Raw genomic sequence first — 55,244 nt, forward strand, 5'->3', positions numbered from 1 at the left:
CCCATACCGGCGGCGGCCCACACCGCCAGGGTCTGCGCCAGCAGCGGCAGCGACGGGCACGCCACGACCACCAGCCCGGCCGGGCACAGCCGCGCGGCGGCATGTACCGCGACCAGCGACTTACCGGTGCCGCACGCCGCCCGGAACTGGCCGCGACCACCGGCGGCCTGCCCTCGCACGATCGCCTCGACAGCCTCGCGCTGATAGTCGCGAAGCGCTGGCAGCCGCTCGACCCGCCGTGCGCCCGTCACCTCAGCCCCTTCGTCAGTCTCAGGGCCGCGGTCGCCAGTCGGACGATGATCACCATGATCTCGTGCAGGTACCAGCCCACCAGGCCGCAGACGATCAACACCGCAGCCGTGACGACACCGCCGCGTGCCAGCGCGGGGAGATCCGGTGCCACCACATGCAGGGCGGTGGCGGTCCCCACGTAGGTGACACCGCCGGTGATCACCGAGATCGGCGTGTGCACGAACACGATGACCACGATCAGATGCGCTACACGAATCACACGGACAGCCGCCAACTCCGACCTCGCTGGTTCCGGAAGCCTCACGGCCGTCACACGCCGTCGCGGGACGGCGCGGTGGATGACGTCAATGTGGCGCCGGCCCGCGTCGTGGTGTCACGGTGCGCGCGGCGGCGCATCGGATGCAGGGTCAGGCCGTCGGCGACCGTGATCGCGTTGCCGGGCTCATAACCGTTGCGAGCGAGCAGGCGCTGCCCCGGCCCGAGCGTGACGGTCCAGCAGGGCATGGTGACGTGATCGATGCGGCTGTGCACCTCCGCCAGCAGAGCCTGGCCCCGCCCGGTGCCTTGACATTGCGGGCGGACGGCGAGGTAGGCGAGATGGTGGTGGGCCTCGTCGGGCGGAGCGGCAGCGAGCAGATCATGCACCGCCGCGAAGCGGTCGACGTGCGGGCCGGCGGCCTCGGCGAGACGCGCGGCGTAGTCGGCCGGAGGCGGCAGCGGACCGTACCGGCGTAAGCAGACGCTGGCTGCGCTGAAGTCGTCGACGAGGTGGACCTCGCCGTAGAACATGGCGTGCTCTACCCATATCGCGGCGACTGCGGCCAGGACGTGGGCCCGCTCCGCGTCGTCGGGCACCAGCCATTCGGCGAGTGGGCTGGGATGCAACGCCTCGGCGATCACCTCGGCGGCCTCAGCCCTTTCCGCCCATCTGGCGGCCCTGATCCGGTACCCCACCTCGTTCTCCTTCGCTGTCGTCGGTCCGCCGCGAGACGGCGTGCTGGTGTGGGTGGCCGGCGGCAGCGCAACGGGGGCGGTCCGCTGCCGCCGGCCGGGAGACCAGCCGTCGCCTGCTGCTCGGGTCCAGGTTGGGCGGCTGGTCAGGTCGTCACCCGTCACCCGTCACCCGGCGGTGGGTGGTGTGGCGGTGTCGGTGGTGTGGCCTCGCGTCAGGACGAGTACGTGCGAGAACAGGCCCGGCCGGATGCCGCTGACGCGTTCGTGCGCGGCGAGCAACTCCCCCGTGCTCGGGTCGATGACCAGCACGGTGGTGGACCCCTCGGCGGCGACACGAAACGCCAGACCGGCCCGTGCGGCGAGGTCGGTTGTCGGGCCGCCGTAGGTGATGCCGGGAATCCGTGCGAGCACACGCAGTGCCGTGGCCCGCTGGGAGCGGTCGAGGTGTTGGCTGGTGGCCAGGCCGATGACACCACCAGCGAGCAGTCTCGGATAGGCGGGCTCGCCGACGAGCTCGGCTGGCACCAACAGCCTGGCCAACCGTGCCGGGTCGGCCGGGACCGGCTCAGAGAGGTACGGGTGCAGACCTCCCGGCTGGTGGCGGCGCGTGGTCGGGGCGGCGCGATCGAACAGGGACCGCTCATCGGGTCCGGGTTGGTGCTCCACGCCCGCCAGGTCCGGTGCCCGCCGGATGACCTCACGGCCGGATCCGTCCGCGTGCCGCCACCGTCGGACGTCGCTGCGGACGATTCTGTTCGTGGCGCGGGCCCAGGTTTGCAGGTGCAGGTAGGTGTAGGGCAGGTCGGTGGTGGTGTCGGCCGGTGTGCTGGCGAGGGTGTCGGCGAGGATGGTCAGCCGCTGCCCTGCGGTGAGCCCGACGTCGGTCGCCGCTGCCCTGGCGGGTGGGCTGGTCGGGGGCGATGCTGCGGCGGGTGTGCCGCTGGTGTCCGGTCGAGGGGCTGCGGCGGTGTCGGGCTGGCACGCGGCCAGCAGAAGAACGCCGCTGCCGAGGAGCATCGGCAAGAGGCGGCGGCGGTGCGGGTAGGTCGGCGTCGTCATGGTGATCGCGTTCTCAGTCGGCTTTGCGGGCGTGGATGACCCGGTGCGTGTAGGAGGCCAGGAGCACGCGCGGATCGGCCATGAGGGCCCGGAAGCGGTCGAGGTCGTCGTCGGTGAACTCGGTGGTCAGTTCGGGGTGTAGGTGGGTGGCGATGTCGGCGAGGAGTCGGCAACCGGGCTGGTTACCGGTCCAGGTCTCGGTGCCGATGTGGACGCAGTGCTGTGTCATGCCGCGGTTGACCAGCAGGGTCTCGGTGTTGCTCGTCCACGTGCCTGCCTCGTCGCTGCCGGCGATGGTGTGGCGGATCCGGTTCATGACGGCGGCGATCAGGTGGTCGTCGGTGGCGTCGGGTGCCCGGTAGACCCTCGGCGTGGAGGGCAGGATGTCGGCGAGGAGCAGCCAGCCGCCGGGGCGTAGTCGGGCGATCATCTGTTCCAACACGTCCACCGGGTCGCGTAGCGGCTTGGTGCTGCGCCGGGCGACGACGTGGTCGTACCTGTCGTATGTGTCGGGCAGGACGTCCCGGTCCAGGTCACGCTGCTGTATGTCGATGACGTTGGTCGGGGTGAGTCGGCTGGTGTCGGTGTCGACGGCGGTGACGATCCCGTGGTCGCCGACGAGGTGTGCCAGGTGAGCGGTGATCTCCCCGGGACCTGCACCGACTTCGAGCACGGACTGGTCGGGTCTGATGTCGATCCGGTCCACGATTCTGAGGATGACCGGGTCGAGCAGTCGGTGAACCGGGGCAGGGCGTGCCGACAGCGGCGTGGGCGTCATAGGGGCCTCCGGAGGTTGATCTGGTGATGCCGGCGGCATCGGTCATGCGGCGGTGTTCGTGGCGGTGGGATCCGGTCGACGAGTTGGGCGGCTTCGTCGATGGCCTACCGCTGGTGAGGCAGGAGCGGTCCGCCGGTCGAGGTCAGGACGCGGTGGTGACCTCAGGTGTGTGCGGTGCGCGGGGACGCGGGATCGGTGTCCTGATGGCGGCGGTCAGGTCGGCGGTCAGTGCGTCGATCTGCGCGGTGGTGATGCCGGGCATGCAGATGAGGTGGCTGGCGGGTCCGTCGGTGGCCAGCAGCCACTTGACCCGCACCGCTTCCGGTGGGGTGGGGAGGACGACCGTGAAGGCGTGGGGGTACCGCCATGCCTGCCAGCCGGTGGCACGGATCCGGTCGACGGCGTACGCGGCGACGGTGCGGGCTTCGGCGGCCCGCCATCGGTGTCCTTCGCGGCCGTGGACGGCGATGGCGTGCCAGAGCAGGGCGGCGGCCAGGCCGCAGCGGGATCCAGTGACGGTGGTGTCGGCGGCGGCGGTGTAGGCGATCGGCTGTGCGGCCGGGTTGCGGACGTGGTCGCGGATCAGCACCACCCCGCACGGTGTGGGCACGCCGAGGAATTTGTGGCCGGACACGGCGATCGAGTCGATGCCGGCGGCATCGCAGTGCAGCTTGCCGTCGAGGGCGAGGGGGATCCCGGACAGTGCGGCGTCGACGTGTAGGTGCCCGGCCATGGTGTGCTCGGTGAGGATGGCGCGGATGCGGGTGGTGTCGTCGACGGCTTCGGTCATGGTGGTGCCGGCCGTGGCGACGACGATGGCGGGCCATCGCCGTCGGCGTCGGATCTGCGCGGCGAGGTCGTCGTAGTCCATCTCCCCGTCCGGATGCGCCCGCACGACTGCTTTGTAGGCGCCGAGCAGGTCGACGATCTTCGGGATGGAGTAGTGGGCGGCGGTGGAGTAGTAGATCCGGGCTGTCGGCCAGCGCCGGTAGGCGGCGGCCAGGGCGGACAGGTTGCCTTCGGTGCCGCCGGTGGTGACGTAGCCCCACCGGTCACCGGCCGGCATCCCGAACAGGTCCGCCATCCAGGCGATCACCGCCCGTTCCAGCACCCGGGTGTGCGCCACCCCGCCGTTGTCGGCGGGGTCACCGATGTTGTTCCACAGACGCGTGCCGAGTCGTGCCATGACCGCGTTGTGGTCGAGGTCGACCGCGCCCGGGTACCCGATGGCGGTCGGTGCCGCTGCCGCGGCGTCGGCGACGAGGTGGTCGAGGACCGCGGTGACGTCGATGTGATCGCGGCTGAGGTCTGCGGCCACCGCCAGGTCGAGAGTCGAGGTGGTCGTCACTGTGACCGCTTCCGGTGCAGGTGGGCCGTCAGGACCTCGTGCAGGGTGTCGAGGTGGTGCCACACCTGCCGGGTGTCGGCGTCGCCCTGCGTGGTGAGGTCGTGGTGCGGGTTGTGCCAGTGCCGATCCCAGCGCGCTTCGAGGGGCTTGCTGCTGCGCACGCCCGAGCTGCCGATGCGGGCGTGCGGGTCACGATCGACCTTGATGGCCGTGCCGTCGACCAGCAGCGCATAGCACTCGCTCTTCAAGTCGAACGCCGACCTGACCGAGCCGGTCCCGGACGGGCTGCGCAGCGTGCGGGCGAGCTGCTGCCACGACCCGTCGACGGAGTCGAGGGTGCTTATCCCCACACCGACGTAGACCGCGTCGGCGGGCAGGGTCATGTCACCGCCGTTGACCATCGACCGCTCCGGACCCAACGGATGCCACCACCGTCCCAAAGATCTGGCATGGGCGATGTTGTCCGTGGCGATTGCCGTCAGGTCGGCCAGCAGCGCCACGAGGTGCTCCGACTCGGGAGCGGCCAGGAACATGCGGTAGGCGGTGTGCAGCCGGAACCCGTGCGGCTCCGTCGACGACGGCGCGGCGAAGAACAGCATCACCGCGTGCGGGCCGAGGGCCTCCCGCGTCCCGTACCGCTCATCGGCAGCGAGCAGATGCCCCCCATTCAAACCCCGGCACCGGTACACCACCTGGTGACGCAGCTCCACCCACCACCGACGGTCAGAGTCCGACTCACCCTCCGAGCCGCTCTCCGACTCTCCGGCTGCCGCGGTCGACGGCGCTTCCGCAGGCTGAGGCGGCTCCGGCGGAGGCTCAGGCGTCTGTGGCGGAGGTTCCGCAAGACGTTCGTACGCGACCGACGGTGGCCCGTACCCAGGTCCAGGCGGAGGTCCGTATCCAGGTGCGGGCTGTGGCCCGTAGCCAGGTGCGGGTGGCGGTCCGTATCCAGGTGCGGGTGGCGGTCCGTGGTCGGGCCGGGGTCGGTGGTCGGCGGGCGGCCGGTGCGCGGCGGGCGAGGGCACCTGGCGGTGCTCCGGGCTCCAGCCGGGATGCAGGGGGTCGACGGGGCGGCCGGGAGGTCGTCGCGCGTGAGTCATCATCGTCGGCCCGTCAGATCGAGATGTTCAGGGCATCGGGCACCGCGTTCGGCTGCGGAGTACCGTCACCGATCCCGGCGTAGACCTCCGGCCGGGACTGCCGCACGTACTGGGCCCACATCCCGCCCGCGACCGCGGCGGCGATGATGATCGTGGGCAACAACAACGGAAACGGGGATCCGGGCGCGGCCCCCAGCAGACTCCCGACGTTCAGGATCATCGCGGCGAGCACCACCGTCCCCGCGACCAGGCCCAGCACCGGAGCGATCCGCCACTCCCACACGCCGGCCCGATCACCCCGCACCTCGGGTGGGGCGAGCAGCGCGGCCAGGGACGCGGCCAGCAGCAGGCTCAGCAGACCCAACGCACCCAACGTCGACAGCCAGGTGAACATCTGACCCACCGGGTCGGCGCCGGCCGCCGCGAACCCCGCCACCACCACACCGGCGATGACCGTCTGCGTCAGCGAACCGCCACGCGGCGCACTGACCCGCGTGCCGCCCTCGGCCCCCGCGAGCCGGGCCGGCAGCACACCCTCCCGCGCCATCGCGAACACATACCGCGCGACCACAGCGTGGAAAGACAGCTTCGCGGTAAGGATCGCCAGGAGCAGCATCACTCCCGCCAGCGCCACCACCCCGCCACCGGCCCGGCTCAGGATCGTGAACGGCAGATCGCCGTCCACCGCAGCCGCCTCGCCGACGGCAGTGGGACCGACGGCCACACCCATCGCCCACGCCGCCACCGCATACACCCCACCCAGGACGAGCGCACCGACGACCGAGGCCCGACCGACCGACCGCCGGTCGACGGCCTCCTCCACGAACGACCCCGGCGCGTCGACACCCATCAGCGAGGCCACACAGAACGCCACCGCCCCGCCGATCCCACCGACCATCAACCCCGCCACGTCGAAGCCCGCCCACACATCACCAGCCGACGCCTGCCCCACACCGGCCAGCACGAACACGGCGACGAGCAGCAGCGACACCACCAGCACGACCGCCAGCAGCCACGTCGAGCGGACGATCGGCGCGCGACCGAACGCCGCGACCGCCACCAGGGCGATGCCCGCCCACACCCACCACACCCCGCCGACCTGAGCCGCGAGAGTCGCACCGAGCAGCCCGTACAGGCTGATCTGGATCCCGTTGTAGGCCACCAGCGCGACCATGCCGCCGGCCACACCCCAACCACGACCCAACCCACGGGCGAGGATCCCGTAGTAGGCCGCCGGGTGCCCGACCTGACGCGCCATCGCCGTGTAACCCACCGCCAACACCGCCACCACACCCGCGACCAGCACATACGTCAGCGGCAGCGCGGTGATGCCCGTGGTCGCGTAGATCGCGGGGATACCACCGACCAGAACAACCAAGGGTGCGGACGCCTGCGCCCCGAACACCCACAACCCGAACGGCGTCACCGTCCGACGCGCCAACGCCACCTGCACTCCCGCCGTCACCGCAACTCACCCCGCTCCGGAGAGTCGGGGCACGACGAGTTGCCGCAGCCGGACACCGGATGCCCGATCACCGCGGACGCGTCGGCCGCCACCACGTACACCGCTGCGGGCCGCACCGGCCCGACACGCCAGAAGCCCTGGTCACGGGCCACGGCACGGTCGGCCGTGTGCCGGTCGGCGGTGAACCCGAACAGGTCGTGGCGACCGTCGCGCCACTCCCGACGCACCGCCCAGCCCCACACCTCCTCACTCGATCCCGTTCCTCCGTCCGTCGGGCTACTGGGCGCGAGGATCTTTCGCCCCGACAGCCCCTGTCGGGCATTCAGTCGCCACAACATAGACAGGGAACGATTACGCATGCGAACAGATTGCACGAGGGATGCTCCTTCGTCTTCGAGAGGGCGCGATAGGTAACCCGGCATTGCCCCGGGCCTCACGCAACAGGGAATAGGTGTGCGAACTGCCCATCGATTCGCGCCGCGAGCGGCGCCAATTCTTAGGCGACAAATAACAGGCCACACAGTTGCCGCAGACAAAGCAGCAGGCAGCGTTTCGTTGCCACCTCCTGCGCGACCAAGAAACCGTCACGCATCAGCAGCATCTGAACTGCATATCGCGGGCCTAAGCGGGTCAGCGGCACGGCGCGACCGGCTGACCGGTTCGGATACGATCACCGAGAACCGATCAACTTTCCACATCGACGATCGTCGCGTCCGCCCAACGAGCCTAAACCCACTGTGATGGGCTTCGTGAACACCTTGCTAGAGGGGCAGGAACGCGAAGGGAGGCGGAAGGCTTGTCCGCATATTCCAGGTGGGCGGATGAATTCAACGTTCGTACGCAAGTCCCATCAGGCCGCGCGGAATCCCCAGTCCTACTGATATCCGTTCGAGTACCTCGTAAGAGGTCACCCGCTGTCGGCCTCGGATAACTGCACGGACCTGGTTCTCCGTAGTGCCGGTGGCCGCGGCGATCGCCGACTGACTCCAGCCTCGCGATTTGAGGAAGCGAAACACTGTACCGATGTCGTGTTGACGTAGCGAATCGGCCAGCGACCGCCCCTCAAACTGGTCGTTGAGCCACCAGGACGGGTCGGCGTGACCAGGCGACCGCCAACCTGCATACGTCACGGACATCGCCTTGGTCACCGCGATGCTGCCTGACAATGCCTTCGTGGTCATCCTGGTCTCCCAAACGTACGGCGGCACCAGCGTGCGTAGCGACGTCCTGCACTACGCCCGATTGGCGAGGAGCAGGCCTCGGCACCGGGGTTGCCTTGTATCTGATCGCTCTTCGTCGGGATGTGGACACCGCCCGCCAGGGACTTTCGCGGACGTCTTGATGGTGATATAAAGGCCCCCATGCGTCCCTCTGTCGTGGCTCGATCCTGATGCCCAACGAGCGCCTCCGAGGTGCCCTGACTGCCAAAGGGCTGACGACACAGCGCTGCGCGGAAGCCATCGGAGTCGACCCGAAGACGGTGGAGCGTTGGATCACGCGCGACCGCGTCCCACACCGCGCTCACCGCGTCGCCACCGTCGACCTACTCGGCGTAGACGAGACTTATCTGTGGCCCTCGGTAGCAGACGACCTCAGAGTTGTTTCTGCGGGGCGAGCCGAGATGGTCGAGTTCTACCCGTCCCGCTCAGCGGTGCCGCTGGAGCTATGGCGTTCATTGATTCAGCAGGCACGTGAATCAGTTGACATTCTTGTTTACGCCGGCCTATTCCTTCCGGAACTCCACGACATCACCCGATTGGGTGATCGAGCACGCCAGGGGTGCCGAATCCGGGCGCTTCTGGCCGATCCGAACGGAGCCGGAGTGCGTCGCCGCGGAGACGAAGAGGGATTCGGAATCGGGCTCGCCCATCGCGTACTACTTAGCCTGCGCTACTACGAGCCAATCCTGGCCATTCCAGGCGTAGAACTACGCCTGCACGACACAACCCTGTACGCCTCCATCTTCCGGGCTGATGAGACGATGCTGGTCAACACTCATGTCTACGGATCGACGGCCGCCCACAACCCAGTTCTGCACCTACGGCGCATTCCCGGTGGCCGTGTTGTTGACCACTACATGACCAGCTTCGACCGAGTGTGGAACCAGGCGAAGACCACAACAGACATTGACGCGGTAATAGCCGGGTTCGACGGGAGATAAAGATGCCGCGTCGTGATTACTTCAACGACCCCAATTCCCCGAAGGCAAACAGCGTTGTGCCATCGGTCGTCGCAGCGGTACGGAATCAACGCGGTGAGCTACTGATGATCCACCGCACCGACAACAACTTGTGGGCGCTTCCCGGCGGTGGGCACGATGTCGGTGAATCGATCTCTGACGCTGTTGTGCGGGAAGTGCGAGAGGAAACTGGCATCGAGGTGGAGGTAATGAGCATCGTTGGTATCTATACCAACCCGCGTCATGTGATGGCATACGACGATGGCGAGGTACGCCAGCAGTTCTCGATCTGCTTCACAGCTAGGCCAGTCGGCGGGCAACTGGCTACCTCCACCGAATCACGCGATGTTCGATGGGTAAATCCAGCCGATCTCGGCCAGCTCGACATCCACCCGTCGATGCGCCTCCGCATCGACCACGCGCTCCTTGCCCAGGCGGACCCGTACATCGGCTGAAATCTGAGGGACCCTCCACTGCTGGTAGAAACCTCGGCAGGCCCCAGCGAGTGGGTGGGAGCAACACACGCTGAGCGGCTAGCGTTTGCGGAGTGTCTGACCTCGTCGCCCAAGCGCAACAGCTCGCCGCTAACCTGCTCGACGCTCCGACACTTGCTCATCGTTGGGCCCATGTACAGGGTGTCGGGCAGCGGGCAGTCGAGCTGACAGCAACGGTCGAGCCGCATCAACGCGATCTGTTAGTAGCGGCATCGTGGCTACATGATGTCGGCTACGCCCCCGAACTAGTGGACACCGGCCTCCACTCCCTTGACGGCGCGCGATACCTGCAGCAACATGGGTTTTCCCCCCAGCTTGTGGGGCTAGTCGCCCATCACACCTGCGCCCGATTCGAGGCGACCGAGCGCGGCTTGACAGATGACCTAGCCACCTTCCCGCTCGACGACGGGCCGCTAATGGACGCTCTGGTCACCGCCGACCTCACGGTCGGACCACAGGGACAGCGGCTCGACGCCGACGAGCGTATCGCGGAGATCCTGCGCCGTTATCCTCCAGAGAGTGCGGTCCATCGAGCGATCAATCGTGCTGCACCCCTTCTGCTCGCACACGTGCGCCGGACTCTAGACAGACTCGATTGCACCGCCCTTGATGGTGGTCCTTGACGGTCCTCGGTGGGAGGATGACGGTGGCGCGTATCCGGCTGTCCGTACAGGTTGAACTGATGTCCGGTCGCAGCATCGACCTGTGCCCTCGACCTGGCAGCGTCCTCGCCGCGAGCAGGTCACATACTCTCGCTCAGTTCGCGGAACGCGATCGACTTGGCGTTCGCCCGGTGGGACCGCGCCCACATCCACATGTTCACCATGGCGGACTAGACACAGATTGCGCCGCTTGAGCTGCGGGATGGCCCAGGCACCCGAGGGCAGCAGCGAGAGTGTCAGGACCGCCGCTGAGCCGGCTGGGCGGCGGTGAGCAGGTCACGTACGTGTTCGACTTCGGCGGTGAACGGGCGAACCCGTGCACGGTCGCCGAATCCCGCATCGATCGGCTGGAAACGTTCGGTGGCCTGCCTGCCGAGCCGATGCCGTACTTCGCGACTGGGGTAACCCTCCCGGCCAGTACGGACGGCGCTGGGACGGCGACGGGCAAGTCACAGCCACCGCAACCGCCGGGCCAGCCGCTTACAGAACCTCCGCTGCTCCTGCCGCAGCGGGGACCACGCCAGGAGCGGACAGTAACGGCCTGCAGAGCATCGCCGACAACTGCCTGCGCCTCCGGACCCCCCACCATGACCCCCCATCGTGGCGTCGACAGGCGCGCAGGCTTGCGGGCAGGCTGGAGCAATTCCAAGCCCCGTTACTTCGGTTTCGAAGGCCGGTTCGTTGACCACTTCGGATTCCGCAACGCCTCGTGACAAGTTTTAGGCTCAACGCCGCTTGCCCAAGCGAGCGAATATCTGTCGCCATAGGTCGCAGGGCCAGCTCTGCTGGGCGCGTCCAGTTCCCATGACTGATGAGGGGTTGCCGGTGCCTGAGAAGGTCACTAAAGAAAAGGTCCTGTGCTACATCGTTCGTGACGGGAAGTTGCTGGTCTTCCGGCACACCGATTACAGCTACGAGGAAGTCGGCATCCAGGTCCCGGCTGGCAGCATCCGCGCCGGCGAGACGCCGGAAGCGGCCGCGCTGCGCGAGGCTCGGGAGGAGACCGGCCTGAGGGACTTCAAGGTCGTGCGGAAGCTCGGCGTGACTGAGTACGACATCAGCCCGTACCGGTTCGAACTCCAGCGCCGTCACGTCTTTCACCTGGAGCTGACCGAGTCGGCGCCGGAGCGGTGGATGAGCCAGGAGGACCACGACGGGGAGCAGGAGCCCACTCACTTCGAGTGCTTCTGGATTCCACTCGAGGCCGCCCACATCCTCCAGTCCGGCCAGGGTGCCCTGTTGGGACGCCTGTACGACTGATTCCCGTCCGGTCACGGCCACCCCGGGAGGCAGCCGATGCGCCGCACCACTGAACCGCACGACCCCATGGTCCGCCTGTACCGCGGCCTTGATGCCGAGGACACCGGCAGCGCCGTTTCGGTGATCTTGAAGTTACGGGGTGAGACCTGCGACATCGACTGCCTGTACTGCTACGAGAAACGTAAGGAGGCCCCGGGCGGAGCTCGGATCGACGCCGGCCAGGTACGTCGGCTCACCGAGCTCTTCTCGGGGCGTCCGCTCGCCGTCGAGCTGCATGGCGGCGAGCCACTGACCGCCGGGCGCGACCACGTCGCCGAGGTTCTGCGTGAACTGGCCGACCAGCCCAGTGTGGTACGGGTTTCGATGCAGACCAACGGCGTACTCCTCGATGAGCAGTGGCTGGACCTGATTGACGCCTTGTACCCGAACCTCCAGATCGGCATCTCCCTTGATGGGGACGCAGCAGGCAATTCCTGGCGGGTTGGTTACGACGGTCAGCCGGTCTACCCGCGCGTGGCCACCGCCCTGCGGCTGCTAGCCGATCGCAGCAGGACGGTGGGCGTGATCGCTGCGGTCACCCCGGCCGTTCTCGGTCGCGCCGAGGCCGTCTTGGACCATCTCGCCAGCTTCGAGGCAGTCAACGCCATCAGCTTCGTACCCTGCTTCGATGCATCCGTTCAAGACCCCACCGCTGCCCAGGGGCGGAGACTTCCCGAGAGCCGACTCCTTCAGCTCGCGGCCGTGCGCGGCCCGAAAGGAACCGCGTGGGCGACCACCCCCGACCAGTACGCCGAGTTCGTGCTCGCCGCCGCCGCTCGCTGGATCGGTGCCGGATACTTCGCCCGCCTGAAACTAGAGCCGGCTGTATCCACCATCCGGCGGCTACGCGGGTTGGACACCGGCTTCTGTCACTTCTCCAATCTCAAGTGCGACCACGTCTTCACGCTCTACCCGGACGGACGACTCGGCAGCTGTGACGAATTGCCCTGGCCGCAGGCCCAGCTAACCCTCTTGAACCAGGTTTCCGGGCAGAACGCGGTCGTCGCAGCCCAGCGGCGGTTGCCGCTGCTGAGTCAGGGCAAGGCCCTGATGGAGCGGTGCATTACCTGCGCATACCAGTCCACCTGTGGCGGCGGCTGTGTCGCAACCCGCTGGCGCCAGGACCAGGCAGGGGAGCAGGACGCCTACTGCGACTACCGGATACGGATGATTGACGGCACTGCGGCACTCCTCGCCCAGCCCGCCCATCCGGCGGGTGCATGGTGCCGCAGGGTGCGCTGGCGCCCTCGCACGCCGAACAGCATGCCCCACATCGCCACCTTCCTGGCACGCTGGGACCGCCCCAATGCGCGCCGTCGACCTACGCGGCTGTACACCAGCGCGCACGGCAACATCAACACGGTCGGCCTGCCCGGAGTGCATGAGGCCGACGACCTGGACCCGGCTGACCCTCAGTGGCGGGAGGCAATCGAGCCCGGCGTCCGCTCCCTGGTCGATGCCGTCACTCGGGACTGGCACCTGGTCACCTACGACAGCTGTCAGGGACACCCCTACCCCGGTCTCGATCTGCCGCCCGCCGAGCGCCGGGTTGGCATCCTTCCCCGCGACCGGACCGAATACGCGCACGCTGCTGCCGCCCTGTGTCGCGCGATCACCGCGGCGGACACCGACCTGCCCGCCCCAGTCCAGGTGACCGTCGGGCGAGCAGAGTTGACCTGCAAGGCCACCGGACGCAGGAGCCCCGTGCTCGACCTAGCCCTGCGGCCGGCCGATGGGCACGGCTGGCCGTCGTACTTCGACGCCGTAGACGCGGCCACCCGTGCTGTCGTCGACATGCTGCGCGGCGAGCGACCCACCGAGGCCGGCTGTTGCTGCCCGACACCACAGGCCACACCTCCGACGAGCGAGGATGTGTGGGCGTGAATCGGGTCATGGACGTGCTGACGATCAACCAGCTTCTGGGGCGGATCGTCTACTTCCACGCCCTGTTCATCGAGCCCGCGCTCGAGCCCAGCACGGCGCGCGGGCCGGGTCGAGTGTGCTGCAACCATGGCCTAGCCTCGGACCGCAGCACTGTGACCGAGTTGTTGCCAGACTCCCCCTGGCTGGCCCTCGTCGAGGTCGCCGCCACCCTCCCGGCCCATCATCAGCCGTGCCTACAGGCTGATAGCGCGTGCTGTGCCACCTGCCGTGTTACGGCCGCAGCCGCTGCAATCGCGGCTGGATGGGCGCAGACCGAGTATCGCAGCTACCAGCGGACTGAGCCCGACGAAACGCTCCTGCACTCCTGCAGACTCGCGGCGGCAGCCCGGCTGGGATGGGCCTTCGCCACCCAGCACGCTGCTTCGTGCCTGGTACTGGACCGGCTGACCGCGCCTGAGTCACTGCCCGGCAGGGGGGAACTGCCGCTGACCGGCGAGTTGCTGGCCCTCTGGGCCAACCCGACCACCAACACCTACCACCCAGTGGCCAGCTGGCTGAATCACTGCACTGGCCTGGACGACGTCCGCCAAGTGCGCGAGACGAGGAGGACCGACTCGTGATCCACATCGCCGAGACCGTCGCGGTTGGCAGCATCGAAGGGTTCCTCGACGCTGAGGAGCGGGACCGGCTTGCCGCCGTCATGAACGGCTTCCTCACTGATAAGGGACGGGTCCGCTTTGGCTCGCAGCGGGCCACCTCCATCCATGAGATCCCTGGCCACTCCAGCGAGCAGGCTATGGCCATCTACGAGCCAGCCGGACGGATCGAGGTCCCAAGGATCCCGGACCAAGCCGAGAACCTGCTTCAACGGGCCTTCGACCGCGCCCGCCCCGCGCTGTCCCGCGTCATGCCGTCGATCACCGCCTGCCGGCCGTGGACCTATGTCGAGTACGGCTGCGGCCAGCACATCACCGGCCACCTCGACGGTATTGCTCCCGACCCGCTCGCCTGGCCGCGGCAGATCGCCGGCATCAGCGTGGTGATCTCCGAGGCGGAGGCCGGAGGGGCGTTCTACGTCGAAAGCACCTCCAGCGACCGCCTGTGGAATGACCGCCTACAGCACGGCGCCCAGGAGCATGGCTACGCGAATGGCATGTGGCTGGCCAACGACGGAGCGGACCACTCCGCTGACTGGTATACGGCCATGCCCCGCACCCGGTGGAGCGTGACGCCCGCCCCGGGCACTGCTCTGCTCTACGGCTCGCAACTCACCCACGGCACCAATCCGGTCACCCGGGGCCACGTCGCAAAGTTCATCAGCTGGCTGATCGCCGAGAGGGACTAGGGGCGAGGCATGCTGCTTGCCTTGGAGGGAATCGCCGGAGCCGGAAAGAGCACGCTGCGCGACCGGCTCTTGGCGACAGCCGCCTGCGAGGACATCCGCCTCGGGTACATCGGCCAGTTCGCCTGGCTGTCGTTGGAGGCCACCCGAACCATCATCGGCTTACGGGCCGGGCACCCAGCCGCCAGCGGTAAGCGGGCGGTGGCCGCAGTTCGCCGCGACCTCGAACTCCATTCCCGCCATAATCTCCTCCCCGCCCTGGCCCTTGGCCCTGTCGTCGCTGACCGGCTTACCTTGTCGACCGCCTGCCTACTCGCCTTGCTGCACGACCGTCCTGTCGCCCACTACGTCCAGCAGCTCGCCGAGGTAACGGTCGCGCGCGCGGACCTGACCGTCTTACTCACCACCGATCCTGAGCTGTGCCGTGCGCGGCTAGCGAGGCGGCCCACGACGCGGCGCTTCGGGGAGGACCCGTCGATCGCTGCCCGGCTCGCCGACCTTCACGAGCACGCCGCCATCGCGTGGACCGAGACGACCGGCCTGCCCCTGTTGCGCTACCCGTGCGCCACTGACCTCGACCTCGACCTGCTAGTCGCCGCCTGCCTGGACCGGCTACGTGAAACGGCCCCGGATCCGGCACGAACATGAGGGACCGGCCCATGTACCTGCACCCGATGCACCCCGCCGGCTGGATCCTTGACAAGCTCCGTGACTCCGGCTGGCACCTCCACGACCTCCTCTGCTTCACCCGCGCCAGCACCTTGGTACTCGTCAGCCGCAACGGAACGCCCCCGGTTGTTCTCAAGGCTGGCTTCGGCAGCAACCACGTCCTAGCCGAACTCGACGAGGCAACCCGCAGAGCCGCCTACGGCTTCTACTGGTATGCCGAGATGAGCGAGGCCGAACGTGCCCTGACTCGCGAGGACTTCCGCCACGAGGTCACCGTCACTCGCGCCGCTCAAGGCGCCGAGCACGTCGTGCCGCTGCTGGAAGAGGGCAGTACGGACCGATTCGACTGGTACACCATGCCCCACTGCAGCGGCGGCAACTTCAGGCCCCATCTCACCACGGCCGTCCACCGACACCAGGTGACAGCCGGGCTGAGGATCCTGGCTGACGTTGCCGAGGGCCTGCGCACCCTGCACGAGCGTGGGATCGTGCATCGCGATGTCTACCAGGAGAACATCCTCATCCACGACGGCCACGGACTAATTACCGACCTCGGGGCCGCGCGCCGCGCCGACACGCCGCGTGGCCCCGTCGCCCGGAGCCCGGAGGTGCACTGGCCCCCGGAGTACGCCACCTCCTACGACCGCGCCACCCCAGCTGCTGACACCTTCAGCCTCGCAGTCCTGGCCTACCGCTACCTGTGCGCCGACATCCCCCGCCACGGTCCTTCTCTGCTGTACACCGCACCCGCCAGTCTTCGCCCAACTATCACAGCGGCGCTCGCCCCGGTGCCTGAAGACCGGCCCTCCATGAGAGAGCTGCGCGAAGCCCTGCACCAAGCGGCGGGTTCCGCCGCCATGCCAGCTCAGCGCAGCAGCTAACCCATCATCGGCCGGAGGGAGACCCGGTGCCCACCGCCCGCTCGCCGCCGCACCACCAATCTCCAGAAGATGCACGGTCCATCACTCAGCCTCAGAAGGACGAACACACACATGGACAACGACCGGATCAGCGACTTCCTCGCCGCCGTGGACGACCTGCGCGGCGACGACGAGACCGTCCGCAGCACCCGCCACACCTCCAGCGTCTCCGCCGAAGGCTGGCCGACCACCGAGATCCCGGCGAACACCACGGCACCCGCAAGCACCGAGGTCTGAACGACAACGTGCCTCACTGACGGCAGGCCGTAGGTGAGCACCTCCTGGGGCCAGCCCGTTACGGGCCGGCCCCAGGCCCGGCCCAGCCTCGTCGGAAAGAAAGGACCCCACTTCGTGGACGCGCCGGCCATCGTCTTCTCGTTTGCTCCCATCCAGGACTACCAACGCGACCGCACCCGCCGGATCCGCGCCGTCCCCAATCCCGCTGCCCCGCACACGGTCAGCACCTCAGGCTCCCTGGGAACGAATGCCACCGACTACTGCATAGCCCACCACTTTCTCGAAGGTGCGGAGGCCGCTGCCCATGCCCGCGAGATAGACACTTTCAACTGGTACGACACCAACCCGAATGTGAATGCCTCGGCACTGTCGACACTCACCGCCGTCGGTCCCCGAATCATCCTGGCACCTGACCCAGACCGTCTGCCCCGCTCGCCGATCTCCGAGACCCCCTACTACGTGCTAGGGCCGGACACCATCGCTGCCCCGCCGGAACTGCGGGAACTTGCCACCGCCGCATACGTCACCGGCGTGCAGAACGGCTTCGCCCGTCTTCTCGCCGACCACGCAGTCGTTGTCTGCCTGCTGCGCCACAAGCAGCTCGGCGACACCCTCGACAGCTGGACCATCAGCCGACTACCTGGCACCGTCTACTGCGACCACGTCAGGGAACCCGTCGTACTGGCCCGCGACCTGATCCACGAAGCGGGCCACAACTGGCTCAACGACGCCTTGAACGCCACCGCCTGCAAGATCAGCGACAATGTAACGTTCTACTCACCCTGGAAGAAGACGAACCGGCCCGCCTTCGGCTTCCTGCACGCCTGCTTCGCCTTCCCTCTCACCATGATCTACACCGCCCGCGTTCTACACGAAACCAGCGGCGAGCTCCACAGGTTCCTGGCCACCTACCTAGACCAGCAGCGAGAACTACTCGCCCCTACCGCCGCTGACCACGCCCGCGCGCTCGCCCTGATCACCGCACCCGAACTGCAGGATCGCATGCACGTCATCCACCGCGAGGCCCTCAGCCTGTGAACCCCACCAACATCCCGACCAGATCCGACACGGCGGGCCTCGCAGACCGGCTAGGTGAGCCCGGCGTCACCCTGTATGTCCGCCACGTCGACGGCCCGCCGGTGCAGGCAGAGACCGGAGCGGCCAACCTCGAACTCGCCACGCCAGTCGGGAAAGACACCACCTTCAACGTCGGCTCCGTAGCCAAACAGATCACCGCATACCTATGCATCCGCGCCGCCCGCGACCGCCTCCTAACCCTGGACCGGCCTGTTGGCGACATCCTGCCCCGCTTCCACATCCCCGACGTCACCGTCGGAGACCTCATCCAGCACCGAGGAGGCATCCGAGACGCCGAATCGCTTCTCTCCCTGGCCGGCTTCCGCGAACTCGACCACTACACCGCCAACGACCTGCTCCAACTCGCCTACCGTCAGCAGCGACGGGCCGTCGAGCCGGGCCGCTTCCTATACAGCAACACCGGATACCTTCTCCTCGCAGAAGTCCTCACACACGTATACGGTGCCGGACTCCGCCAGATCGCCGACCTGCAGGTCTTCGCCCCGCTCGGCATGACCTCGGCCCGGTTCAAGAACGACCCACGCGAGGTGATCCCCGGTGCCGCCGCCAGCTACCAGGCCGTCGCCGATGGATGGCAGCACCAACAGCGCCCAGCCACTCTGCCCGGCCCCGGCTCCCTGTGGTGCACCGCCGCAGACCTAGACCGCTGGCTGGCCCACCTTCGGCACGAGTGGCACGCCTCGGCCAACGATGCGCTTCCGTTCGAACAGGACATCGGCTATTGGCCCAGCGACCAACCTCCGTTCACGTATGGCGCCGGGCTGTACGCCGATCCTCGCCCAAGCCGTACCGCTGTCTTCCACTACGGCCATGAACAGGGATTCTCCGCCGCTACCTACCTCACCACCTCAGGGCTCCGCGTCATCTGTCTGTCCAACCACGCGGGAATAGCCGCAGGCCATGTGGCTGCCGTTGCCCTCGCCGACATCACCGACGGCATCAGCACCGAACCTGGCAAACTCCTCTCGCTTGCCATGGCCGGCGTGCCCTCGTTCAACAGCACCTCGGTAAGCGAAGCCGACATCGACGCACATCAAACGGAGATTGGCATCTATGTCTGCGATGAGGTGCCCGGCACCGTACGCTTGACCCACAGCTCGGGCTCGCTGTGCCTGTGGCGCCGGGGGGCCTCCGACCGTCTCACCCGTATCGATTCCGCCACCTACGCCGCAGACGGCTACACACTCACACTTCCGACCGCTTCGACGGATGGCATGGCCCGGACGCCCGCCGGCTTCATCCTCGACCTCGACCGTGCACCACGGCTGCAGTACCAACGACGGCCCGACTGACTCCCTGATAGGGCCGCTTGGCCCACTTCTCGGGCGCCGAGCGGGTGACCTGATCCAGCAGCGCCGGACTGTCGACGATGACTCTGCTGATCCGACCCGGCTCCACCACCAGCTACCAGTGGTTCACGCCCTGGACGACCTCACTCAATCGGGTTGCCGAGATGTGGACCTTGCATGGCAGCTCTCCCTTACGGCCGTGGATCCCGACGGACAGGCATCACCTGCGAGGCGGTGGGCATCGCCGCCGAGATTTGGCCGTGCCCACACATTGACCTTCGCCTGCAGTAGACGCCGGGGGCATGCCTTGGCGAGGTGCCATCGGTGCGGTCCGGTCAGAATCTGGTGCGGTTGGTGCGCTTGCTTCTCCGCCACGAGTACGGGCCGCTACTGTCGGGCCATGGCTGCACCTGCGCCACCCGGAGGGGGCTCCTATCATGCACGGCGACCCCACCGCTCCTCGCGGTAACCCTCGGCTGGCCGGCCCCGCACGACGACAACCGACGCTAACGGTGTCGCTGGCTGGTCTGCTGCCAGCGCCGCCCGGTCCGCCCTCGGCGGCATCACCGCCCAGCCTCGATGACAGACCCATGTCACTCGGCAAGGAGCAGCCAGTTTGTAATCGTGGGGCGCCTGGAGACGGATCGTCACCGCCGTCGCACCCAACTGCGAGCTCGCTGGACGGTGCGCCAACGCCCGTGATGGAAGAAGTCCTGTGGTGGTCGCCGATTCCCCGCTCGGAGGTGTGCCTGAGCGCTACTACGTCCACAACGAGGACCGCGGTGACGGAAATCATATGGATCAACGTCTGTATTCGCAGGTGGAAGGCTTCTTCTTGTAGGCCGCCGGGGACTCGAACCCCGAACCTACTGATTAAAAGTCAGCAGCTCTGCCCATTGAGCTAGCGGCCCGCCAGGCTGTAAGGCTACCCGATACTGCGGCCAGGAGGCGGGTCGCTCCCAGCGGTCGGCTGCCGTGGCTCAACCTTGCCTAGATTCGACGAGTGGGCGACCCGACGCCGCCGGTCTCGGAGCCGCACAGCGGCTCGGTGCAGCGGGCTCTCACCCAATGCCGTGACGTGGTGATAATCGAGGACCTCCGGAACCAAAATGTGCTGGGAGGCGTGTTGGATGCCAGGTGGTTCCGTCGGCGGATTCTGTGGATCATGCGTCCCGTGGGCGTCGGCGGCGGGGAACCAGGGCGGCGGCGGCCTCCGCTTTGTCGCGCTCGACTTGTAGTTCGACGATGACAGAGGTGTAGGTGTTGCTGGTGATGGTGATGGTGGAGTGACCGAGTAGTTCCTTGACGTCGGTGAGGTCGGCGCCGGAGGCTTTCAGGTACGTCGCGGCACAGTGCCGCAGGTCGTGCAGCCGGACCGGGGGCAGGCCGGCGCGGCGGACGAGGCTGTCGAAGCGCTTGCTGACGGTGTCCGGGTGCCACTTTTCGCCGTTGGGTTGGACGAAGAACCATCCGGTGTTCGGCCAGGTGCTGCCGTTGACCTGCTGCCAGTGGGCGCGGCGGGTGAGGTAGGCGCGCCACGCGGCGGCGGTGAAGCTGTCCAGGGCGAAGGTGCGGTTGCCGGATTCGGATTTGACCTTCTTGTCGACGGCGTCGTACCCGACGGTGGTGCGCTGTAGATCGACCGTTACCAGGGCGTTGTGCAGGTCGACGGTGGTGTCGCGTAGGCCGAGTGCCTCGCCGCGGCGCATTCCGCGGTGCATGATTCCGACGAAGACCGGATAGAGGGCGATGTCGTGATCCTGGGCGTAGTCGAGGAATGCCCCGGCCTGTTGCGGGGTCCATACCATGACCGGGCTGGGCCTTTTCCCGGTTTCGCGCCACCGTGCGACGGCTTTGTCCGTCCAGACGCGGGGCTTGGGCTGCTTAGCCGATGGCAGCTCGACGTGCTTGGCCGGGTTGAAGTCGATCAGCCGGTTGTTGGACCGTGCCATCGCATCGTTGAGTGCCTTGCGCAGAGTGGAGCGGATGCGCTGCATGGATGCTGGGCCGGTGGTCCGGATGCCGCGGACGGTGGCGCGGATCTGCGGGTCCTCGCTCTGGCGGGCGACCTCGATGGCGGTGTTGCGGTCGGTGATCGCGGTGAACATCGCCGCGATGTGCTCAACGCGCAGCTTCACCAGCGGGATGGCGCCGAGGTGTGGGATGAGGTGTACGCGGATGTGGCAGCCGTAGTTGCGTATGGTGCTCGGCTCGATGGTGCGTCGGGACTCCAGCCACTGCCGTAGGTATTCGCCGACGGTCATGTCGACGCTGGCGGGAAGGCCCGCGCTGACCCGTTTGGCGATGGTGTCGCGGTCGGGCATCGGGGCGCCTGCCTTGACGTGCTGGAGCAGGTCGGCGATCTCGGTCGCGAGGGCGGTGTCGTCGCCGGCGAGCGCCAGCAGCGTGAGGGCTTGGTCGCGGTCCTTGGCGGCGTCGTCCTTGCTGTCGAAGGTGTAGCGGCGCAGCGACCGGCGGGAGCCGTCGACCTTTCTCGGCAGTTCGAGTTGGTATCCCCACTTGCCGTGGTGGGCGTTCCATGCCCCGCCGGTGCGGCGGAGCTGAGGGCACCTTTTGCCGAGCTTCTTACCGTCCTGGTCGCGGCACGTGCAGATTTTGAGGATGGATCCTTGCGCCATGGTGCTGTTGCTCCTCGGGGTTGCCGGGCAGCCGGTGGCTGTGGATTTCGTCCGGGTGATCGACGCGTGCCTTCGGCGATAGATCAAGTCGCAGACGGTGGCGGATGTTCGTCGCCGACGGGCAGGTGGAGGGCGGCAAGGATTGCCGCGACCGGTACCCGGTAGCGACTACCGAACCGCAGCACGGCGATCGGGAACTGACCGTGTTTGGCGAGTTCGTAGGCGGTGGCGCGCGACAGGCCGAAGATTTCCGCCACGGTGGCGATGTCGGTCCACGGGCCAAGTGCGCGGATCCGCTCGACAGTCCAAGCGGTGTCATCGGGGGGCTCGCCTTCGAGGTTGGAGTGGTCGGCGGCGTGGTGGTCGGGCATGGTCATGGCAAGACGGTCCTTCCGAGGACGCGAGGTGAGAGGGCTGTGGGAAGCGCGGGCGACGGCGTGGGGCGGCGCGCCGCCGCGTAAGCCCGCGTGAAATCAGGGCCCGTCTGCGGGCGGCTGCATAGCGCCGAGCTGGGGGCGCGTCGCGGATGCCGCCGCCGACCCGTGCGGGCCGGTGGCGCCCCTGGCGGCATTCGGCTGTGGCGTGCACTTGCCCTGCGGCAAGAGGTGAGGGTTCATGGGCGCGCGCCGGAAGCGGTTCGGCGCCGACCGCGCGGCGTTCGCCGCCTGTCAATCGATGTAGAGGGGGATCCTGTGACGGACTCGGCACCACAGCCACGTTCCGACGCGGAGGACGCAGGGCCTGGTTCGGATCCAGGATCGGGCACGGTCGGGATCGTCCCGGAGGACCCCAAGGTCGTGCCGGCCGCCTTGATGGACCTGGTCCTATCCGCCCGAGCGACCTACCGTGCCATGCAGGCCAACGGCTGCTAACCGGCGATCATGGCGGTAGGGCGGTGGAGGACAGCGTTGCGACGCTCGCGCGCATAAGCGACGACCTGAGGCTGTACGTGGGTGACCACTCAGACCACGGTGACACGGCCGTCGCCCGGGCAAGTGATCTTCTCCGCCAGGCCCGCAGCGCACTGAGCGACGCTCAGCACCATCTCGCGCTCGACGACGCGGTCCAGCCCGATCCGAAGCGCGGGAGGTGACGGCGCTGACCGGGTGACAGCTATCCATCAGTGATAGGGCCGAGCATCGGCATCGGCGGTGTGTACACCGCCGATGCCGATGTCTCCCATCCAGCAGAGCGAGGTCGGCGGACTCAGGTCCCACGTGAAGGCGAAGGGACGAGGAGTGCCGCTTGAGTGATCTGATATCGATCGTTGATCGTCGTGACCGTTTGCCGACGGTGGCTCGACAGGGTGGACCGCTACGAGGCAGGGTGGTTTGTCCAGCCCGCCTGACCGTCAGCGTGGCGGCGGACGAGAGCAGGTACCGAGGGCCGGTGCGGGATCGGATCCTCGGGCTGGCACAGTCGAATCCGCCGCCTGAGACCGAGTTGTCGCACTGGTCGAGCCGTGAGATGGCCGCCTACCTCGAGCGCCGAGGGCGTGGTGGTGTCCGAGCGTTACGTGTCGCGGCTGTGGAGCGAGCATGGCCTGCGAATCCGGCGCCTGGCCGACAGGGTCGCCGACGTTGTCGGGCTGTTTCTGGAGCCGCGATACCGGTAGTCGTCCAGGGTGGTGGGATCGGTCATGCCGGCACGGCCCACCGGTGTGGGCACAGCAGCAGTCGCAACGCGACGGCTGCCTGTTGGGGGACGACGCCGTTGCCGAGGACCCGTAGCGCGGCGGTGCGCGGCACCGCGAGCGTCGGGTCGGTTACCCAGTGCGGTTCGAGGCCCATTAGCCATTCCACGAAGGGCGGCGCGAGGACCGGTTTGCCGTGCCGTCCCGGTTGGGTCGGCGCGGGTGCCGGGCGGCCGAGTAGCAGTTCCCAGCGGGCCACCGCGGCGGCGTACGGACCCCACCGGTCGGCGTCGGGCCGGCCCAGTCCGGCGACGGTGGTGCGTAGGTCCGTTCCACCGTCACCGTGCCTGCCGGGTCCGTGCGCGTCGGAGGCACGTGGCGTGGGTAGCGTCCGGATCGGAACCCGCACGGCGGCCGAGGGCAGGGTGAGGTCGCCGTGGGACCCGCGTTGCCCGGGGCAGCCCTTGATGCCGTCGGTCGCTCTGGGGGTGGGTAGCAGGACCTGCGACAACGGTGGCCGCCATCCGGTGCCGGCCCGTCGGCCGGGGGTGCCGGTGTCGCTGGCTCGCGGTGTCGGCAGTAGCCGGGCCGCTCCGGCCGACGGGGACATGTTCGACCCGTAGGCCACTGGGGTCGGGGTGGGCAGGAGGCCGTGGCGGGTGCCGGTCGGCTCGATCAGGTCCGGCAGGCCGTAGGGGTGGCCGGGGCCTTTGCCGTCACGGGCGCAGGGTGTCGGCAACGTCGGCACCTCCTCCCCGCGGTGGGGTGGGGGTGGCCAGCAGGAACAGCCGGTCGCGTCGGTGGGCGGCGCCGATGTCGGATGCGCGTAGGCATAGCCAGCTCGTGTCGTACCCGATCTCGGCCAGGTCGGCGTGGACGACGTCGAGCCCTCGTCTGAGGAGGGCGGCGACGTTCTCCACAAAGAGCAGTCGGGGTCGAAGTACGCGAACGGCGGTGGCGATGTGTTTCCAGACGCTGGAGTGCTCGCCTGCGATGCCGACCCGCTTGCCGGCGTTGGAGATGTCTTGGCACGGGAATCCGGCGGTGAGGATGTCGACCGCCTCGACCCGGGTCCAGTCGACGGTGCGGATGTCTCCGAGGTTGGGGATTTCGGGCCAGTGGTGGGCGAGGACGGTGCTGGCGTGCCGGTCGGTCTCGGCGTACCAGGCGAGCTGGCCGCCGAGCACCAGCTCGACGGCCAGGTCGAGCCCGCCGTATCCGCTGCAGAGGGATCCGATTCGCCAAGCGGTGGTGTGCCCAATGCTCACGCCACCTCCCCGTGCCCCATGACCGAGACCGGTGCGTCGTGGGGGCAGGTCCACGGCCCGCAGCCCGGCGTATCCGATGGCTGGGGGCGTGGACGCAGGACCACCTCGTCGAGCGGCACCCGCTGCCGGTGCAGGAAGAACTGCCCGCGCAGCGGATGCCCTTCGGCGTTGGCTCGCGCGGAGCCGTCGCGGATGGCGTGGTCGAAGGCCACCGCCTGCGCCCACTCCTGTGGGCTGTTCTCGCGGAGCGCGAGCCAGAAGGCGTCGTCGTGGAACGGGCATCCCACACACGACGACTTCGGGGTGTCGGCGAGACCGTGCTGGGCCAGGAAACGCAGGCAGTCGGTTCGTCGCCAGCCCAGGTCGAGCAGCGGGAAGACGTTACGCATGTAGCCGACGTCGGCGTCGCGGGCGCGGTGGACCTCGTCGACCGAGATGCCGATGGCCATCTCGGCGACGACGCCGGCGGGCACCCGCCGCGGATGGGGATGACCGAGGCGGCGTCGTACTTCTGCCTTGATCGGTTTGATCTTGTATTCGGAGGTGCACTGCCGGCGGGCCATTCCCCGCTCACCGTTCGGTCCGAGCGTGAACAGCGGCATTGAGGCGAAGCGGTGCGCCGGGTCAAGAGCGTCAGCCCGGATGTCACCGGTGCTGACGCGCACGACCTCGATCCCGGCCCGCTCCGCGATGCCGGTCAGGCGGTCCAGATGCCGGTAGACCGCGGCCGGCTCCCACGAGGTGTCGGCGAAGATCGCCGCGTCGAACCCAGGGATCTCGCCCTGGGCTGCCAACAGCAGAAGCGTCGAACTCTGTACCCCGGCGCCGAGGGAGAGGATGCGGTGGGTGGGCGCGCTCACGCAACCACCTCGGTTCCGTCCTCCGACGAGGTCGCGGCCTTGGTGAAGATCAGGACGTCCTCATGGGCGATGAGGTGCATGGGCACGCCGCCGGTCCTGGCCTTGCGGACTTGCTGAAGTTGGAAGAACGACGGGCGGGCGACGAAATGCCCGTCGCGGACGGCGGCGAGCAGGGCGACGCACCGTTCGGTCGGGACGAGCCCGGCGCGCAGGCCGGCGGCGATGACGGCGCTGGGCAGGTCGACCAGCTCGCCCCGCTTGCGCCACGGCCGGGCGGTGACCACGACGACGCCGCCGGGGCGCAGCAGGGTGGCGCAGCCACGCAGGATCTGGGCGAACCCGTCGGCGAGGCCGGTCAGGTCGCGGTAGGCGAGGTTGCCGCGGTCGTGGCCGTCGTTGTACCGGTCGTCGTACTTCACGACCCCGTCCGCGCTGGGACGGACCAGGCCGTGCACCGTCGGCCCGTAGGGCGGGGAGGTGACCACGAGCGCCACCTGGCCGGTGAGGGCCTTCGGCACCAGCGACATCAGCCGGGTGGCGTCGCCGCGGATGACCGACGCGCGTCCGCTGGCGCCGTGGTCGTGGGCGTGACGGATGTTGGCGTCGGCGATGTTCGACCATTGAGGCTCGTACTCGATGCCGAAGGCGTCACGGCCGGCGTGGACCGCCTCGACCAGGGTGGTGCCGATCCCGCACATCGGGTCCAGGACCAGGTCACCGGGCTGGGTGTAGGCGCCGATCGCGTGGGCGGCGATCGCGGGCAGCATCCGGGCCGGGTGCTTGACCGACTCCGGCACGTACCGGCCGCGCCGTTGCACCGGCCCGGTGGACTGGGCGGTGGCCCAGACCGACAGGCCCTCGGGGTCGGCGCGGTGGCGGCCTTCGTACTCCCGATGCCGGCCCGGGTAATCCTCGCCGGCGGCGGGGCTGTTGATGTCCGACTCGTGCGGGTCGGGTTGCCCGGGAGCGGTGTGCTCAGGCACGGCGACCACCGCCGTTGCCGCGCCGTCCCGACTCGGGCGCCGGAGCCGGGTGCGGTGTGAACACCAGCAGGTCGGCGTGCACCCGCAGGTGAGCCACCGTCCACTGCTCAGGGTTGGCGTGGGCAAGGGTGAGCAGTTCCTCGTCGGTGACGACGTGGTAGACGAACTGGTCCCCGTCGGTGTCGGCCTCCACCGCGACGATGTGCTGCAGGTAGCCGAGCCCCGCGCTGGAGGCGGCGGCCACGAGCGGGCCGAAGTCCTCCGGCGTGGGCTGGATACCGGCGGGCACACCGACCACGAGCACGAGGCAGCCGCCGGGACGCAGGAGCCGCGCGCAGGCGGCCAGCAGCCAGGCGAGCCGGACCCGGGCGGTCGTGTCCGCATCGTGCAGCGGCCAGCAGGCGACCACCAGGCTGGTAGCCGCGTCGAGGGGGCCGTCCTCGGGCGGCCGGACGGCCGCGGTGTCGGTGCCGGACAGGTCGGGGTCGGTGAGGTCGTCTCCGAACCACTCGGTCAACTCGGGCGGCTCCTCGCCATCGCCGTCGCCGGCCTCCGGGTCGTGAGAGGTGGTGGTCTCGGTCGCCGTCCGCAGGCCGGTGGTGGCCGGGCCGATGAGCAGGCCGGAGCCGTCGGTGAACCAGGCGCGGTGGTGTCGGCGTCCGCCTCGGTCGCAGATCGCAGCCAGGGCATGGTCGGTGGTGAGGTCGACGACCGCCTCTCCGGGCCGGCTGTAGGCGGCGACGAGGCGGTAGGCGAGGCGGGCGGGCAGGCTGGTGCGAGTTTCGGCGCCGGTGCGGGCCGTGCGCCAGACCGTGATCGGTACCGGCGGATCGCCGGCGATCAGGTCGATCAGTGTGGAGTCGGCCGGCTCGATGTGGTCGGCCGGGTTGTGCTGGTGCGGCGTGTGCTCGCTCATGTGCTGTCGGCTCCGCGCCGCGCCGTGAAGCGCTGACACCCCCAAACCGGAGTTTGTGAGCCCTGGCGAACACTTGCCGCACTCACAGCCGCTCACAAGGCACGGGCTCGACAGTGGATCGCCCCGGTTCGTATGCATTTCTCCGCCTGGGTTGCGTCCACGGGAGTGGTGGACGAGCAGCCGCAGGCGCGCCCGTGAGGTGTTCCTAGCCCCAGCACGTCTGTCAGTCACGGTGTGTTACTGACAGAAGCGGCGAGCGTGGGCGGGTTGCGACCTGTTCCGGGGTGTGGATCGTCGCGTTGACCAGCGCAGTGAGAGATGTGTGAGTGTCAGAGGTTCGAGCCGATGGCGTCGGCACACGTGCGCCTGTCGCAGGTTCGTCGTGTCGGCGGTGACCGAGGATCCGACTGTCATAGGTACCCGGCGCACTGGCACGCATGGGCGGGTGGCCACCTATGACACGACGACTGCGAGCGGGCCGGGTTGTCACAGACTCCGGTCTGCTGGCGTTATCAGTGGTGTTGACGCCGTGTCGCAGGTTGCGGGGTGAGCCGGTGTCGGAGTTACCGCGAGCGCGTGTCACAGGTTCTGTCAGCGTGTCACAGGGCAGTTCAACCCGCCTTTGTCAGAACCTTTCCATCAGTGGCGGTCTATGAACCTGTCCTGCCGCCCACCTCTGTCAGAGGCCGGGACGCGGACGGTGATCGGAGGTGTGAGCGGCTCTGTCAGAGGCTTGTGAGCCCGCTGTGGCGGAATCGATGTCACCGCTCGCCGTGACGACACTGGCGGCGTCATCGATTCTCATCGCTGTCACAGGAGTTTTGACATGAGTGTGTCCGACGCTACGGACTGGCCCTCTTCCGCCCTTGACGCGGCGGCGACCGCCTTCGCCGCGCTGACGTGCGAACCCGAACCGCTGGTTCTCGACTGCGCGACGTTCGGCCCCGACACGGGTCTCCCGCAGCAGGAGGTGCCGTTGCCCGCGCTGCGGGAGTGGCTGCTGCGTCATCCTCGCGCCTATGCGGCGCGTGACGAGGTGTGGCGGGAGCTGATCCGCCGTGCCCGGCTCGACGGGCCGCGCTGGGTCGTCGCTGCGGTCGGCATGGCGATGCCGGCGCTGCAGCAGTACGCGGGCCGGTTGTGCGAGGGGTACAACGGCGACCCGGCGGACGTGGACGCCGAGATCCTCACCGGCTTCCTGACCGCGTTACGCGATCGGGCGGACCTGACCAAGCCGGCGCCCTACGCGAGCCTGTGCAAGGCGGCGTGGCGGGCCGGGCGTGACCTGCGACTGCAGCAGCAGGAGTACCTGCCGGTGGAGGACATCGAGCACGTCACCTCCGGTCCCCGCACGCCGAAGGTGCCGTACGGGCATCCGGACCTGCTGGTCCGCCGTGCGATGACCCTGGGAATCCTCGACCCGGAGGACGAGCAGGCCTACATCGACGTGCGGCTCGGACGCCGCGCGATCGAGCCCATCGCCGCCGCGTCCGGCATCAGCGTGGACGCCCTTCGTATGCGCCTGTCCCGCATCGACAGCCGCATCGCCGAAGCCCTCGCGGACGGGCTGCTGACGGGGGTCGCGTCGCCGGAGACGGTGGCGCAGCTACGACTGCAGGCCGGGCAGCGCAGCCAACGGCGAGCGGGCCGTGCCGCTGCCCTCCGCGAAGCCGCCACGCAGGCCCCGGTCACGGCGGCTGCCTGACGACCTCCACCCATCACTCCAGCGGCTGTGGCCCGACGTATACCACGTCGGGCCACAGCCGTTTCTGTTGAAGACCGGCGGTGGTACTTGCCGATCTCTGTCGAGGGCTGTGAGCCCTCGATCTCTGTCGAGGGCTGTGAGCCCCGCCAACACTCACACAACGACACGCCTGGGCGGTTCCCCACCGCTGTGAGCCCCTGTCCTTCGGACACGTCTGCTGTGTGCGAAACCAGCCCCGACCTGCACTGTGAGCGGTCGCCGCGCCGTGTGAGCGGCTTGTGGGCGCGGCAAGTGTTCGCCACGGCTCACAAACCCCGGTTTGGGGGTGCGGGACTTCTACGAGCCATGCCGCTCGCCGGTCCCGCCCGCCGCCGGGCGACACGAGGAACGAATGCGATCCGCATGCCTCGGGTGCCGCGCCACGTTGATGCGCTGACACCACATTGATGACCGCAAACCACCCATGAGGGAGGACGAGCTCCTCCCGGGGCCCACGCGGTTCGTCCGCTCCTTCACCTGCGCCCGGCGGCGGTCCCCTCGGACCGCTTCGAGCAAACGCCACGCCTCGGTCACGCCGTTCGTTCGGCGGGTCCAGGGCGCGGCGGGAGGTGAACCTCAATGTCCCGCACCCCACTACGCACCCTTCCGAGAAAACCCGCCACACGCGCGGCGCTACGCGCTGCCGTGCTGCTGGCCGGCGTCGGCCTGACCCAGGCCCTCCCGGGCGCCGCGCACGCCGACCCCGGCGCCGCCGTCGACCTGGCGGCGAACTCGCTGCCCGCCGTCATCACCAACCTCCGCATGTGGATCATGGGGATCCTCGCCGCGCTCGCCACCCTCTTCCTCGTCCTGGCCGGCGTGTACTGGGCCACCGCGGGCGGTGACCCGTCCCAGGTCGAGAAAGCGAAGCTGGCCCTGCGTAACGCGTTGGTCGGCTACGGCCTGGCCGTCCTCGCGCCGGTCCTGCTGCAGGTCGTTCGAGGCATCGTCGGGGGCTGACCCATGACGGTGTGGATGCTCGACCAGATCCTCGGCTGGATGACCGCCGCGGTCCTGGCGTGCCTCGACGCGATCTTCGACCTCATCACCGGTGTCCTGCTCACCACCCCGAGAGTCACCGCGCTGCCGCAGGTGCAGGCGCTCACCGGCCGATCGGTGTGGATCGTGGACGCCGTGTTCGTGTTGGCGTTCGTCGCCGCCGGCATCCTGATCATGGTCGCCGGCGGCGACGAACAGGCCCGCTACACGGCCAAGGACCTTCTGCCCCGACTGGTCGTCGGATTCACCGCCGCGCACTTCTCCCAACTGGTCTGCGCCCAGCTCATCGACCTCACCAACGCCCTGACCGCAGCCGTCGCCGACGGCTACGACAGCGACGGCACGTTCACCGCGATCCAGACCCACCTCACCGCCGCCCAGGACCGGGCCGTGCCCCTGCTGTTCCTCGTCCTGGCCCTGATCATCACGATCCTGATCGCGACGACCGCGATCCAACTCATCGGCAGGTTCGTCGCTCTGCTGGTTTTGACCGCCATCGCCCCACTGGCCCTGGCCTGCCACGCCCTGCCGCAGACCGACCCGCTGGCCCGCCTGTGGTGGCGTGCCTACACCGGCTGCCTGGCGATACCCGTCGCGCAGGCGTTCTTCCTCACCGCCGGAGAACAGGTCCTGCTCGACCCGGCGACCATGCTGCCCGTGTTCGGGATGCCCGCCGACCCCGGCGGCACCCTGAACCTCCTGGTCGTCGTGGTCCTGCTGTGGACCACCGTCAAGATCCCCGCCCTGATGGCCCGCTGGGCGGGCCAGAGCGGACACGGCGGCGCCACCGCGATGCTCGGCGCCGCCGCCCGCGTCGTCGTGGTGCAGCAGCTCACCCGCACCGTCCCCGGACTCTCCACCCTGCGAAGGACCGTCAGATGAGCACCCCCGAACCCGACACCGGCCCGGCACGCACGCGCATGCCCGCCGACGTCGACGCCCCCGACAAGGTCGCCTACGGCCTGACCTTCCACCAACTGGCCATCGTCGCCGCCGGAGCCCTCACCTTCTACACCCTCTGGCGCGCCCTGCACACCGTCGTACCCGGGCCGGTCCTCGTCGCCGTCGGCGTGGTGCTCGGCGGGCTCGTCATCGGCCTGGCCCTCGGCCGCCGCGACGGCCTACCGCTGGACGTGTGGCTGCTACACGCCATCCATCACACCCGTACCCCTCGGTCGCTGGCCGCCGCTGACGTCGCGGCGGATCCCGCCGCGCCGGACTGGGTCGAGACGCCGAAGAGCGGTCGGATGCCACTGCCGGCGCCGTTGCGGCTGCCCGCCGACGCCATCGACGACGACGGGGAGATCAGCCTCGGTAGCGCCCGCGCCGCGATCGTCGGCACCACCACGGTGAACCTCGCGCTGCGCACCCCCGACGAGCAGGCAGCCCTCATCGAAGGCTGGGGCAGGTGGCTCAACAGCCTGTCCACTCCGACGCAGATCGTCGTGTCGGCGCAGCCGGTCGATCTGGCGTCTCACAGCCGTGCGCTCGCCGCCGCCGCAGAGGCCCAGCCGCATCCGCAGCTTCGCGCGGCGTGCGCCGACCACGCCGAGTTCCTCGGCGACCTCGCCTCGCGGCGCGACCCGCTGCGCCGGCAGGTCCTGGTCGTCCACCGCACGGCCCCGGGCGAGCGCACCGGTCACGCCGCTCGGCGCCGCGCCGACGACACCGTTCGGGCACTGGCCGGGCTCGGAGTCAGCCCCCGGGTGCTCGACGGCGCGGCGGTGACCGCCGCTCTGACCTCCGCCGCCGACCCGTACCGGCCACCGCGCCCAGGCGGCCTTGCCGCACCCGATGCCGTCATCACCGCGAGCACCCCAGCTCGCAACCCCAGGAAGAGGAGAAAGTCATGATCATGAGGAAACGCTCCGTCGGCGCGGCCGTGGAAGCCCCGCCAGCCTCGCTGGCGTCGGCGGTCGCACCGGCCACGGTCGAGGTCACGCCCCGCTGGCTGCGCGTCGGCGACGGGTACGCCGCCACCCTGGTGGTGACCGGTTACCCGGCCGAGGTCGGCCCGGCGTGGCTGGAGCCGCTGCTGTCCTGGCCGGGCCGGCTCGACCTCGCCATGCACATCGAGCCGCTGCCGGCGCCGATCGCCGCGTCCCGGCTGCGTAAGCAGCGGGCCCGGCTGGAGTCGTCCCGGCGGGCCGACTCCGAGCGGGGCAAGCTGGCCGACCCCTACGTCGGCGCCGCCGCTCACGACGCCGGCGACCTGGCCGAACGCCTCGCCAGGGGCGCGGCGAAGCTGTTCCGCGTTGGCCTTTATCTCACCGTGCACGCCCGCACCGAAGACGAACTACTGGAGGCGTGCGCGCAGGTCCGGGCCGCCGCCGCATCAACCCTGCTGGAGGTGCAACCCGCGACCTGGCGCCAGCTTCCCGGATGGACCACCACCCTGCCGCTGGCCTCCGACGGGCTGCGGATGCTGCGCACCATGGACACCCAAGCCCTGGCCAGCTCGTTCCCGTTGGCGTCGCCGGATCTGCCCGCGCCGCTGCCCGGTGACCCGCCGACCACCGGTGGCGTCCTCTACGGCGTCAACCCCGCCAGCGCCGGGATCGTCTGGTGGGACCGCTGGACGCAGGAGAACCACAACTCCATCGTCTTGGCCAGATCCGGGGCGGGGAAGTCGTACTTCGTCAAGTTGGAGATCCTGCGCAGCCTCTACCAGGGTGTGCAGGTCGCGGTCGTCGATCCCGAGGACGAGTACCTGAGACTGTGCGACGCGGTCGGCGGCAGCGCCGTGCGCCTCGGCCTGCCCGGCGTGAAGATCAACCCCCTGGACCTGCCGCTCGGCGACCGCCGACCGGACATCCTCACCCGCCGTGGGCTGTTCCTGCACACGCTGATCAGCGTGCTGCTCGGGCATCAGCCGCCACCGGCGGAGCGGGCCGCGCTGGACCGGGCCATCCTCGCCGTCTACCGGTCCGCCGGCATCACGGCGGACCCGGCAACGCATCACCGGCCGGCACCACTACTACGCGACCTGGCCGAGACGCTGCGGGCCGACGACGACCCGGCCGCCGCGACTCTGGCCGCCCGGCTCGCGCCGTGGGTGCAGGGCAGCTTCGCCGACCTGTTCAACGGGCCGACCACCCAGACCCCGCTCGGGCACCTCGTCGTGTGGTCGCTCCGTCACCTGCCCGACGAGCTGCGCACGGTCGGCACGCTGCTCGCGCTGGACTCGATCTGGCGTACGGTCGACGCGCCGGTCGGCCCGCCGCAGCGGCGGCTCGTCGTGGTCGACGAGGCCTGGTTGCTGATGCGTGATGGCGAGGGCGCAAGGTTTCTCTTCCGCATGTCGAAGGCGGCGCGTAAACGCAACGCGGGCCTGACCGTGGTCACCCAGGACGCCGCCGACGTGCTCGGCACGGACCTCGGTCAGGCGGTGGTGTCCAACGCCTCGACGCAGGTGCTGCTGCGGCAGGCGCCCCAGGCCATCGACCCCGTTGGGGCGGCGTTCGGCCTCACCGGCGGCGAGCGGCGGCTGCTGCTGTCGGCCCGCCGCGGCCAGGGATTGTTGATCTCTGGAGTGAGCAGAACGAGCTTCGAATCCATTTCCTCAGAGGCGGAGCACGAGCTGTGCACCACGAACCCAGCCGAGTTGGCCGACCTCGACGAGGAGGACGACCTGTGACACCACCGGCCGAAATTCTCCGAGCGGCTCTCGCTTCGACGCCACCGGCGCCCAGCCCCACGTTCGGGCCGGGCGCCGATTCCGTTGCGCCACCCGCAGGACCCGGCGCCGCCCTGGTCGACGCCGCCGTGTGGGTTACACAGCGGCCGTGGCTGGCCGTTGTCGCCGCCGGCCTGCTGGCCGTCTGGGTGGCCGGCCGCAACCTGGTGGAGATCTGGCGGCACCGTCACCACGCTCACGGCGCACGCCTTGTGACGATCGCGCCGCCGCCGGAGGTCGACCCGCACAGCGCGGGCGCGTTGTGGGCGAACCTCGCCGGTGTGCTGACCCCGTCCCGGCGGCGGCGCGTGCTCTACGGCGCCCCGCACGTCGTGTGGCAGTACACCTGGTCCGGCCGGCAGCTGCTCATCTCGATCTGGGTACCCGGCACCGTGCCGCCCGGGGCGGTCGAGGCGGCGGTGCGAGCGGCGTGGCCCAGCTCGGCCACCACCACCGACAACCATCCGCAACCGCCGATCCCCTTGGGCGCACGTCCCGCCGCTGGTGGGCACCTGCTGCCGGTGTACGCGGAGTGGCTTCCTTTGGCCACCGACCACGACACCGACCCGCTGCGCCCGCTGATGTCCGCCGGCGCCCAGCTCAAACCCGGTGAGTACGCCTGCGTGCAGATCCTGGCCCGTCCCGCCACGCCGCGTAGGGCGGCACGGGCCCGCCGGGCGGCCGGGCGGCTGCGGGCCGGCAAGACCGCCGTACCGGCGATCAACCCGGCCGCGCCGGTGCTGTGGCTGCTGGACGTGTTCCTGCCCGGCGGCGGTGCCGGCCGCGCCACGTCACCGGTCTCCCGCAGAGATCCGACCGTGGAACGGGACGTCCGGGCGATCCTCGACAAGACGGCACACCCGCTGTGGCAGACCGGTATCCGGTACGGGGTCGCCACCACCAGCCGCCGGCCCGCAGCTGACCCGTCCGGTCGGCTGCGGGGCATCGCCGACACCCTCGCGTCGGCGTTCGCCATCTACACCGGCCGCAACCGGCTCTCCCACCGGGCCCGGATGTCCGCGCCGGTGACCGTCCTGGCCGCCCGTCGGCTCGGTCCGGGGTTCCTCACCTCCGCCCCGGAACTCGCGGCACTCGCGGCGCTACCGCAGGATCTCGCCGTTCCCGGCCTGGACCGGGCGCGGGCCGCGTCGATGCCGGCGCCGGTCGCGGTTCCCGGTGGTGGGCGTGGCGTGAAGATGTTGGGCGACGCCGAAATCGGTGGCCACAGTGTGGGGCTGTCGGTGCCGGATGCGAGGTATCACATGCATGTGATCGGTTCGACGGGCTCCGGCAAGACCACCCTGCTGGTCAACATGGCCCTCGACGACATCAAGGCGGGGCGGGGCACCGTTGTCATCGACCCGCACGGCGACCTGGTGCTGGACATTCTCGACCGGCTCCCCGCCGATGTCGGCGACCGCGTCGTGCTCTTCGATCCCGACCAGGACAACCCGCCCACGCTGAATCCTCTTGAGGGCGAGGACCCGGACCTCGTGGTCGACAACCTCGTGTCGATCTTCGGGAACATCTTCGCCAAGGCGTGGGGGCCGCGAATGGACGACGTCATGCGCGTCGCCTGCCTGACGCTGCTGCGGCACAACAACGTGACCCTGCAGCACATCCCGCCGTTGCTGAACTCGCCGCAGTTCAGAAGCGCGATGACGGTGGACCTGGACGACCCGGCTGGGCTCAGCGGCTTCTGGCAGTGGTACGACAGCCTCAACGACAGCCTGCGCTCACAGGTCATCGGGCCGGTCCTCGCGCGTCTGCGGTCCTTCCTGCTGCGCGACTTCGTCAAGCGGACGATGCGGTACCCGAAGTCCAGCTTCGACATGGGCAAGGTCTTGGACGGCGGCGTGCTGTTGGTTCGGATTCCCAAGGGTGTGCTCGGCGAGGACACCAGCCGGCTCCTCGGCTCCCTCGTCCTCGCACAGGTGTGGCAGGCCGCCACCGCCCGCGCCGCCACCGCCCCCGACCGGCGACATGATGCCACATTGATCATCGATGAGGCGCAGAACTTCCTCACCCTCGCCAACAGCCTGGACACGATGCTCGCCGAGGCACGCAAGTACCGGCTCTCGCTGGTGCTCGCCCACCAGGACCTGGCGCAGTTTCCACGCGACCTGCTCGCCGCCGCGTCGGCGAACGCCCGAAACAAGGTCTACTTCACGGTGGCGCCGGAGGACGCGAAGGTGCTGTCCCGGCACACCGTGCCCGAGCTGGGTGAGCACGACCTCGCCCACCTTGACGCGTACACCGCGGCGGCGCGTCTGGTCGTCGATGGCCGGCAGACGCCGGCGTTCACGATGCGGACCCGACCGCCGAGGCCGGTCGTCGGTGAGGCGACCGCCATCCGGCAGGCAGCAGCGGCAGCGGTACCGAGTCAGGACACCAGCGCCGTCGACGACCTCGTCGAGCGGCTCAGCCGCAAGCCCGACGATCGGCGGTCCCGGCCGAAGAGTGACAGCGCCTGACTCAACGGTCAGCCGGTGGCGTCGCCCGGGTCGCGCACCGGCTCGTCACCGGGATCGTCACCGGTGACCGCCGGATGCCAGCCGAACAGTGCTGACCTGGGCTGTCAGTGCCGCACACGGCCCCTGACAGACCATCCGCACTGCCCTCCTCTGTGCCAGACACCCCTCCCGATCGGGAGGGGACCTCATCCTGCCCAAGGAGCAAACCGTGTACTCCCGTGTTCCGTCCGCCTCCAGCAAACCGGATCCCCTCGCCGTCTTCGGTCGTATCGTCCCCCGTGACCATGCCCTGCTCGCCCTGCTGGCCGAGCACTACCTGCTGTCCACCGACCAGATCACCCACACCTTCTTCGACGGCCGTCGCACCGCCCAGCGGCGGCTCACGATCCTGCACCGCCTCGACGTGCTGCACCGCTTCGGCCGCAGCGGCGCCCACGGCCGCTACGGGTCGCTGCTCTACACCCTCGGCCCCGTCGGGCTGCAACTGCACCCGACCGTCTACCACGACCCGGCCGGCACCGGCGGAAAGCCGCCGCGCAGCTCGCTGGAGCGGGCCAAGCGGATCGCCGCCAGCGGCCAGGTCAACCACCTGCTCGGCGTGAACCAGTTCTTCACCGACCTGATCGCCACCGCCCGCCGTACCGACGGCGCCCGCCTGTCGCGGTGGTGGTCCGAGCAGCACGCGACCACCGTCTACGCCCAGGCCGGCATCCGGCCCGACGGACACGGCGTCTGGACGGCCTCGGGCACCTCGACCGGTTTCTGGCTGGAGCACGACAACGACACCGAGAACTTGGCACGGGTCGTGGCCAAGCTGCGCGGATACGAGCGCCTCACCACCTTCGGTCCCCGCTACCCCGTGCTGTTCTGGGTGCCCAGCCGGCGTCGCGAGGCCAGCCTGCTCAACGTCCTCGCCGGACTGCGCAGCGCCAGCCCGATCGCGACCGCCGTGCACGGCCCCGACCCGGCCGGCAGGGTGTGGACCCTCGTCTCGGATCCCACGAACCGGCGGTACCTGCACGAGTTGCCGTCGGACCACGGACCCGACACGGTCACCAACCCGCAGCGCTTCGACGACCTGTAGACACCGGCACGCCGACTACGGTCCGTGTCTGTCATACAACAAGATCATTTGTGAGAGTCACGGATTCTCACAGCGACCGCGCCGGCGTCGGCAAGATCCGCGCCGGCACCACTCACAGCGCAGGTCAACCCCACTTTTAGGTGATCAACTCGCCGGACCGGCCTGACAGAACAGGCCACTACCGTTCACGGCACTAACAACACCTCACATATCTCCACCCCGGTTCGGTCCCACCTCGGAACCCCCGCCGCACCAACCGGTGCGCCACGCCCACCCGCCCCCAAGGCCGGTCGGCACCGCGCCGCGCGGCGACCCAGGTCGCACCCAACCAACCCGCACCACACCTTCCCCTTCAACCGACCCACGCACCCAGTGGGCCGGTTAACTCCGCGCGCCCTGACGCGCCCACCCCCCAGGAGGACCGCCTTATGTCCAAGACCCCTCGCCCGCTCGCCCACACCCCGGCCGTCAAACCGAAGGCCACGATCCGCACCATGATCCTCTGTATCCCGGAGGAACTGCCCCGCGAGGCACTGACCTCGCACCAGCTCGACCGCAACTTCGGCGTCCAGGGCACCCTGTCGGCCCGGTTCTGGGCCAGCGGTGCTCTGCACCTCTGGCAGCGCCGGCAGATGATCAGCCTGCGTAAGGGCCGCCCGGCCTACTGCGCCGGCGGACCGGCGAAACTCCTCGACCTGGACGGCATGCTCCAAGCCGCCGCCATGGGGGCGGGCATCCGCCACCAACTGTTCAGCAGGGTCGTGCACGGCACCCGCAACGCCACCCCGTGGCACGTCTACGACTCCCGCCACGTGGCGGACCCGGACAAGTACCCGTGGGACAAGGCCGTGGCGGACTTCAACAACCAGCCCCGGGTCAATGCGATCCGGATGCACAACGCCGCCACGTACGGCGCCGGGCAGATCGCCCTCAACGAGCTGGAGATGTATCAGGCCGGCTGCATGGCCTACCAGCACCACAGCGCGCTGACCGCGGTCGCGGGCGACGCGCTCATCACCGTCGAGGGCGCCAAGCTGGCCCCGGCCAGCGACGCCATGGCCGACCGGGTCACCTACCTCGAACAGGCCAACCGCCTGTTCGCCGCCGTCGACCCCGACCAGCGCCTGCTCGCGGTCGCGCTCTGACCACGCCGAATCAGGAGGAGGACAGCCTCATGGGCCGCGCCATGTTCCTGCTCGACGAGGTCGAGCAACTCGCCGACGCCTGCGTCCGCGCCCAGCGCCGCAACGCCGGCAACCGCGAGGCACCCCAGCCGGCACCGCCGGCACTGCGGGTGATGCACGACGAGTTCCACCGGATCTACCTCACCGGCGACAGCATCTACGCGGGCGAGAACCACCGCCTGCGACCGGTCACCGCCAGCCTCCTGGGCTGGCAGGAGACACCGGTGCTCGCCGGAGAGCTCACCGGCAGGCGATACCGACGGCTGTACCCGGGCCGTCTCGGCGACATCCCGCTTGCCGGGCCAGGGCACAACCTGCTCCACCTCATCCAGTCCGGCGTCGACGCCGGCTGGAGCACCTTCGTCATCGACTACGTCGACGACACCGTCATCCCCGGTGTCGGCCGCGGGCGCTTCCACGCCCCGCACTGACACCTGCCGGAATCGATCGGGCCAGCAGCCGCCATCCCTGTACCCAAGGGACACGCGCTGCTGCCCGGTCGGCTCCACCCACCACCCCAACGCATCCCTCAGCTTGAAGGGAACACCCCAGCATGAACTCGGTCTTCCGGTTCAACCTCGCCGCCGCGATGGAACTCGCCGAACACGCCATGTCCGCCGCCGAACACGGCGACCCCATCGACGACGAACCCGCCGGCCCCGCGCTGCTCCTCGTCGCCGACGACGGCGTGTACCTCATGTCCAACGGCCTGCCGCAGCCACCGCCGGGCCCGGACCAGCCGGCGACCTCGACCGTACGGGCGGTCTTCGCCGAGCACCGCAGCCCAGGGCAGCCGACTCACGACGGCGACGACCTGCTCATCGCCCTCCCGCTGTCCCAACCCGGCGACCCGCTCATCGAGAAGCTCCGCGCCGCCTCCCGCACCGGTCACGACGCCCTGGTCATCACCCTCCTCGACGACCAGCTCACCGTCGCTGCCACCCGAACGCCGCACGCCCCGCGCCTCGGCTGAACCTGCCGGCCGCCTTAAGGCAGGGGCCCCAGCCGACGCCACGGCCGGCGAGACGGCCGCCCTTTCCCTCTTCCACCAGCAAACGGCACCAGCCCGGCACGTCGCCGGATCCCGTCGTGCCCGCAGAAGCCAACGGCGGCCAATCCCGGTCGTCGTCATCACCCTGTCTGGAAGGACACGTCAGCATGCCGCAACTTCCGATCTGCCCCGTCTGCGCCGAGCCGGTCGCAGACCAACCCGTGCAGGGCTGGACCAGCGCCTACCGCGGTGGCGCAGCCCCGTGGTGGCACCTGATCGACAACACACCCATCTGCCCCGCCGGGGGCGGAACCTACTCCCAGGCGGTGTTCGTCGAGGACGGGCTCCCCGCCGACCCCCAGTCCCACACCTGGCTCGTCGCGATGAGCGAGCTGTTCACGATCGTCGGCCCCTACGACCCCGCCCGACTGGGCAGCGCCCTCACCGCCGCCGAGCACCTCACCCGCTGGCTGTTCACGGCCACCGGACCGTTCAGCGCGTTTCTGGCCATGCCCACACCAACCGACGTCGCGGCCCTGATCGGGCACCTGCACCGCACCATGCGGCTACTGGCCCGCGTGCACGTACAGACCGATTCCTACATCGTCGAGCAGGTCCGCCAGCCGCACTTCACCGGCCTCGACCCCGCCAGCAGGGCCGGGGGAGAGGTCATCGACGCGGCCGACGACGCTCACGTATTCCTGAAGTACGCGGCGGACGGGACCGCCCAGTCCGCGCAGGTGGCCGGGATCGCCTTGTCCCATGCCCGCAAGGTCGCCGCCCTGACCGCGGCCACCTCCGCCGAAGGCGCCGACGAGCGCGAATCCGCCCGAAACATCGCCTCCGGCGCGACCGAGCCGACGAGTCAGGATCTCCCACAGCAGACAAGTGACACCGTCGACCTCTCCGATGCCCATGTGGACGAGCTGATCGCACTGGCCTTCGGTGACGAGGCGGGCTTCGGCCCGGAAATGACCGAACGCGCCACCCGGATGCTCGCGACCCTCATCACCTACCTGTCGAACTGCCTCGGCCCGGCCCGGGCCGCCGCCATCCCCACCGCGCAGCACCTCGCAGATCTCGCCACCTCACTCACGTACGTCACGCACACCCTGGTCAGCGGGCTGCGACACCTCACCGGAAGCCCACGCGGCAGCGAAACCGACGGTCTAGACAAGACAGACGCCGCTGCTACGCGGGCGTCGCTCAAGGAGGCCGTCGAAGGTCTGCGCTTCGCCGCGAACCACTTCGCCGCCGCCTCCTACACCGCCGCAGGCCTCGACCCCGAAGGAGGCCAGCAGTGACCAGCGGCGGCGAGGAGGACAACACGGACACGACCACACCCCGCACAGCGCCGGTCGACCGTGTCTTCGGCGAGCGTCGGCAGGGCTACGACCTCACCGAGATACGGCGCGTCGACGGCAAGGTCCTCCGAGTCCGGATCTACCGCGACTTCTACCCACACCAGAGCCACGCGCTCGTCGAGGTCCTCACCCCGGCGATGACCTGGACCGAGCTGACGACCGAGCCGGCGTCGGCATGGCACTCCGCCACTCCGTCTCGCAGCACCAGCCCCGCACCGCTCGACCACCTCGCCGAGCGGCTCTTCCAACGAGCTGACGCGATCCTGCGCACGGAGTAGGGCCGCACGGACCGAGGTCCTGCGCGTGCACGTCACCGATGACGCGCGCAGTGCCTTCGTTCCGCTCGTGGCATCCCGCACCACGTCAACTCCGGCCGTCGCCCGGCCGAACACGCGCGATCACCCGCGCACCCGGGCACGGCCGCACGGCCGTGCCCGGGACACCCCAGAGAGGAGCGATACCGACATGCCCAAGGGCCGTTCCCGACGGTCGACGCCTGCGCCGACCTGCCACCCCGAGGGTGACCTCACCGCCTGGCCCGAGCAGCGGTACGCCTGCGACTGCGGCGAGGAGCTACGACTGGTTCGGATGAGCCTCGGCGTCAACGACTGGGCTCACGAGACCCTGTCCGGGCAGCGCTACCGCGACGACCGGCCGTCGCTGCTGCGTGAAGACCCGGCCCGCTGGTGGGACGAGCTGCGTCGTCGCATGGCCGCCGGTGACATGCGCGCTGCCCAGATCTACAGCAGCTTGAGCGCCGCCGAGGACCTCGGATGGAACCTGTGGCGGCACTACCACCACCCGGCGACGACGCTGACGGAGAGGTCTGACCGGCAGCCGCCGTACTGCTGCGCGTCGCCGATGTGGGCCAGCCCGGACGGCTGGGTCTGCCGTGTCACCCACCGCCTCTTCCCCTACACCTGCGCGACGCACTGACCGGCCACCCCCGGCACACGGCAACCGCCGCGTGCCCCAGGTCAGGTGCTGCCCCTCCTAAGGCACCACCGCTGAACAGTGCCGTCGCCCGGCCGAACAACGCCTGACCGCTCCGCATCCGGGCACTGCCGACCGGCTGCGCCCGGGATCTTCGCAAGGACCCGCTCATGGCGTACCGCGCGCCCAACGCTCGACAGCTCATCGAGATGCTCACCGACGCCATCCGCCGCCACGACGGCAATCCCGCCCTGCTCGACCGCGTCTTGGTCGACGTCAGCGGTGTGCGTGTCCCGATCGACTTCGTCGACCTGGTCGACGTCACCGACGAGTGCCAGCAGACGGACTGCCACTGCGGCTACGGCCAGGAGGACCGGCCCGAGGACGCCTCCAGGAAGGGCGTGCACTTCGACTTCCTCATCGGCGGCGACGTCCCCTGATCCGGCCACCGGCGCCAGCCGCGCTCCCGGTGCCGGTACCGGCCCTGCCCACCCACATCTCGGCTCTGCACCCCGCGCCGTGCCCGGCGTCGGGGCCCACCCCATACCCGATGAAGGGAAACCCTATGGCAACCAGAACGATCTTCGTGGTCACCGATGACCTGGACCACAGCCAGGACAACGTCGGCACCTACCGCTTCGCGCTCGAAGGCGTCGAGTACGAGATCGACCTCTCCGCGCACAACCTCGCCCGGATGCGAGAGGTGTTCGCCCCGTACATCGAGGCCGGCAGGCGGCTCCCGAAGCAGCCTCCCGCCCGGCGGGGTTCCGGCACCCGCGACAGCCGATCGGTCAACGCTCAGCTCCGCGCGTTCTGGGCCACGAACGAGGAGCGGATGGGCCTGCCCCCGCACCGCAGCCACGGCCTCATCCCGCGCGAGGTCCGCGACGCCTACCGCGACGCCCACTGACCCACGCCCTACCGGAAGGAAAACAGAACAGATGCGCGTCATCACTCCGCTGCCACGACCGGCAGGCGAGTTCAAGCCCGTCACCGCCGTCGCGGCGCCCCGCGAGTCGGTGGTCGTCACCTGGTGCCGGGAGATCGCGACCAATACCGCCACCTCCGTCGGCAGCCCCGTCGAGAACGCCGAATACCTGCTGACGCTCTACCCCCACGGCTTCGCGCCGTACTCGCTGTACAGCTCCTTCGTCATCGCCGGCCGCACAATGTCGATCTCCGTGCTGTGGGACGACCTGTGGCGCGAACCCGGATTCGCCCTCGCCGTCGACGGCCAGCCGGTGCCCCTGGACGCCACGAGCACCGCACGGCCAGCCGCCGTGATCGCCCACGCCGCCTGGCACGCCATCCTCGCCCCCAGCCCCGGAAGGGCTCGCTGATGGCACACCACCTGACCGCGGTACCCAGACCGGTCACACACGAGCGGCACGGTGGGCAGCCGCAGCCGCGAACCTGCCGGTTCACCACGGCCGAGTGGTCGCTGGCGGTGGCCGATGCCCACGCCTGACTATGAGCCCCGCCGCGGCAGCACGGCCGTGTTCTCCGGCCGGTGGCTGCGCTACGAGCCGGTCCCCGGGTTCGACCGCTACCACGAGGGCTACCGCGCGACGGTGCTCGGCTGGTGGAACGGCGCCTTCGAACTCGCGCTCGACCACGAGGCCATGACCGCGCTCGCCCAGACGTTCAACGCGATGGCCGACTACGTGGGCGGTGACTGGCGCACGGTCGACTTCGACGGCCGCACCCTCACTATCGCCCGTCCGCAGTCCGTCGGCGGCGGCGTCCACCGCGCCGAACCCGATGAAGGGCGCTACCGGATCGGCTGGGGCCTGCCCTGGCTGCCGGTGGACCCCCACCGCTGCGACCGCGTCTTCGGCCACCCGTAGCCGGACAGCCCCGGCAGCACCGGGCCTGGCAGGCCCCCGCCCGCGCTTCGACGGCGTCCCGAGATCCGGTCAGCCGACTTGATCACGAGGCGCCGTCGAAGCGTCCATCAGTGCACACCACATCCAGGCACATCGAACAGCAGCCGCAGGGAGGACCAATGGACAACCCGGAACAGACCACGATGCCCGCTCTCGACAAGGTCGCCGCCGCGCTGGCCGAACTCGGTCAGGAAACCGCCGCCGCCATCGCCGCACGCGCCGGCGTCGGGTACTCCACGGCCACGAAGAAGCTCCGCGTGCTGGAAGAAGCCGGCCAGGCCGAACCGTACCGCGCCGACGACGGCCGCACCCTCTGGCGCCCGGCCCCGAGCACCGCGGGCAGCACCGACGGCGACGACACGCCAGCCAGCACGCCCGACACAGAACCGCGCGACGCACCGGCACCGCCCATCGCCGAGGACGAGGGCCGCGAGCAGGCTGACGAGCCCTCCACGCCGGCACAGAAGACGACCGGGCCAGACGAGTCCTCCGCTCCAGCGGAAGACACCACCGAGCCGGACGAGCCCACCGCCGACCAGCCAGACGACGCTGAGCCCGCGTCAACGGACGACGACACGGATCGGCCGACCTCACACGGCCCGCCGGGTCAGGCGGACGATTCCCCGACCGAGCCGACTCCAGCAGCCGAACCTCAGGAGGAGCGCGACGAACCCGCCGAGGCCGGCAGCGTCAGCGACTCGGTCGTCGCGACGGTGGACGAGACGGAGGTTGCCGACCCGCCGGCGAGCACGGACGACTCCGCCTCGGCCAGCGCCCCGGCCGAGGATCCGAACGTGTCCACTGACGGTAGGCCACGCCGGTCGAAGGGCACCCTGCGTGGCGCCATCCTCGACGTGCTTGAGGCCCACCCGGACCAGCAGTTCAAGACCAGCCAGTTGTGTCAGGCCATCGACAAGGCGAACGAGGGCAGCGGCTCGGCGAAGGCCAGCGCGGGCGCGGTGGTCAACGCCGTGCACAAGCTCGTCGCCGACAACCGAGCCATCCAGGTCGTCGAACGACCGGCGGCCTTCCAACTCGCCCCGAAGACCGGCTGACCGTTCACCTCTGGTAGCCCGGGGCGGGCGTCGATCTTGGCGGAACACGCCCACCCCGGTGCTCCTCGTACGAAGGAGCGATGTCGAGTGTCCCACCTCAACTCCTACCTCACCGCAGCCGGCGGGCTCCTCGCCGGTCTCGCCGCTGCGCTGCCCCTGCTCGCGTGGCAGCGGCGGATCATCCACCAGCAGCGACAAGCCCTGGCGGCCCGCGAGCGGGACCGGTCCTACTGGCACCACCTTGCCACGCACAGCGACACCACCGATCTGCCGAACCGCAGGGCGTTGCGGACGCACCTGGAGGCCACGTTCTCGCTCGGCGAACCGCTCGGGCTCGTCCTCATCGACCTCGACCGGTTCAAGTGGGTCAACGACACCTACGGTCACGAGCACGGCAACGACCTGCTGTACCAGGTAGGCCAGCGGCTAACCACCCTCGGGCCACCAGCAGCCCTGGTCGCGCACCTGTCCGGCGACGAGTTCGCCGTCGTCGTCCACGGCGACGAGGGCGATGTCGAGGACGTCGCCCGCACGGCCTACACGCGCATCTCCGGTTCACCGAACAAGGTCGGCGACCAGGAGGTGACCCTCACCGCCAGCGTCGGCTACGCGGTCGCGGAACCGCACATGCTGCCCCGCGACCTCCTGCAGGCGGCGGATCAGGCGATGTACCTGGCCAAGGCCAGGCGCAGCGGTGCCCATGCCCACGACCCGAGCCACCACACGCCGCCGGGTGCCGTCACCCGCTACCGCGACCTGCGGTAACACCGCCCCGGCATCACCTGGCGCCAAGCCAGCCCATCCACAGCAGCCCCGAGGCCGATCGGCCTCGGGGCTGCCTGCGTCAAGGAGCCGAAACAGCGTGCTGTCCTTTCCCGCCGTCCACACCCTGACCGGATGCCTCCTGGACCTCGAAGCCAGCGCCGACCAACTCGGCTGGGGTCGCCCGCCCTTCCTGCTGCTCATCCAGGACAAGCCCTCACCATCGGCACCCAGCAGCAAGACACGCCAGATGACCGCCCTCCAGATACCGGTGAACCCGGCGCGTGTAGGCCGGTACCGCGCCGGCCTGCCCGACCTCCTGCTGGATCTCGCCACCGCGCTGAGCGCCGACCGACCGGTCGGGCGGCCCACGCTGTCCGCCTGCGTCGATCTCAGCCTCATCGTCGACCGAGTCGCCGAGCCCACTCCCGGACTACGGCTGTTGGCCTGGGCCGTCTGCTACGAGGACGTCCTCGTCGAGTCCGACGACCTACACGAGATCCGACGGGTCGACGCCGTCGACGCTGACGGACGCGACTACCAGATCACGAGGTTGCGCGGCGAACTGCACCCCGTGGTCTTCCTCGACGAACAGCCCGGCGACGACAAGCCAGCCACCCGCCCCGGTCTGGAAAGGCTCGTCGAGACCGCCAGCCGCCCCAAGCCACCATCGCGGACGACCGACTGACGGCCTTACGCGGCAGGCCCAGCCGCAAGATCCAACCTGCGCGTCCGTGCCGCTACCCATCGTGCTTTCCACGCGCCCCTCCAGGCAGACGACTTGACCTTCATCGAGAGATGAGCGTCGATCGTGCTGGTCGCCGTGCGAGCCGTCCATCAGGAAGAACACGACCGACGGGTCGGACGGTGACCCCTGCCCGGATACCGATGGAAGGTCACCCGCATGTCCGACCCGACCGCACCCCGCCCGTCCGACCGCGCGCTGCTCCCCAGCAATGTCACCGACCCTCTGCTGTGGCGGCTGGCCGTCGACGTGGCCACCGCCCACCAACTCGGACCCGACGACCGGTGCGTCAACCTACAGTGCGCCGACCAGTCCGGTCCGTGCAGGGCCGCCCGGATGGCCCAACGGGCAATGCGATCCTCGCGCACCCCGAACCCGAGACCACAACGCCTGCCACACGCCGCCGTCCGGGAACGGACGCCGCAGCGGCCGGTCCGCGACTGCGGCGGCTTCGTCGGCTGGTTCACCGCCCGCGTCACCGCCACCACCACCCACCTGCGGCAGCGGCTACCACGCCGTGTTCCCGGCGCGACCCTGACCGCCGCGTACGCCGCGTAGCGGCCAACGCCAGAGCGACCAACGCCATCCAACCCCGACCAGGAGGAAGAGAATGACCCTCCGCACCGAGACCACCCTCGCCGGCTACGCCCGAGCCGCCGTGGCGATGAAGACCCGCATGCACGAATTCTGCACCAGCACCGCCGGTAGTGAGTACACACGAGCCTTCGTCGAGGCCCTCTTCGAGAATGTCCCCGAAGCCGACCGGTACGGCGAGGCCACACCCGACCAGAAAGTCGCCGAGGTCATCAACCGCGCCAGCGGCACCGTGTGGGCGCAAGGCGAGGCGTACGTGCTCGCCCCCGCCATGACCGCCATCGTCGCCGCAGCGGCCGAAGCGCTCGACCTCACCGGCGACCTCCTCGCCGCCGACGCCGCCCCCACCGACGGCGGCGTGCTCTTCCTCCCCGAACCGATCTACCACCGCAACCTGAGCGGCAAGGTCAGCGGAATCGCCGCGATCACCTGGACCACCGTTACCTCCCCCAGCGGCCGGTCATGGCTGATCGGCGGCTGGGCCGACCGCGACGACCCCGAAGATCCTCACGCCGTTCATATCCGGAGCTACACCCAACAGGATCCGACCCTACGGTCGCGGCTCGGCCCCTACGTGATGACGAACCTGGACATGCTGCCCATCGCGGCACCGGTACCCGCCGTCGAACACCCGGACGACCTCGAACCCGACCGCGACTGGGAAACCGCGCCCGACGGCCGGTACGTCATCGCCGACGCCACCGCCCGCACCCACGTCTGGGCCGCGATCGCCTACGCGTTCTGGCGCATCCAGGCACAACCCATCGCCGTCGCCGCTGCGGTGCCCCTGGACCGGCCCGCCCGCCGCCGCGCCACACGCGCCGCCATCGTGCACGACACCCGTGTCGTGATGCTGCGGCGCACCTCCGCCCTGACCGAAACCAGCGACGGACCAGCCAGGTGGCACTACCGCGTCCGGTTCGTCGTACGCGGTCACTGGCGCCGCCTGATCGACAAGCACGGACAGGCGTACCGGATCTGGATCCACGCCCACATCAAGGGACCCGACGACGCGCCGCTGCTGCACGGCGAGAAGGTCGCCGTCCTCGCCCGCTAGCGCAGACCACCGCACCCGACTCCGCATCGACGACCGCGCGGCCGACCCCGACCGCGCGGCCGACCCCGACCGCGCGGCCGTCGCCGTGCCCACACCCCATCCAGTCATTCACGAGGAGACATCACCCGTGGGAACCCCCTGCTACGTCGGCACCGCCGACCCCGCCCAGCCGACCATCGTCCGCGCCCGCTACGTCCACTTCGACGGCTACCCCTCATCCCTCATCCCGCAACTGCGCGGCATCTGGGCCACCACCACCCGCCGCGACACCAGCGCCCTCATCGACGCGGTCCTCGCCCACGACTGGGACTACCTCGGACCCGACATCACTGCGGACACACGGCCGGTCTTCTCCGGCCAGCGCCCCATCGCGGGGGTCGGCATGACCCTCGACGACACCGCGCCGGAGCCGCTCACCGTCTTCCCGCTCAGCCGCGCCGTCGACCTCGTCGCCTCCTGGATCTACGTGATCAACCCCGCCGACGGCACGGTCACCGTGCACAACGGCGACGGCGAGCCTGTCGGCGTTCACAACCTCGGCTAACCCGTACGGACCAGGAGGAACCCTGTCATGCCCGGCCCCGCCGCGCGGCTCGACCGAACCCGTCACCTCCGCCTCGACGGCAGGGGGCCGGGATGAAGCTCCGATCCCTGGTGTCACTCGCCGTGGCGCTCACCGCCGTGTTCATCCTCTGCGCCGGCGGCCTCGGCGGATTCCTTGGCGACACCGCCGCTGGCTGTATCCCAGGAGCCACCTCGCCCGGCTCCTCTTCACCCACGACGGCGTCGCCCATCACCGGACCGACCCTGTGGCCGGCCATCGGTGACTGGGACAGCGGCCAGGTCGGCAACGCCGCCACGATCGCCACCACCGGCGCCCGTCTGGGAGTTCCCGGCCGCGGCTGGGTGATCGCGGTCGCCACCGCCTTGCAGGAAAGCACCCTGAGGAACCTGGCCGGTGGCGACCGCGACTCCGTCGGCCTGTTCCAGCAACGCCCCAGCCAGGGCTGGGGCACCCCCGCCCAGCTCCAAGACCCCGTCTACGCGTCGGAGAGATTCTTCGCCACGTTAGTCACGATCGACGGCTGGCAGACGATGCCGCTCACCGAGGCGGCCCAGGCCGTCCAGATCTCCGCCTACCCCGACGCGTACGCGAAGTGGGAGGGACCGGCCACCGAGCTGGTCACCGCCATCGCCGAGACCGCCGGCCTACCCACCGCCGGGCTGGCCGGCTGCGGGGCCGTCGGCCCGTGGACCCAGCCGGTGCTCGCCCCGGTCGGATCCGCCTTCCGCAGCTCGGCCCGGCCGGGCCACGACGGCGTCGACCTCAGCGCCCCACGCGGCACGGTCATCCGCGCCGCGTCGGCCGGCACCGTCCGCACCGTGCGCTGCAACGCCGTCTACGCCGACGGCGGCGCCGAATGGGGCTGCCACCGCGACGGCGACCCCATCCGCACCCGCGGGTGCGGATGGTACGTCGACATCGACCACGCCGGCGGCCTGCTCACCCGCTACTGCCACATGGACCAGCCCCCGATGGTGACGGTCGGGCAGCAGGTCGCCGCCGGCCAACCCATCGGCGTCGTCGGCTCCACCGGCCACAGCTCTGGCCCGCACCTGCACTACGAGGTGCACCAGAACGGCGACGCGAGCGCGAACGGGCCCATCGACCCGGTGCCGTTCATGGCCGCACAAGGCGCCCCCCTCGGGGCACCTCCCGCCTGACCGGCCCCTTCCCGCCTTGCGCCACGACCGAGCGGATCCCACCATGAGACCTCCCCGAAAAGGGGCACCGTGTGACCACCGACGAGGACACGGACCACGAGGACCTGCTGGAGCGTCTGCTCCGACACCTCCTGTCCGGCGGCATCCTCGACGAACTCTGCGAGGAAGCCGGCCTGCCCGTGCTGCTGGAGAGCAGCGGAAGGCCGGTGAACGTGCGGGAGGTCGTCGCCTACGGCGACGCCGGTGTCATGGCCCTCCACCGCGGCGTCGTGATCCGGCTGTCCGACGGCAGCGAGGTCCAGCTCAGCATCGTCACCTCTCGCCGCCCCGACAGCCCTGTCCAGGAGCGCCTGCCCAGGACTTCCGGCTGAGCGAGCCACCGCCCCTGCTGGCTCGGCCCAACCCGGCGGGCCGCCTTGCCAGCAACCCACCGAAACCACGGAGGTACCACTGTGTCCCGCACCCCAGGTGAGCCCATCGCCCCCGAGCACGCCACCGCGCCGTGCCTGATCGGCCAGCTCCACGACGACGGGCACACCGTCACCGCCGTCGCCATCAGCGATGAGGTCGACCCCCAGAACGTGCTGCCGGTGCTGCGCAGTCTGCTGGACGAGGCCGTCGGCGACATGCGCCTGATGACCGACCAGGTCATGACCTACGGCTGGATCTCACTCAACACCCCCACCCCGCCAGGACAGGCCACGCCGACGTCGGCCACGCCGCCACGGCTTCAAGTCGATCTGCACGAGGCCAGCGTGCCGCCGCGCGCCGAGTGGCTGTATCTGCTCGGCGACCGCGAACCGATGGTCCTGGTCTACGAAGCGACCGTGCACGGCACCTGGGCCCGGCACAGCCGCCACTGGCTACTGGCGCCCGCCGACACTCCGCTGCCGACCGGCCTCGGCATCGTCGGTGACCTCGCCACCGGACACGGCGAGCACCAGTGGCGGCCCGCGACGATCGGGCTCGCCGGTCTGCACACCGCCTGGCAGGCCGAGATCTGCTCGACGGAGTGGGCGCGCGGTGTGATCGTCGCCCGCCTCGATCGGGAGGTGCTGCGCGATGTCATCGACGTGACCAGGCAGTGGCACGAGGGCCGGATGCCCGGCTCCGGCCTGCCGATACTGACCCTCGCCGCGCACATCCTGATCGTGTTGTGGTGGAACGGGTCGGGACACGAGCAGACCCAGCAGATCTCGCCCGGCTTCCAGGTCCGGGGCGATGAGATCACGTCGCGGATCCTGCCGAACCTCGACGTGCTCTACGTCATCGGCCAGCACGTCCTGCCCTGGACGCTGCCCGCCGAGGAGCGGCCCGGATACCGGCCCGACGAGTTGCGCAACGGCGTCCCGCCGATCCGGGAGTGGGTCACCGAAGCCGGAGTGCACGCGGCCTACCCGCCCCTGCGGGGGTACCCACTGTCGCTCATCGCCGCCGCGCTGGCCGACCTCGCCGACTGTGGCCCGGCGGCGCTGGCCAGTTACGACCACCCGTACCAGGTCTGCCTGATCGCCGCCGGCCATACCGTCGTCGTCACCCCCACCGCCTGGGAAGGCCGCTCCCACGTGACCCTGCCCCGCCCGCTCGGCGGTATCTGGACCGACGACCCGCTGGTCCCGGTCTTCAGCCCGTGGCAGGTCGCCACCCGCTGCGGAATCCTCCGCAGCCGCAACCACTGACCAAGACGAACCGAGCGAAAGAGGAGAGAAGTGTCCGACCACGAGAACCGAACACGTACCGTCCGGCAGGCGGATGAGGCGCATGCGACCACGTCCCACGAGCACCTCGCCCCGCACCATGTCATGGTCGGCGACCTCGGCGTCTTCGCCGGCGACTGGGCCGCCTACGACCACCACGGCCGAACCCGCTACCCGACCGGCTTCGTCGGCCGCCTCGACGCCCAGCGCGGGCGCGACGGACAGTACGCGGTCTTCTCCTGCGACCGGGCCGTCGCCGAGGCGATCGTCGCCGAACAGGGGCGGCTGCGCGACGAGACCCGACAGAGGCTGACCGCCGGCGGCCTGCGGGGACCGGATCTCGACGCCGAGGTGGACCTAACGTACGCGCCGCTGCGCTTCGACGGTGACGAGATCGTCATGGACGAACGGCTCGTCCACGGAGAGGCCGACGGGATTTCGCGGATCTGCCCGGACGCCGACGGCCGGTACGCGATCTGCGCCTGGCAGTGGGAGTGGCGCACCGTCGCCCCCACCGACTGCGACCACGTTGTTGGAGCGGCACCGACGGCGGCGGATCAGCCCGCCCGGATCCCACTCGTCCACAGCCCGCTGCACGTGCCGCACGATCGACTCACCGTCACCAACCTTCACCAGCGCCTGGCCTACAACGGAGTCGCGTTCACCGCGACGCTCTGCCTCGACGGCACGCCGGTCGGAATGATCGAGTACGACGGCAACGGCGGGGAGACCTGGCTGCGTCACCACGACCCGGCCCGGTTCAGCTGGCGCGACATGCACGAGTTCGTGCTCGGGTGCCGCTACCTGCGCCAGCCCACCGATGAGGGAAAGGTCCTGGACCGGCTGGTCACCGAGTACGACCTGGCGCGGCAGATCGCCCCGCTGCCCCCGAACGCGACCCTGGCCCGGTCGGTGAACGACGACGGCGACTTCTGCGGCGACACCGTCGCCCTCGAATCCCTCCACGGCCTCGACCGACTCAACCAGCCGGTGGCGTGGACCGACCTCGCCCGATACCTGGCCACCTTCAAGCGCAGTTCGCTCAGTACGCACTGGCAGGTGTGGCTCAACGGCTTCTGGAGGGACGTGCCCGCCCCCGCCGCGACCGCCGACGCCGGGGCGAACAGGCACTGAAGTACCGCAGGGCGTACGGCTGCGGTGGTCCACCGAAGCCGTATCCACAGCTACGACCCAGAGGGGCGAGCCCGGCTACCGGGCTCGCCCCTCAACTGCTTCAGAAAGGAAGGCACAAGAATGTCCGATTCCACCGAGCGTCACACGGGCTCTCGCGGCTTCGAGGACCAGACAAACTGGCCCGAGTTCGGCCGCCGACTCCAGCAGATTCAGGCCAAGCTGGTCCACGGCGACGGCGAGCCGCTGCTGTCCGGGGACGACTTCTACGGCGAGGCGCTGAGACGCCTGCTCACCAGCGGCTCCGGCTGGATGAGCCGAGCCGAGCACGAATGGCACCTGCGAGGACTCCACGTCTTCAACGGTTCGGCGGCGCAGACCGCGCGGCGGCAGGCACGCGAAGCGCGAGGACGGTACGCCATCTCCGCCCGGGCGATCCGCGCCGAGCTGGCCGCCTGGCTGCGTGAGGCCGGGGCCAACGAGCGGATCGTGCCGAGCCGGTACCGCCGCGACGGCGTTCTCCTCGCCGCCGACTGGATCGACCCCGCCACGGCGGCGTCGCCGTATCCCCAGCCTGAGCAGGACCAGGAGGCCATGCCATCCCGGACCGGGGACTTCCGGTGGTCGCGGGTGCTGGAGGCGCTACGCGCGGCGGGCGAGCAGGACGGTGAGCAGGCCGCCGCGTGGTGGGCGCAGTACACCATCGGCGGCTCCAGCCGAGACGACGTCACCGCGCTCGCGCGAGCGGTACTCGCGGGAATCGACGCCTGCGACCCCGCCGTCCTCGACGGTCTACCCGCCTTCGACCTCGCCGGGTACGACGCCGAGCGGTACCGCGTCCACGCACCCCACGACGCGCCGAAGTGGGACGACCTGTCCGACGCCGACCAGGCCGCCGCGATCGACGCCACCCGCGACGGCTTCACCACCGCCGTCGAGGACGGCGTCGCCGCGCGCTGCGCGGCCCTGCTCGACAGCGACACCCCTCCCACCGAGTAACCGCTGCGCCGGCCAACCCGGCAGGCGTACCCCGGTCCATCGCCCTCGGCCGTCCGGCCTGAGGGCAGTTTCATTTCTATAAAGGGAGCAGCACGTGAGGAAGCTCTGGTTCGGCCTGCGCGAGGCCATCGCACAGGCCGAGGAAACCAACGCCGGCTACACAGCCGGCGAAACGCACGAACCCCTGGAGCCGTGGCTCGTCCTGAACACCGTCGGCGCACGGCTGTGGTTCACCGCGGTGAACGCGCCCCGCCCCCGCAGCGCCACCATCGCGGCCACCCACGACGACGGGCCGCCGCCCGGCGCGGAGTCGATACCGCTGTACCGGCAGCCCTTGACCGAGCCCGACACCGACGGCAAAGAGCCGCTGGACCAGTTGCGCGCCGCCGCACGGCAGGGGCACCGGTGGCTCGTGGTCGACACCTCGATGCCGCCACGGCTGTACACCGCCGCCGCCTACGACACCGACCGCGTCCCGGAGACAGCGGTCTGGACCCCGGCCTGGATCGCCACCGGCGATCTCGGCCCGTACCCCGGACAGGTCGCCCACGGCTACCGGCACAACGGCTCCGTCATCCCCCGTCTCCGCCGCGAGACGGTGCAACGGATCGCCGCCGACTCCAACGCCCGCGCCTTCAGGCACCCGGAGCAGGACGCCGACCTGCTGGTGCTCCGCCACCACGACAGCCGCATCGAGATGTTCGTGGTCCGTGCACCCGGCGCGAACAACCTCGGTCACCACAACGAGACGTTCGTCGTCGAGACGCGGCAGCTCACCGCCGGCCCGGACGGCTGGTTCCGCGCCACCGACGGCCGCTGGCCCTGGCGTCACGCCAGCCCACCTGCCCTGCCGCCCGAGCGACGCCGAGGCGAGCGCCACCAGCACGAACCGGACGTCTTCGAAGCCAACGGACCGGACGGAATCAGGTGCACGGTGTGCGGGGCGACCGGCTACGACATCGCCCACCAGGAGTTGCCATCAATGGCCGGCTTCGGCACCGATACCACCACGTCGTGCCGGATCTGCGGCTCCTCGGAAACCTACGCCGAGGAGATCGGCTGGAGCAGCCACCGCGCGGTCTGGCCACCAGCACTCGCCCCGGCGCCAACAGCGGACGAAGAGGTGGCGCGGCCGTGATCGACGACGACTACCTCCCCGGCGAGGGCGACGTCATGCCCGCGACCTGGTGGCGCCTGCCGGAACCCTTCGGCCTCATCAAGCGGGTCCGTAGCAGTCGGATCCCCGGCCACCCGCTGATCGCGTTCGTCGACGAGTTCACCACAACGCTCTCCGCCGCTGGTCCGCTCTACGTGAACCTGTACCGGTACACGGTCTGGGACAGCACCTCGTCCAAGGACACCATCGAGCGGCAGATCTTCGCAAGCCTCACCAACAGCTACCCGGGCATGTTCAGCACGGTTGTCGGCGGACCGGACGTGTGGCTCGCGCTGCGGCTGACCCGGCTCACCGATCGCATCGTGACCGCGCTGCTTGAGCAGCACGAGCGCTACCAGGCCCACCGCCGCAGGACATCGGCGTAGCGGCACGACTTTCCTTGGGCCGGCATCCGCGCCTACAGCCGCTGATGAACCTGGCCCGCTCCCTGTGACACCACGCCCCGGCCGGACTCCGGCCCGACATCACTCCTCGACCCGCCCTCGCGCCGCCGAACTGGTAGGCGCCCGACCTGAGCACCGCTCCGCGTAGCCGGTACGGCTACGCGCGCTCTTCCCCGCCCGCTGTGGCGCACCACTGCCGCCGCGCGCCCCCGGCGCGGGCGGGCGGGGGCGGAAAAAAGGCCACCAGTCCAAAAAA

The 55,244-nt window shown here is 69.7% G+C and carries 59 protein-coding genes and 1 tRNA gene; 42 read left to right on the forward strand and 18 right to left on the reverse strand.

What is annotated here, in order from left to right; translation table 11 throughout:
- The 10 genes from ABZ738_RS31110 to ABZ738_RS31155 all read right to left on the reverse strand — a co-directional run.
- A partial coding sequence (locus ABZ738_RS31110; protein WP_357219203.1) for a DEAD/DEAH box helicase family protein occupies positions 1 to 251 on the reverse strand: 251 nt, incomplete at its 3' end.
- Positions 248 to 487 carry a hypothetical protein gene (locus tag ABZ738_RS31115; protein WP_357219206.1) on the reverse strand — a complete coding sequence of 80 codons (240 nt, stop codon included), beginning with the start codon at positions 485 to 487 and terminating at the stop codon, positions 248 to 250. The genes ABZ738_RS31115 and ABZ738_RS31110, both read right to left, overlap by 4 nt.
- A 74-nt stretch (positions 488 to 561) precedes the next feature.
- On the reverse strand, positions 562 to 1,206 hold the full coding sequence (locus ABZ738_RS31120) for an N-acetyltransferase (protein WP_357219209.1): 645 nt from the start codon (positions 1,204 to 1,206) through the stop codon (positions 562 to 564).
- Between the two features lie 165 nt (positions 1,207 to 1,371).
- Entirely contained in the window at positions 1,372 to 2,265 is an 894-nt protein-coding gene (locus ABZ738_RS31125) for a hypothetical protein (RefSeq protein WP_357219212.1), read from the reverse strand.
- Positions 2,266 to 2,278: 13 nt separating this feature from the next.
- Complete coding sequence (locus ABZ738_RS31130; protein WP_357219215.1) at positions 2,279 to 3,082, reverse strand: methyltransferase domain-containing protein; 804 nt, start codon at positions 3,080 to 3,082, stop codon at positions 2,279 to 2,281.
- Positions 3,083 to 3,185: 103 nt separating this feature from the next.
- Positions 3,186 to 4,391 (reverse strand): histidine decarboxylase, encoded by a 1,206-nt coding sequence (locus ABZ738_RS31135; protein WP_357219218.1) that lies wholly within the window; start codon positions 4,389 to 4,391, stop codon positions 3,186 to 3,188.
- Positions 4,388 to 5,062, reverse strand: a complete 675-nt coding sequence (locus ABZ738_RS31140; RefSeq protein ID WP_357219221.1) for a hypothetical protein — start codon at positions 5,060 to 5,062, stop codon at positions 4,388 to 4,390. Before ABZ738_RS31140 ends, ABZ738_RS31135 begins: the two co-directional genes overlap by 4 nt.
- A 442-nt stretch (positions 5,063 to 5,504) precedes the next feature.
- Complete coding sequence (locus ABZ738_RS31145) at positions 5,505 to 6,956, reverse strand: APC family permease (protein ID WP_357219224.1); 1,452 nt, start codon at positions 6,954 to 6,956, stop codon at positions 5,505 to 5,507.
- A complete protein-coding gene (locus tag ABZ738_RS31150) occupies positions 6,953 to 7,198 on the reverse strand; it encodes a hypothetical protein (protein WP_357219227.1) in 246 nt (81 codons plus the stop codon). The genes ABZ738_RS31145 and ABZ738_RS31150 overlap by 4 nt, the downstream gene beginning before the upstream one ends.
- 585 nt (positions 7,199 to 7,783) lie before the next feature.
- The gene (locus ABZ738_RS31155) at positions 7,784 to 8,137 is read right to left on the reverse strand and encodes a helix-turn-helix domain-containing protein (RefSeq protein ID WP_357219230.1); all 354 of its coding nucleotides are present in this window, start codon (positions 8,135 to 8,137) and stop codon (positions 7,784 to 7,786) included.
- Positions 8,138 to 8,577: 440 nt separating this feature from the next.
- On the opposite strand from ABZ738_RS31155, the gene ABZ738_RS31160 reads away from it, so the two are divergent.
- The 12 genes from ABZ738_RS31160 to ABZ738_RS31215 all read left to right on the forward strand — a co-directional run bounded on the left by ABZ738_RS31160 (position 8,578) and on the right by ABZ738_RS31215 (position 19,032).
- A complete protein-coding gene (locus tag ABZ738_RS31160) occupies positions 8,578 to 9,117 on the forward strand; it encodes a hypothetical protein (RefSeq protein WP_357219233.1) in 540 nt (179 codons plus the stop codon).
- 2 nt (positions 9,118 to 9,119) lie between these two features.
- On the forward strand, positions 9,120 to 9,590 hold the full coding sequence (locus ABZ738_RS31165) for an NUDIX domain-containing protein (protein ID WP_357219236.1): 471 nt from the start codon (positions 9,120 to 9,122) through the stop codon (positions 9,588 to 9,590).
- Between the two features lie 92 nt (positions 9,591 to 9,682).
- Positions 9,683 to 10,252 (forward strand): HD domain-containing protein, encoded by a 570-nt coding sequence (locus ABZ738_RS31170; RefSeq protein WP_357219239.1) that lies wholly within the window; start codon positions 9,683 to 9,685, stop codon positions 10,250 to 10,252.
- 864 nt (positions 10,253 to 11,116) lie between these two features.
- Complete coding sequence (locus tag ABZ738_RS31175; RefSeq protein WP_357219242.1) at positions 11,117 to 11,551, forward strand: NUDIX domain-containing protein; 435 nt, start codon at positions 11,117 to 11,119, stop codon at positions 11,549 to 11,551.
- 36 nt (positions 11,552 to 11,587) lie between these two features.
- On the forward strand, positions 11,588 to 13,474 hold the full coding sequence (locus ABZ738_RS31180; RefSeq protein ID WP_357219245.1) for a radical SAM protein: 1,887 nt from the start codon (positions 11,588 to 11,590) through the stop codon (positions 13,472 to 13,474).
- A complete protein-coding gene (locus tag ABZ738_RS31185; RefSeq protein ID WP_357219248.1) occupies positions 13,471 to 14,094 on the forward strand; it encodes a hypothetical protein in 624 nt (207 codons plus the stop codon). The genes ABZ738_RS31180 and ABZ738_RS31185 overlap by 4 nt, the downstream gene beginning before the upstream one ends.
- Positions 14,091 to 14,819, forward strand: a complete 729-nt coding sequence (locus tag ABZ738_RS31190; protein WP_357219251.1) for a hypothetical protein — start codon at positions 14,091 to 14,093, stop codon at positions 14,817 to 14,819. Before ABZ738_RS31185 ends, ABZ738_RS31190 begins: the two co-directional genes overlap by 4 nt.
- Before the next feature lie 9 nt (positions 14,820 to 14,828).
- The gene (locus ABZ738_RS31195) at positions 14,829 to 15,464 is read left to right on the forward strand and encodes a hypothetical protein (protein WP_357219254.1); all 636 of its coding nucleotides are present in this window, start codon (positions 14,829 to 14,831) and stop codon (positions 15,462 to 15,464) included.
- 11 nt (positions 15,465 to 15,475) lie between these two features.
- Entirely contained in the window at positions 15,476 to 16,366 is an 891-nt protein-coding gene (locus ABZ738_RS31200) for a protein kinase (RefSeq protein ID WP_357219257.1), read from the forward strand.
- A gap of 111 nt (positions 16,367 to 16,477) precedes the next feature.
- Positions 16,478 to 16,642: a hypothetical protein gene (locus tag ABZ738_RS31205; RefSeq protein ID WP_357219260.1), complete on the forward strand. Its 165-nt coding sequence runs from the start codon at positions 16,478 to 16,480 to the stop codon at positions 16,640 to 16,642.
- A gap of 114 nt (positions 16,643 to 16,756) precedes the next feature.
- Entirely contained in the window at positions 16,757 to 17,680 is a 924-nt protein-coding gene (locus tag ABZ738_RS31210) for an HEXXH motif-containing putative peptide modification protein (RefSeq protein WP_357219263.1), read from the forward strand.
- Positions 17,677 to 19,032, forward strand: a complete 1,356-nt coding sequence (locus ABZ738_RS31215; RefSeq protein WP_357219266.1) for a serine hydrolase domain-containing protein — start codon at positions 17,677 to 17,679, stop codon at positions 19,030 to 19,032. Before ABZ738_RS31210 ends, ABZ738_RS31215 begins: the two co-directional genes overlap by 4 nt.
- A gap of 835 nt (positions 19,033 to 19,867) precedes the next feature.
- On the opposite strand, the gene ABZ738_RS31220 is transcribed toward ABZ738_RS31215, so the two are convergent.
- From ABZ738_RS31220 to ABZ738_RS31255, 8 genes are all read right to left on the reverse strand, one after another.
- Positions 19,868 to 19,940, reverse strand: a tRNA-Lys gene (locus ABZ738_RS31220).
- Positions 19,941 to 20,192: 252 nt separating this feature from the next.
- A complete protein-coding gene (locus ABZ738_RS31225; protein WP_357219423.1) occupies positions 20,193 to 21,668 on the reverse strand; it encodes a tyrosine-type recombinase/integrase in 1,476 nt (491 codons plus the stop codon).
- An 83-nt stretch (positions 21,669 to 21,751) separates the two neighbouring features.
- Positions 21,752 to 22,045, reverse strand: a complete 294-nt coding sequence (locus ABZ738_RS31230) for a helix-turn-helix domain-containing protein (protein WP_357219268.1) — start codon at positions 22,043 to 22,045, stop codon at positions 21,752 to 21,754.
- 1,260 nt (positions 22,046 to 23,305) lie between these two features.
- Entirely contained in the window at positions 23,306 to 24,049 is a 744-nt protein-coding gene (locus ABZ738_RS31235; RefSeq protein ID WP_357219271.1) for a hypothetical protein, read from the reverse strand.
- Positions 24,018 to 24,569, reverse strand: a complete 552-nt coding sequence (gene dcm, locus ABZ738_RS31240) for a DNA (cytosine-5-)-methyltransferase (RefSeq protein WP_357219274.1) — start codon at positions 24,567 to 24,569, stop codon at positions 24,018 to 24,020. Before dcm ends, ABZ738_RS31235 begins: the two co-directional genes overlap by 32 nt.
- Entirely contained in the window at positions 24,566 to 25,429 is an 864-nt protein-coding gene (locus tag ABZ738_RS31245; protein WP_357219277.1) for a hypothetical protein, read from the reverse strand. The genes dcm and ABZ738_RS31245 overlap by 4 nt, the downstream gene beginning before the upstream one ends.
- Positions 25,426 to 26,421, reverse strand: coding sequence for a DNA methyltransferase (locus ABZ738_RS31250; protein WP_357219280.1), 996 nt, complete (start codon positions 26,419 to 26,421; stop codon positions 25,426 to 25,428). Before ABZ738_RS31250 ends, ABZ738_RS31245 begins: the two co-directional genes overlap by 4 nt.
- Positions 26,405 to 27,328: a hypothetical protein gene (locus tag ABZ738_RS31255; protein WP_357219283.1), complete on the reverse strand. Its 924-nt coding sequence runs from the start codon at positions 27,326 to 27,328 to the stop codon at positions 26,405 to 26,407. The genes ABZ738_RS31250 and ABZ738_RS31255 overlap by 17 nt, the downstream gene beginning before the upstream one ends.
- A gap of 826 nt (positions 27,329 to 28,154) precedes the next feature.
- Here ABZ738_RS31255 and ABZ738_RS31260 point away from each other — a divergent pair.
- The 30 genes from ABZ738_RS31260 (at position 28,155) to ABZ738_RS31405 (ending at position 54,970) form a co-directional block, all read left to right on the forward strand.
- Positions 28,155 to 29,033 (forward strand): hypothetical protein, encoded by an 879-nt coding sequence (locus ABZ738_RS31260; RefSeq protein ID WP_357219286.1) that lies wholly within the window; start codon positions 28,155 to 28,157, stop codon positions 29,031 to 29,033.
- A gap of 618 nt (positions 29,034 to 29,651) precedes the next feature.
- Positions 29,652 to 30,032, forward strand: a complete 381-nt coding sequence (locus ABZ738_RS31265) for a pilin (protein ID WP_357219288.1) — start codon at positions 29,652 to 29,654, stop codon at positions 30,030 to 30,032.
- A 3-nt stretch (positions 30,033 to 30,035) separates the two neighbouring features.
- Entirely contained in the window at positions 30,036 to 30,953 is a 918-nt protein-coding gene (locus tag ABZ738_RS31270) for a conjugal transfer protein TrbL family protein (RefSeq protein WP_357219290.1), read from the forward strand.
- Between the two features lie 38 nt (positions 30,954 to 30,991).
- Positions 30,992 to 31,924 (forward strand): PrgI family protein, encoded by a 933-nt coding sequence (locus ABZ738_RS31275; protein WP_357219426.1) that lies wholly within the window; start codon positions 30,992 to 30,994, stop codon positions 31,922 to 31,924.
- Positions 31,921 to 33,708: a DUF87 domain-containing protein gene (locus tag ABZ738_RS31280; protein ID WP_357219293.1), complete on the forward strand. Its 1,788-nt coding sequence runs from the start codon at positions 31,921 to 31,923 to the stop codon at positions 33,706 to 33,708. Before ABZ738_RS31275 ends, ABZ738_RS31280 begins: the two co-directional genes overlap by 4 nt.
- 113 nt (positions 33,709 to 33,821) lie before the next feature.
- Positions 33,822 to 36,221 (forward strand): DUF87 domain-containing protein, encoded by a 2,400-nt coding sequence (locus ABZ738_RS31285; RefSeq protein ID WP_357219428.1) that lies wholly within the window; start codon positions 33,822 to 33,824, stop codon positions 36,219 to 36,221.
- A gap of 208 nt (positions 36,222 to 36,429) precedes the next feature.
- Complete coding sequence (locus ABZ738_RS31290; protein WP_357219295.1) at positions 36,430 to 37,305, forward strand: replication-relaxation family protein; 876 nt, start codon at positions 36,430 to 36,432, stop codon at positions 37,303 to 37,305.
- 428 nt (positions 37,306 to 37,733) lie between these two features.
- A complete protein-coding gene (locus tag ABZ738_RS31295; RefSeq protein ID WP_357219298.1) occupies positions 37,734 to 38,450 on the forward strand; it encodes a hypothetical protein in 717 nt (238 codons plus the stop codon).
- Between the two features lie 29 nt (positions 38,451 to 38,479).
- Positions 38,480 to 38,920: a hypothetical protein gene (locus tag ABZ738_RS31300; protein WP_357219301.1), complete on the forward strand. Its 441-nt coding sequence runs from the start codon at positions 38,480 to 38,482 to the stop codon at positions 38,918 to 38,920.
- Positions 38,921 to 39,042: 122 nt separating this feature from the next.
- The gene (locus ABZ738_RS31305) at positions 39,043 to 39,462 is read left to right on the forward strand and encodes a hypothetical protein (RefSeq protein WP_357219304.1); all 420 of its coding nucleotides are present in this window, start codon (positions 39,043 to 39,045) and stop codon (positions 39,460 to 39,462) included.
- Between the two features lie 185 nt (positions 39,463 to 39,647).
- On the forward strand, positions 39,648 to 40,784 hold the full coding sequence (locus ABZ738_RS31310; protein ID WP_357219307.1) for a hypothetical protein: 1,137 nt from the start codon (positions 39,648 to 39,650) through the stop codon (positions 40,782 to 40,784).
- A complete protein-coding gene (locus ABZ738_RS31315; RefSeq protein WP_357219310.1) occupies positions 40,781 to 41,122 on the forward strand; it encodes a hypothetical protein in 342 nt (113 codons plus the stop codon). Before ABZ738_RS31310 ends, ABZ738_RS31315 begins: the two co-directional genes overlap by 4 nt.
- 187 nt (positions 41,123 to 41,309) lie before the next feature.
- A complete protein-coding gene (locus ABZ738_RS31320; RefSeq protein ID WP_357219313.1) occupies positions 41,310 to 41,780 on the forward strand; it encodes a hypothetical protein in 471 nt (156 codons plus the stop codon).
- A gap of 167 nt (positions 41,781 to 41,947) precedes the next feature.
- Entirely contained in the window at positions 41,948 to 42,217 is a 270-nt protein-coding gene (locus tag ABZ738_RS31325; RefSeq protein WP_357219316.1) for a hypothetical protein, read from the forward strand.
- 125 nt (positions 42,218 to 42,342) lie between these two features.
- Positions 42,343 to 42,687 carry an Lsr2 family protein gene (locus ABZ738_RS31330; RefSeq protein WP_357219319.1) on the forward strand — a complete coding sequence of 115 codons (345 nt, stop codon included), beginning with the start codon at positions 42,343 to 42,345 and terminating at the stop codon, positions 42,685 to 42,687.
- 31 nt (positions 42,688 to 42,718) lie between these two features.
- Complete coding sequence (locus ABZ738_RS31335; protein WP_357219322.1) at positions 42,719 to 43,117, forward strand: hypothetical protein; 399 nt, start codon at positions 42,719 to 42,721, stop codon at positions 43,115 to 43,117.
- Positions 43,118 to 43,231: 114 nt separating this feature from the next.
- The gene (locus ABZ738_RS31340; RefSeq protein WP_357219325.1) at positions 43,232 to 43,624 is read left to right on the forward strand and encodes a hypothetical protein; all 393 of its coding nucleotides are present in this window, start codon (positions 43,232 to 43,234) and stop codon (positions 43,622 to 43,624) included.
- A gap of 158 nt (positions 43,625 to 43,782) precedes the next feature.
- A complete protein-coding gene (locus tag ABZ738_RS31345) occupies positions 43,783 to 44,718 on the forward strand; it encodes a MarR family transcriptional regulator (protein ID WP_357219328.1) in 936 nt (311 codons plus the stop codon).
- Positions 44,719 to 44,805: 87 nt separating this feature from the next.
- Positions 44,806 to 45,483 carry a GGDEF domain-containing protein gene (locus ABZ738_RS31350; protein ID WP_357219331.1) on the forward strand — a complete coding sequence of 226 codons (678 nt, stop codon included), beginning with the start codon at positions 44,806 to 44,808 and terminating at the stop codon, positions 45,481 to 45,483.
- A 97-nt stretch (positions 45,484 to 45,580) separates the two neighbouring features.
- A complete protein-coding gene (locus ABZ738_RS31355) occupies positions 45,581 to 46,168 on the forward strand; it encodes a hypothetical protein (protein ID WP_357219334.1) in 588 nt (195 codons plus the stop codon).
- Positions 46,169 to 46,384: 216 nt separating this feature from the next.
- Entirely contained in the window at positions 46,385 to 46,783 is a 399-nt protein-coding gene (locus ABZ738_RS31360; protein WP_357219337.1) for a hypothetical protein, read from the forward strand.
- 52 nt (positions 46,784 to 46,835) lie between these two features.
- Entirely contained in the window at positions 46,836 to 47,876 is a 1,041-nt protein-coding gene (locus ABZ738_RS31365; protein WP_357219340.1) for a hypothetical protein, read from the forward strand.
- Positions 47,877 to 48,003: 127 nt separating this feature from the next.
- Complete coding sequence (locus ABZ738_RS31370) at positions 48,004 to 48,420, forward strand: hypothetical protein (RefSeq protein WP_357219343.1); 417 nt, start codon at positions 48,004 to 48,006, stop codon at positions 48,418 to 48,420.
- Positions 48,421 to 48,512: 92 nt separating this feature from the next.
- The gene (locus ABZ738_RS31375) at positions 48,513 to 49,601 is read left to right on the forward strand and encodes a M23 family metallopeptidase (RefSeq protein WP_357219346.1); all 1,089 of its coding nucleotides are present in this window, start codon (positions 48,513 to 48,515) and stop codon (positions 49,599 to 49,601) included.
- Between the two features lie 71 nt (positions 49,602 to 49,672).
- On the forward strand, positions 49,673 to 49,972 hold the full coding sequence (locus ABZ738_RS31380; protein ID WP_357219349.1) for a hypothetical protein: 300 nt from the start codon (positions 49,673 to 49,675) through the stop codon (positions 49,970 to 49,972).
- An 81-nt stretch (positions 49,973 to 50,053) separates the two neighbouring features.
- On the forward strand, positions 50,054 to 51,280 hold the full coding sequence (locus ABZ738_RS31385) for a hypothetical protein (RefSeq protein ID WP_357219352.1): 1,227 nt from the start codon (positions 50,054 to 50,056) through the stop codon (positions 51,278 to 51,280).
- A gap of 30 nt (positions 51,281 to 51,310) precedes the next feature.
- Positions 51,311 to 52,432 carry a hypothetical protein gene (locus tag ABZ738_RS31390; RefSeq protein ID WP_357219355.1) on the forward strand — a complete coding sequence of 374 codons (1,122 nt, stop codon included), beginning with the start codon at positions 51,311 to 51,313 and terminating at the stop codon, positions 52,430 to 52,432.
- A 120-nt stretch (positions 52,433 to 52,552) separates the two neighbouring features.
- Positions 52,553 to 53,428 (forward strand): hypothetical protein, encoded by an 876-nt coding sequence (locus tag ABZ738_RS31395; RefSeq protein ID WP_357219358.1) that lies wholly within the window; start codon positions 52,553 to 52,555, stop codon positions 53,426 to 53,428.
- A 94-nt stretch (positions 53,429 to 53,522) separates the two neighbouring features.
- Positions 53,523 to 54,566 carry a hypothetical protein gene (locus ABZ738_RS31400; protein ID WP_357219361.1) on the forward strand — a complete coding sequence of 348 codons (1,044 nt, stop codon included), beginning with the start codon at positions 53,523 to 53,525 and terminating at the stop codon, positions 54,564 to 54,566.
- Positions 54,563 to 54,970, forward strand: a complete 408-nt coding sequence (locus ABZ738_RS31405) for a hypothetical protein (RefSeq protein ID WP_357219364.1) — start codon at positions 54,563 to 54,565, stop codon at positions 54,968 to 54,970. Before ABZ738_RS31400 ends, ABZ738_RS31405 begins: the two co-directional genes overlap by 4 nt.
- Positions 54,971 to 55,244 lie beyond the last annotated feature (274 nt).

This window comes from Micromonospora sp. NPDC047793 (genome assembly GCF_040642635.1).
Classification (GTDB): Bacteria; Actinomycetota; Actinomycetes; order Mycobacteriales; family Micromonosporaceae; genus Micromonospora.

Coding starts and splice junctions, on each gene's coding strand:
- ABZ738_RS31125 (WP_357219212.1), bottom strand. CDS start 2,265: ATGACGACGCCGACCTACCCGCACCGCCGCCGCCTCTTGCCGATGCTC.
- ABZ738_RS31130 (WP_357219215.1), bottom strand. CDS start 3,082: ATGCCGCCGGCATCACCAGATCAACCTCCGGAGGCCCCTATGACGCCC.
- ABZ738_RS31155 (WP_357219230.1), bottom strand. CDS start 8,137: ATGACCACGAAGGCATTGTCAGGCAGCATCGCGGTGACCAAGGCGATG.
- ABZ738_RS31160 (WP_357219233.1), top strand. CDS start 8,578: ATGGTCGAGTTCTACCCGTCCCGCTCAGCGGTGCCGCTGGAGCTATGG.
- ABZ738_RS31165 (WP_357219236.1), top strand. CDS start 9,120: ATGCCGCGTCGTGATTACTTCAACGACCCCAATTCCCCGAAGGCAAAC.
- ABZ738_RS31180 (WP_357219245.1), top strand. CDS start 11,588: ATGCGCCGCACCACTGAACCGCACGACCCCATGGTCCGCCTGTACCGC.
- ABZ738_RS31195 (WP_357219254.1), top strand. CDS start 14,829: ATGCTGCTTGCCTTGGAGGGAATCGCCGGAGCCGGAAAGAGCACGCTG.
- ABZ738_RS31200 (WP_357219257.1), top strand. CDS start 15,476: ATGTACCTGCACCCGATGCACCCCGCCGGCTGGATCCTTGACAAGCTC.
- ABZ738_RS31205 (WP_357219260.1), top strand. CDS start 16,478: ATGGACAACGACCGGATCAGCGACTTCCTCGCCGCCGTGGACGACCTG.
- ABZ738_RS31225 (WP_357219423.1), bottom strand. CDS start 21,668: ATGGCGCAAGGATCCATCCTCAAAATCTGCACGTGCCGCGACCAGGAC.
- ABZ738_RS31230 (WP_357219268.1), bottom strand. CDS start 22,045: ATGACCATGCCCGACCACCACGCCGCCGACCACTCCAACCTCGAAGGC.
- ABZ738_RS31255 (WP_357219283.1), bottom strand. CDS start 27,328: ATGAGCGAGCACACGCCGCACCAGCACAACCCGGCCGACCACATCGAG.
- ABZ738_RS31260 (WP_357219286.1), top strand. CDS start 28,155: ATGAGTGTGTCCGACGCTACGGACTGGCCCTCTTCCGCCCTTGACGCG.
- ABZ738_RS31265 (WP_357219288.1), top strand. CDS start 29,652: ATGTCCCGCACCCCACTACGCACCCTTCCGAGAAAACCCGCCACACGC.
- ABZ738_RS31270 (WP_357219290.1), top strand. CDS start 30,036: ATGACGGTGTGGATGCTCGACCAGATCCTCGGCTGGATGACCGCCGCG.
- ABZ738_RS31275 (WP_357219426.1), top strand. CDS start 30,992: ATGCCCGCCGACGTCGACGCCCCCGACAAGGTCGCCTACGGCCTGACC.
- ABZ738_RS31280 (WP_357219293.1), top strand. CDS start 31,921: ATGATCATGAGGAAACGCTCCGTCGGCGCGGCCGTGGAAGCCCCGCCA.
- ABZ738_RS31295 (WP_357219298.1), top strand. CDS start 37,734: ATGTCCAAGACCCCTCGCCCGCTCGCCCACACCCCGGCCGTCAAACCG.
- ABZ738_RS31300 (WP_357219301.1), top strand. CDS start 38,480: ATGGGCCGCGCCATGTTCCTGCTCGACGAGGTCGAGCAACTCGCCGAC.
- ABZ738_RS31305 (WP_357219304.1), top strand. CDS start 39,043: ATGAACTCGGTCTTCCGGTTCAACCTCGCCGCCGCGATGGAACTCGCC.
- ABZ738_RS31310 (WP_357219307.1), top strand. CDS start 39,648: ATGCCGCAACTTCCGATCTGCCCCGTCTGCGCCGAGCCGGTCGCAGAC.
- ABZ738_RS31320 (WP_357219313.1), top strand. CDS start 41,310: ATGCCCAAGGGCCGTTCCCGACGGTCGACGCCTGCGCCGACCTGCCAC.
- ABZ738_RS31325 (WP_357219316.1), top strand. CDS start 41,948: ATGGCGTACCGCGCGCCCAACGCTCGACAGCTCATCGAGATGCTCACC.
- ABZ738_RS31330 (WP_357219319.1), top strand. CDS start 42,343: ATGGCAACCAGAACGATCTTCGTGGTCACCGATGACCTGGACCACAGC.
- ABZ738_RS31335 (WP_357219322.1), top strand. CDS start 42,719: ATGCGCGTCATCACTCCGCTGCCACGACCGGCAGGCGAGTTCAAGCCC.
- ABZ738_RS31340 (WP_357219325.1), top strand. CDS start 43,232: ATGCCCACGCCTGACTATGAGCCCCGCCGCGGCAGCACGGCCGTGTTC.
- ABZ738_RS31345 (WP_357219328.1), top strand. CDS start 43,783: ATGGACAACCCGGAACAGACCACGATGCCCGCTCTCGACAAGGTCGCC.
- ABZ738_RS31360 (WP_357219337.1), top strand. CDS start 46,385: ATGTCCGACCCGACCGCACCCCGCCCGTCCGACCGCGCGCTGCTCCCC.
- ABZ738_RS31365 (WP_357219340.1), top strand. CDS start 46,836: ATGACCCTCCGCACCGAGACCACCCTCGCCGGCTACGCCCGAGCCGCC.
- ABZ738_RS31375 (WP_357219346.1), top strand. CDS start 48,513: ATGAAGCTCCGATCCCTGGTGTCACTCGCCGTGGCGCTCACCGCCGTG.
- ABZ738_RS31395 (WP_357219358.1), top strand. CDS start 52,553: ATGTCCGATTCCACCGAGCGTCACACGGGCTCTCGCGGCTTCGAGGAC.